40 protein-coding genes and 1 CRISPR repeat array are annotated in these 43,892 nt (G+C 72.4%); of the genes, 22 read left to right on the plus strand and 18 right to left on the minus strand.

All coding sequences use genetic code 11. The features are described from left to right. Positions 1–161: 161 nt before the first annotated feature. Positions 162–712: direct repeats of the CRISPR family, unit length 36 nt; unit sequence GTTCTCCTCGCCCTCCGGGGCGAGCTCCATTGCGGC. A 425-nt stretch (positions 713–1,137) separates the two neighbouring features. Continuing rightward, positions 1,138–1,377 carry a hypothetical protein gene (locus tag WD794_02115; GenBank protein ID MEX2289106.1) on the plus strand — a complete coding sequence of 80 codons (240 nt, stop codon included), beginning with the start codon at positions 1,138–1,140 and terminating at the stop codon, positions 1,375–1,377. Between the two features lie 274 nt (positions 1,378–1,651). Here the strand turns inward: WD794_02115 and WD794_02120 are convergent, their stop codons facing one another. Beyond that, a complete protein-coding gene (locus tag WD794_02120; GenBank protein ID MEX2289107.1) occupies positions 1,652–1,858 on the minus strand; it encodes an RNA-binding S4 domain-containing protein in 207 nt (68 codons plus the stop codon). A gap of 159 nt (positions 1,859–2,017) precedes the next feature. Between WD794_02120 and thiC the strand changes: the two genes are divergently transcribed. Further along, positions 2,018–3,802 (plus strand): phosphomethylpyrimidine synthase ThiC, encoded by a 1,785-nt coding sequence (thiC, locus tag WD794_02125; protein ID MEX2289108.1) that lies wholly within the window; start codon positions 2,018–2,020, stop codon positions 3,800–3,802. Between the two features lie 136 nt (positions 3,803–3,938). After that, positions 3,939–4,691 carry an ATP-binding protein gene (locus WD794_02130; protein ID MEX2289109.1) on the plus strand — a complete coding sequence of 251 codons (753 nt, stop codon included), beginning with the start codon at positions 3,939–3,941 and terminating at the stop codon, positions 4,689–4,691. A 37-nt stretch (positions 4,692–4,728) separates the two neighbouring features. On the opposite strand, the gene WD794_02135 is transcribed toward WD794_02130, so the two are convergent. Further along, complete coding sequence (locus WD794_02135) at positions 4,729–5,811, minus strand: hypothetical protein (GenBank protein ID MEX2289110.1); 1,083 nt, start codon at positions 5,809–5,811, stop codon at positions 4,729–4,731. A 174-nt stretch (positions 5,812–5,985) separates the two neighbouring features. Between WD794_02135 and npdG the strand changes: the two genes are divergently transcribed. From npdG to WD794_02150, 3 genes are read left to right on the plus strand one after another with little or no spacing between them, the layout of a single operon-like run. Next, positions 5,986–6,654: an NADPH-dependent F420 reductase gene (gene npdG, locus WD794_02140; GenBank protein MEX2289111.1), complete on the plus strand. Its 669-nt coding sequence runs from the start codon at positions 5,986–5,988 to the stop codon at positions 6,652–6,654. After that, a complete protein-coding gene (locus WD794_02145; protein MEX2289112.1) occupies positions 6,632–7,390 on the plus strand; it encodes a helical backbone metal receptor in 759 nt (252 codons plus the stop codon). The genes npdG and WD794_02145 overlap by 23 nt, the downstream gene beginning before the upstream one ends. Further along, positions 7,323–7,856 carry a GrpB family protein gene (locus tag WD794_02150; protein MEX2289113.1) on the plus strand — a complete coding sequence of 178 codons (534 nt, stop codon included), beginning with the start codon at positions 7,323–7,325 and terminating at the stop codon, positions 7,854–7,856. The genes WD794_02145 and WD794_02150 overlap by 68 nt, the downstream gene beginning before the upstream one ends. A 591-nt stretch (positions 7,857–8,447) precedes the next feature. Here the strand turns inward: WD794_02150 and panB are convergent. Then, positions 8,448–9,278 (minus strand): 3-methyl-2-oxobutanoate hydroxymethyltransferase, encoded by an 831-nt coding sequence (gene panB, locus WD794_02155; GenBank protein ID MEX2289114.1) that lies wholly within the window; start codon positions 9,276–9,278, stop codon positions 8,448–8,450. Positions 9,279–9,472: 194 nt separating this feature from the next. Here panB and WD794_02160 point away from each other — a divergent pair, with 194 nt between their 5' ends. Genes WD794_02160 through WD794_02170 form a run of 3 tightly spaced genes read left to right on the plus strand, consistent with a single transcriptional unit; the run spans position 9,473 to position 13,274 of the window. Next, positions 9,473–11,032 (plus strand): DHA2 family efflux MFS transporter permease subunit, encoded by a 1,560-nt coding sequence (locus WD794_02160; protein MEX2289115.1) that lies wholly within the window; start codon positions 9,473–9,475, stop codon positions 11,030–11,032. Beyond that, positions 11,029–11,661 (plus strand): TetR/AcrR family transcriptional regulator, encoded by a 633-nt coding sequence (locus WD794_02165; GenBank protein ID MEX2289116.1) that lies wholly within the window; start codon positions 11,029–11,031, stop codon positions 11,659–11,661. The genes WD794_02160 and WD794_02165 overlap by 4 nt, the downstream gene beginning before the upstream one ends. Further along, entirely contained in the window at positions 11,658–13,274 is a 1,617-nt protein-coding gene (locus WD794_02170) for an MDR family MFS transporter (protein ID MEX2289117.1), read from the plus strand. The genes WD794_02165 and WD794_02170 overlap by 4 nt, the downstream gene beginning before the upstream one ends. Before the next feature lie 15 nt (positions 13,275–13,289). Here the strand turns inward: WD794_02170 and WD794_02175 are convergent, their stop codons facing one another. Both WD794_02175 and WD794_02180 read right to left on the minus strand, forming a co-directional pair. Further along, on the minus strand, positions 13,290–15,095 hold the full coding sequence (locus WD794_02175) for an NAD+ synthase (GenBank protein MEX2289118.1): 1,806 nt from the start codon (positions 15,093–15,095) through the stop codon (positions 13,290–13,292). 35 nt (positions 15,096–15,130) lie between these two features. Further along, positions 15,131–15,997 (minus strand): aldo/keto reductase, encoded by an 867-nt coding sequence (locus WD794_02180; GenBank protein ID MEX2289119.1) that lies wholly within the window; start codon positions 15,995–15,997, stop codon positions 15,131–15,133. Positions 15,998–16,128: 131 nt separating this feature from the next. Here WD794_02180 and WD794_02185 point away from each other — a divergent pair, with 131 nt between their 5' ends. From WD794_02185 to WD794_02230, 10 genes are all read left to right on the plus strand, one after another. After that, on the plus strand, positions 16,129–16,293 hold the full coding sequence (locus tag WD794_02185; protein MEX2289120.1) for a hypothetical protein: 165 nt from the start codon (positions 16,129–16,131) through the stop codon (positions 16,291–16,293). Positions 16,294–16,352: 59 nt separating this feature from the next. Next, positions 16,353–17,696, plus strand: coding sequence for a type I glutamate--ammonia ligase (gene glnA, locus WD794_02190; GenBank protein ID MEX2289121.1), 1,344 nt, complete (start codon positions 16,353–16,355; stop codon positions 17,694–17,696). Next, positions 17,693–18,442 (plus strand): type 1 glutamine amidotransferase, encoded by a 750-nt coding sequence (locus tag WD794_02195; protein MEX2289122.1) that lies wholly within the window; start codon positions 17,693–17,695, stop codon positions 18,440–18,442. Before glnA (WD794_02190) ends, WD794_02195 begins: the two co-directional genes overlap by 4 nt. Positions 18,443–18,479: 37 nt before the next feature. Next, on the plus strand, positions 18,480–21,506 hold the full coding sequence (locus WD794_02200; protein ID MEX2289123.1) for a bifunctional [glutamine synthetase] adenylyltransferase/[glutamine synthetase]-adenylyl-L-tyrosine phosphorylase: 3,027 nt from the start codon (positions 18,480–18,482) through the stop codon (positions 21,504–21,506). Next, positions 21,503–22,618 carry an alpha/beta fold hydrolase gene (locus tag WD794_02205; GenBank protein MEX2289124.1) on the plus strand — a complete coding sequence of 372 codons (1,116 nt, stop codon included), beginning with the start codon at positions 21,503–21,505 and terminating at the stop codon, positions 22,616–22,618. The genes WD794_02200 and WD794_02205 overlap by 4 nt, the downstream gene beginning before the upstream one ends. A 442-nt stretch (positions 22,619–23,060) precedes the next feature. Continuing rightward, on the plus strand, positions 23,061–23,402 hold the full coding sequence (locus tag WD794_02210) for a metalloregulator ArsR/SmtB family transcription factor (GenBank protein MEX2289125.1): 342 nt from the start codon (positions 23,061–23,063) through the stop codon (positions 23,400–23,402). Next, positions 23,399–24,094 carry a cation transporter gene (locus WD794_02215; GenBank protein ID MEX2289126.1) on the plus strand — a complete coding sequence of 232 codons (696 nt, stop codon included), beginning with the start codon at positions 23,399–23,401 and terminating at the stop codon, positions 24,092–24,094. The genes WD794_02210 and WD794_02215 overlap by 4 nt, the downstream gene beginning before the upstream one ends. A 75-nt stretch (positions 24,095–24,169) precedes the next feature. Then, positions 24,170–25,270, plus strand: a complete 1,101-nt coding sequence (locus tag WD794_02220) for an exo-alpha-sialidase (protein MEX2289127.1) — start codon at positions 24,170–24,172, stop codon at positions 25,268–25,270. Then, a complete protein-coding gene (locus tag WD794_02225) occupies positions 25,267–25,554 on the plus strand; it encodes a MoaD/ThiS family protein (GenBank protein ID MEX2289128.1) in 288 nt (95 codons plus the stop codon). Before WD794_02220 ends, WD794_02225 begins: the two co-directional genes overlap by 4 nt. 1,090 nt (positions 25,555–26,644) lie before the next feature. Further along, positions 26,645–26,923, plus strand: coding sequence for a hypothetical protein (locus tag WD794_02230; GenBank protein MEX2289129.1), 279 nt, complete (start codon positions 26,645–26,647; stop codon positions 26,921–26,923). 42 nt (positions 26,924–26,965) lie between these two features. Here the strand turns inward: WD794_02230 and glnA (WD794_02235) are convergent, their stop codons facing one another. Next, on the minus strand, positions 26,966–28,390 hold the full coding sequence (gene glnA, locus WD794_02235; GenBank protein MEX2289130.1) for a type I glutamate--ammonia ligase: 1,425 nt from the start codon (positions 28,388–28,390) through the stop codon (positions 26,966–26,968). A 181-nt stretch (positions 28,391–28,571) separates the two neighbouring features. On the opposite strand from glnA (WD794_02235), the gene WD794_02240 reads away from it, so the two are divergent. Next, a complete protein-coding gene (locus WD794_02240) occupies positions 28,572–29,141 on the plus strand; it encodes an RDD family protein (protein ID MEX2289131.1) in 570 nt (189 codons plus the stop codon). Between the two features lie 34 nt (positions 29,142–29,175). Here WD794_02240 and WD794_02245 read toward each other — a convergent pair whose 3' ends face one another. The 9 genes from WD794_02245 to lipB form a co-directional block, all read right to left on the minus strand. Next, positions 29,176–29,940 carry a DUF4191 domain-containing protein gene (locus WD794_02245; GenBank protein ID MEX2289132.1) on the minus strand — a complete coding sequence of 255 codons (765 nt, stop codon included), beginning with the start codon at positions 29,938–29,940 and terminating at the stop codon, positions 29,176–29,178. Between the two features lie 17 nt (positions 29,941–29,957). Continuing rightward, positions 29,958–30,734 carry a lysophospholipid acyltransferase family protein gene (locus WD794_02250; protein MEX2289133.1) on the minus strand — a complete coding sequence of 259 codons (777 nt, stop codon included), beginning with the start codon at positions 30,732–30,734 and terminating at the stop codon, positions 29,958–29,960. Positions 30,735–30,773: 39 nt separating this feature from the next. Continuing rightward, positions 30,774–31,694, minus strand: coding sequence for a lipoyl synthase (gene lipA, locus WD794_02255; protein ID MEX2289134.1), 921 nt, complete (start codon positions 31,692–31,694; stop codon positions 30,774–30,776). 38 nt (positions 31,695–31,732) lie between these two features. Continuing rightward, positions 31,733–32,587, minus strand: a complete 855-nt coding sequence (locus WD794_02260; GenBank protein MEX2289135.1) for an ATP-binding cassette domain-containing protein — start codon at positions 32,585–32,587, stop codon at positions 31,733–31,735. Next, positions 32,584–33,552, minus strand: coding sequence for an ABC transporter ATP-binding protein (locus WD794_02265; GenBank protein ID MEX2289136.1), 969 nt, complete (start codon positions 33,550–33,552; stop codon positions 32,584–32,586). The genes WD794_02260 and WD794_02265 overlap by 4 nt, the downstream gene beginning before the upstream one ends. Beyond that, the gene (locus WD794_02270) at positions 33,549–34,445 is read right to left on the minus strand and encodes an ABC transporter permease (protein MEX2289137.1); all 897 of its coding nucleotides are present in this window, start codon (positions 34,443–34,445) and stop codon (positions 33,549–33,551) included. The genes WD794_02265 and WD794_02270 overlap by 4 nt, the downstream gene beginning before the upstream one ends. Further along, positions 34,442–35,389 (minus strand): ABC transporter permease, encoded by a 948-nt coding sequence (locus tag WD794_02275; GenBank protein MEX2289138.1) that lies wholly within the window; start codon positions 35,387–35,389, stop codon positions 34,442–34,444. The genes WD794_02270 and WD794_02275 overlap by 4 nt, the downstream gene beginning before the upstream one ends. Before the next feature lie 13 nt (positions 35,390–35,402). Beyond that, positions 35,403–36,938 carry an ABC transporter substrate-binding protein gene (locus WD794_02280; GenBank protein MEX2289139.1) on the minus strand — a complete coding sequence of 512 codons (1,536 nt, stop codon included), beginning with the start codon at positions 36,936–36,938 and terminating at the stop codon, positions 35,403–35,405. A gap of 75 nt (positions 36,939–37,013) precedes the next feature. Then, on the minus strand, positions 37,014–37,649 hold the full coding sequence (gene lipB / locus WD794_02285; protein ID MEX2289140.1) for a lipoyl(octanoyl) transferase LipB: 636 nt from the start codon (positions 37,647–37,649) through the stop codon (positions 37,014–37,016). An 82-nt stretch (positions 37,650–37,731) separates the two neighbouring features. Between lipB and WD794_02290 the strand changes: the two genes are divergently transcribed. After that, positions 37,732–39,213: a serine/threonine-protein kinase gene (locus WD794_02290; protein ID MEX2289141.1), complete on the plus strand. Its 1,482-nt coding sequence runs from the start codon at positions 37,732–37,734 to the stop codon at positions 39,211–39,213. On the opposite strand, the gene WD794_02295 is transcribed toward WD794_02290, so the two are convergent. The 3 genes from WD794_02295 to lpdA are packed head-to-tail and all read right to left on the minus strand — an operon-like array spanning position 39,210 to position 43,065. Then, on the minus strand, positions 39,210–40,112 hold the full coding sequence (locus WD794_02295; protein MEX2289142.1) for a TIGR01777 family oxidoreductase: 903 nt from the start codon (positions 40,110–40,112) through the stop codon (positions 39,210–39,212). The two genes, WD794_02290 and WD794_02295, sit on opposite strands and share 4 nt — an antisense overlap. 13 nt (positions 40,113–40,125) lie before the next feature. Next, positions 40,126–41,673, minus strand: coding sequence for a 2-oxoglutarate dehydrogenase, E2 component, dihydrolipoamide succinyltransferase (gene sucB / locus WD794_02300; GenBank protein MEX2289143.1), 1,548 nt, complete (start codon positions 41,671–41,673; stop codon positions 40,126–40,128). A gap of 15 nt (positions 41,674–41,688) precedes the next feature. Then, positions 41,689–43,065: a dihydrolipoyl dehydrogenase gene (gene lpdA / locus WD794_02305; protein ID MEX2289144.1), complete on the minus strand. Its 1,377-nt coding sequence runs from the start codon at positions 43,063–43,065 to the stop codon at positions 41,689–41,691. A 143-nt stretch (positions 43,066–43,208) separates the two neighbouring features. On the opposite strand from lpdA, the gene WD794_02310 reads away from it, so the two are divergent. Further along, on the plus strand, positions 43,209–43,565 hold the full coding sequence (locus WD794_02310) for an oxidoreductase (protein MEX2289145.1): 357 nt from the start codon (positions 43,209–43,211) through the stop codon (positions 43,563–43,565). The last annotated feature ends 327 nt before the right edge of the window (positions 43,566–43,892 follow it).

Here is a 43,892-nt window from a genome sequence, read left to right on the forward strand (position 1 = left end):
CTGAGGTTGATCCTCGCTCACGCTCGAGCCCTCGCGCGCAGGTCAGAGCCCTTTTTCGGGTGTAACTTGTCAACTCCATTAGGGGCCAGAAGACCAGTTTCGATCGAGCGCTCGCAGAAGCTCGCAAAGTTGCTGTTCAGAGGCCGTAGAATCGGCGAGCGGTTCTCCTCGCCCTCCGGGGCGAGCTCCATTGCGGCGCGAAGCACGCCGTCGGCACGAAGCGGCTGGTGACCCGTTCTCCTCGCCCTCCGGGGCGAGCTCCATTGCGGCACGTCCTGGAAGTCGGCATCGCCGACCATGATCCGCACGTTCTCCTCGCCCTCCGGGGCGAGCTCCATTGCGGCGACGCCTCGGCCGAGGAGTATGTCGCCGCTGCATGGTTCTCCTCGCCCTCCGGGGCGAGCTCCATTGCGGCCCTGTCCCTGCCGCGCTGCACGGCGAGCAACTCACCACGTTCTCCTCGCCCTCCGGGGCGAGCTCCATTGCGGCGACAACGACCGCGGCATGCGCGGCCCGAGCTTCCGCAGGTTCTCCTCGCCCTCCGGGGCGAGTTCCATTGCGGCCCGTACAGGGTGGCGCGGCCCTCGGCGACGACCGGCTTGTTCTCCTCGCCCTCCGGGGCGAGCTCCATTGCGGCAGGTGGCGAGCAGCAGCACCAGTCCGGCGAGCAGGACGGGTTCTCCTCGCCCTCCGGGGCGAGCTCCATGGCGGCATGGTCCGCGAGTCGTCCCTGCCGTCCGTAAGAGTTCGCGCAGATAGGCGCTAAAGGATCATGTCTTTTCGATCTTGGTCAGGGCGAGGGCTTCGAGCTCTGCGACGAGTTGCTTGAGCCGGCGGGCGTTGTCCAGCAGTGGGCGTAACGGGTCCGGGTCAGGTAGGGGCCATGTAGCTGAGGCGGGTCGGCGTGGCAGCGGCAGCCGGTGTTGCCGCAGCGGGTTCGTCGTGAGGCCAGGCTGCCCGGTAGCGGCAGTCCGAGTTCGACGATCTCGGCCGCGATCTTGCTGCGCCGTCGTTCCAGGACCGCGGCGGATCTGACACCGCCACCGTCGGCACCCGACATCCCACACCTCCAAGCTTGAAGTAGCTGTTCTTGGAAGTAGTGGTACCTCAGGTTCCGACTACTTCTTGCAGGAGGACGTGTTCGCTGTCGATCCCCGCGTCGTGGAGGCCGTCTGGTCCAGCGTCCAAGCTCATCTACCGCGGCTGGCTGCATGGGTGGTGCTCGTGCTTGGAGCGCTTGTTCTGCTCGCGGCGGTCGTCAGCGTCGCGTTGGACGAGTGGGAGACGTCGTGGGGCAAGGTGTTGATCCTGTTCCTGGTCGCGGTCGGTATGTGGCGCGCCATTGGTCATCTGCGGCGTGCGTCGTCCGCGCGCTAGAGCGCTCCTGGTACTCATCGAGTGGCGCAACCGGCTGTTCATCTTCCGGCTGCTGTTCTTCCGGTTGCTGGCTCGGCAGCGCACGCGCCGGGGTGTCGGATGCGGGTCCGGCGGGCGGTAGATCGGACTGCCCGAGGGGCATCTGCCCAGTGGTTAGTTAGTCGTTCAGGTTCTCCTCGCCCTCCGGGGCGAGCTCCATTGCGGCCTCAACAACCCGACCCCTCGTCGCGCGGCGCATGCAGAGTTCTCCTCGGCGCCGCTTGGAACCGATCATCTAGACCAGCCGGACCTTCTCCTCGCGCACCGCGACGACGTCGCCCTTCCTGAGCTGCCGCCCGCGGCGCTGTTCGAGCCGCCCGCCGACGGTGACGACGCCCTGCTCCAGCAACGGCCGCACGTCCGAGCCCTGGTCGACCAGCCCGGCCAGCTTGAGCAGCTGCCCCAGCCGGATGCCGTCGTCGCGGACCGCCACCTCTCGCACCCCCTCATGGTGCCCCAGATCCGGCGCGGTCCCGTAGTGTCGGGGGCGACCCGCGGGAGCCTCGCGCCGAGGCTGAGAGGGCGGCAGGACCGGCCGTCGACCGTTCGCACCTGATCCGGCCCACCCGAGGTGGAGCACCGGCGTAGGGAGGAACCCCTCATGACCGTTGTCGACAGCCCCGCATCGACCACCACAGCCACCTCCACCGACGGACCGGGCACGCCCTTCCCCGGCTCGCGCAAGACCTACCTGCAGGGCAGCCGGCCGGACCTGCGCATCCCGATGCGCGAAGTGGTGCTCACCACCGGCGACTCGGTCGTCCTCTACGACACCTCCGGCCCGTACACCGACCCCGGGCTGCGTACCGACGTGCGGCTCGGTCTGCCGGCGCTGCGCAGGGACTGGATCACCGAGCGGGGCGATACCGAGGCCTACACCGGTCGCCCGGTGCAGCCGGTCGACAACGGGCTGAAGAGTCACGACCACCGCAACCTGGACAGCGTCTTCGAGCAGGCCGGCCGCACGCCGCGCCGCGCGGTCCAGGGCAGGACCGTGACACAGATGGCGTACGCCCGGCGCGGACAGGTCACGCCCGAGATGGAGTTCGTCGCGCTGCGCGAGGGGCTCGCGCCGGAGTTCGTGCGGGACGAGGTCGCCCGCGGTCGCGCCGTCGTACCGGTCAACGTGAACCACACCGAGGTGGAGCCGATGGCGATCGGCCGCGGCTTCCTCGTCAAGATCAACGCCAACATCGGCAACAGCGCCGTCGCGTCCTCCATCGAGGAGGAGGTCGACAAGATGACGTGGGCGACCCGGTGGGGTGCCGACACCGTCATGGACCTGTCGACCGGCCGCAACATCCACACCACCCGCGAGTGGATCCTGCGCAACAGCGCCGTCCCGATCGGGACGGTGCCGATCTACCAGGCACTGGAGAAGGTCAACGGCAAGTCCGAGGACCTCACCTGGGAGATCTACCGGGACACCCTGATCGAGCAGTTCGAGCAGGGCGTGGACTACATCACCGTGCACGCAGGCGTGCTGCTGCGCTACGTGCCGATGGCCGCCGGGCGCAAGACCGGCATCGTCAGCCGCGGCGGCTCGATCATGGCCGCGTGGTGCCTGGCCCACCACGAGGAGAACTTCCTCTACACGCACTTCCGCGAGATGTGCGAGCTGATGGCGCAGTACGACGTGACGTTCTCGCTCGGCGACGGCCTGCGGCCGGGCTGCATCGCCGACGCCAACGACGAGGCGCAGTTCAGCGAGCTGCGCACCCTCGGCGAGCTGACCAAGATCGCCTGGGAGTACGACGTCCAGGTCATGGTCGAGGGCCCTGGCCACGTCCCCATGAACAAGATCAAGGAGAACATGGACCTCCAGCTGGAGGTCTGCTCCGAGGCGCCGTTCTACACGCTCGGCCCGCTCACGACCGACATCGCGCCGGGCTACGACCACATCACCAGCGCGATCGGCGCGGCGATGATCGGCTGGTACGGCACCGCGATGCTCTGCTACGTCACTCCCAAGGAGCACCTGGGCCTGCCGAACCGCGACGACGTCAAGGACGGCGTGATCACGTACAAGATCGCGGCGCACGCAGCCGATCTCGCGAAGGGCCACCCGGGGGCGCAGGCGTGGGACGACGCGCTGTCCGACGCGCGCTTCGAGTTCCGGTGGGAGGACCAGTTCAACCTCTCCCTGGACCCGACGACCGCCCGTGACTTCCACGACGAGACGCTGCCGGCGGGCGCCGCCAAGACCGCGCACTTCTGCTCGATGTGCGGGCCGCACTTCTGCTCCATGCGGATCAGCCAGGACGTCCGGAAGTACGCGGCTGAGCACGGGGTGGACGAGAAGGCCGCACTGGAGCTCGGGATGAAGGAGAAATCAGCCGAGTTCGCCGAGCAGGGTGCACGCGTGTACCTCCCTGTCGTCGAGTAGTCACGGATCTGGGCTTGCGGGCAGGACAGACCTGCGATACGTCCGTTTTGTCCGCCGCTGTCCGCGGGCAAGGTTGCAGCACCTGCGTCTGCAGGCCCTGACTCCCTGACAGCGACTGCGGCGAGGTGCTGACCACGTGCTCCTGCGACAGGAGGTGACCGATGGCGTCGAGGTGCTCTGTGCCCTCGGTCCGGTGAGCGATCGTGAGGCCGCCCGCCTGCTCAGCGCCGTCGACGCTGCCCTGTCCCTCCACCCGCGCGCGGTCGTCGTCGACCTGGTGCAGGTCGAGCCGCTGACCGACGGGGCCCGCTGGTTGCTGTCCGCGTTGCCACGGCTGCCTGCCGGCTGGCCGTTGCCGTCACTGGTCGTCTGCCCCCCCGCGGAGGCGCCCGACCTGCCGGGCCTGGTGCTCGCCGCCGACCGGGAGGAGGCGCTGGCGCACGTGGACGACCGCCCGCCCCGCGCCCGCGAGCGGATCCCGCTCGAGCCCGGCGGCACGGCGCCGGCGCAGGCGAGGGCGGCTGTGTCACGGTGCCGCGAGCGGCTCGGGCTGGACGAGGTGCATGACGACGTCCTGCTGATCGTCAGCGAGCTGGTCACCAACGCGGTCCGGCACGCGATGCCCCCGGTCTGCCTCGAGATCGAGTCCGGCCCCCGGGACATCATCGTCTCGGTCCGCGACGGCAGCCCGCGCCGGCCGTCGCCACGCACCGCGCAGGACGACGACGAGGGCGGCCGCGGCATGCTGCTGGTCGACCTGGTCGCCGCCGACCACGGCGTACGGGCCCAGCCGCCGGGCAAGGCGGTCTGGGCGCGACTGCGCCGGCGGGAGCCGGGCGCCGAGGCTGCCGGCCGGCCCGTACGCGGCGTCGTCGGCCAGACGCCCTGACTGCCCGGCCCGGCGGCCAGACGCCCCGAACTGCCCGCTAGACGCCCGGAACGCCTTCGGTCAGCGGCTCCTGCGGACTGCTGCTCGGCTGCGGCGACGCCTCGTCGGCCGGTTCCGGTGCGGACGCCGGGGTCGCGGGCGGCGTCGACCTGAACGTCGGGCTGGGCGTGGCACCGGGCTCGGCGCTGCTCCTCGGTCCGGCTGACCTGGAGGGGCGTTCCTTCTCGGGTTGCTCCTGTGCCCGCGGCAGCGCAGGCGTGAAGGGGTGGATGCCTTCGCCCCCGGGACGCTGGTCGGCGGGCAGGGTCCCGCGCAGCCGCTCACGTAGCGCACCGACTTCGGCCCGCACACCGCGTAGCAGGCCGCTGCGGCCTTGTCGGGACAGGACGTCGGAGCTCTGCTGGAGCAGCATCAGCGCCTGCCTGGCGGCAGCCGGGTCGTGGGCGGCTCGAGCGATCAGCGCGGCCAGCTCGTCGTTCAGCTCCTCGGCGGCCTCCCGCAGCTCTTCGTCGGTCGCTCCCAGCTGAGCCAGCCGGTTCAGCTCGTAACCGGCCGTGGCGGCGTTCGTGATGGCTGTGCCGGGTGCGGTCGCACTGCGCGCCGGAGCCACGACGACGAAGCCCACCACCGCCGCGGCGGCAGCCAGGAGCGGCCCGGCAGAGAGCAGCCGGCGGCGCCTGCGCAGCGGAACCGTCGCCGGACACTCCGCCACGTCGGCCTCGGGCGGGGTCGCGGCGTCACCGGCGTCGAGCGCGGTTGCGGCCGCACCGGTCTCGGGCCGGGTCGCGGCCTCACCGGCCTCGAGCCGGGCAAGGTGGCCGGCGGCCCGGGCGGCAAAGCTCCACAGCTCGTTCAGGTCGGCGTCGACGAGCTCGCCGGCCAGCTCGTCGGCCCCGGCCTCGAGTGCGGCCGCAGCGAGGGTGAGGTCGGTCTGCAGCGACAGGCGCAGACTGCCGATCTCGCCGAGCAGTGCGCTCAACTCGCGGATCCGGGGGGAGCCGGCGGCGGCCGGTACCGGGGCGGCGGCGTCCTGGACCGTGGCCGCGGCGGCGGCCGGGCAGCCGAACAGCGGCAGGCCCGTACGTCCAGCTGCTGGCACCTGCCCGCCTGTGCTGTCCACGTCGTCCTCCTGCTGTGCCCCTGGCTGTGTCGGGCCAGTCTTTCGCCACCCCGGGGCCGACTCCTGCTCTATGACGGTGACCGATTCGTGACCTTGGCCGGAGTCTGTCCCGAACCGGCTGGTTCATGTCGCCTCGGCGGCACCTGGTTGTCGGTCGGCTGACATGCTCGCGGGATGACTGCAGCCGGCGCTTCCGATCCGACCCGCCTCGTCGTTGCCGTCCTCGGCGGCACCGGCGAGCAGGGTCGCGGGCTCGCCCGCCGCCTCGCGCTGGCCGGCTGCCGCGTGGTGCTCGGCTCCCGCGACACGGCCCGGGCGCAGGTCTCGGCGCAGACCCTGCCCGGCGACGTGACCGGCACCGACAACGCGGGCGCGGCCCGGGAGGGCGACGTCGTGATCGTGGCCGTGCCCTGGGTCGGCCACAAGGAGCTGCTGACCTCGCTGGTGGACGAGCTGGCCGGCAAGATCGTGGTGGACTGCGTCAACCCACTCGGCTTCGACCAGTACGGCGCCTACGCGCTGACGGTCGAGGAGGGCAGCGCTGCCCAGCAGGCTGCCGCCGTGCTGCCGCACAGTCGGGTGGTCGCGGCCTTCCACCACGTCAGCGCGGTGTTGCTCCTGGACGAGCAGGTCGACCGGGTGGACACCGACGTGTTGGTGCTCGGCGAGGACCGAACAGCCACCGATCTGGTCCAGGCCCTCGCGGCGCTGGTCCCGGGCATGAAGGGCGTCTATGCGGGGCGGCTGCGCAACGCCCACCAGGTGGAGGCGCTGACGGCCAACCTCATCTCGGTGAACCGCCGGTACAAGGTGCACGCGGGTGTCCGCATCACCGACCTCTGACGACACCGGCGCGACCGTCGCGGTGCCGGCGCGGGTCGCCCGCGTCGTCTCCCTCGTCCCCTCGCTCACCGAGGCCGTCGCCGTCACGGCCCCCGGCCTGCTGGTCGGCGCCACCGACTGGTGCTCGCACCCCCCTGATCTCCGCGTCTCCCGCGTCGGCGGTACGAAGAACCCGCGGCCGGCCGACGTCCTGGACCTGCGGCCGGACCTGGTGCTGGCCAATGCGGAGGAGAACCGTGCGATAGACCTCGACGCCCTGCGCGCGGCCGGTGCCGCGGTATGGGTCACCGCACCCGAGACGCTGCCGGCCGCGCTCGGCTCCCTCGGCCGGATGCTTGCCGCCTGCGGGTTGGACGAGCCGCCGTGGCTGGCCGGGGCGCGTACGGCCTGGCGCGAGCCGTGGACGGGCCGGCGCCGGCGGGCGGTCGTCCCGATCTGGCGACGTCCGTGGATGGCGCTCGGTCGCGACACCTTCGCCGGCGACGTGCTGCACCGGCTGGGCGTGGACAACATCCTGGCCGGTGCGGCGGAGCGCTACCCGAAGGTCGCGCCTGCCGACCTGCCGCCGTACGACCTCGTCGTGCTGCCGGACGAGCCGTACTCCTTCACCGCCGAGGACGGACCGGAGGCGTTCCCGGAGGCGCCCGCCGCACTGGTCAGCGGGCGGCATCTCACGTGGTACGGCCCGTCGCTCACCGAGGCGCGGGCGCTGCTGGAGCAGCAGCTGCAGGTCTGACCCCGCTGCGTCCGAACGGGCGTGGGCTGCCGCCGCGGGTCGGTCGGTCGTAGCAGGGGGTGCCATGCAGGTCGAGCACATCGGGTCCACCTCGGTGCCGGAGCTCGCAGCCAAGCCGGTCATCGACGTGCAGCTCGTCGTCCCGGACGTCGAGCGTGAAGCCGATTGGTTGCCGGCGCTGCAAGCCGCGGGCTACGTGCTGCGCGTCCGTGAGCCGGGGCACCGGATGGTGCAGGCGGCCCCGCCGCTGCCGGCCGCCAATGTGCATCTGCACCTCGACGGCGCCCCGGAGTTGGCCGCCCGATTGCGGCTACGCGACCGGTTGAGGGCCGATCCCGCAGCCCGGCAGCGGTACGAGGACGTCAAGCGGTCGCTGACCGGGCGCGAGTGGCCGGACGTGAATCATTACGCGGAGGCCAAAGGGGACGTCATCCGCGAGCTGCTCGCCGAGCCCGACTGCCGCTGAGACCGGTCAGGCACCCGTACCGGCCCCCGTCCATCCCGCCCCGTCCCGCCCGCCCCGCCCCGTTCACATCGCCTCGCCGGTCACGCCAGTCGGGGTGACGTTCTGCTGGCGACGGGGGCCCCCGGCCCGATCCAGCTCACGTCGCCGAGGTGATCAACGCCATGCTTCGTACGCTTTTCTCCCCGCGAATGAGCGGAAGTCCGGCATTGATCATGGGCAGGTGAGGCACGGCACGACCCGCTGGCGAGGTGCCGCAACGTGGCCAGGTGCCGCAACGTCTGCTCGCCAGAACGTGCGCCTGCTCCGTCGGGTGGCGGTCAGTGCGCAGCGGCTCCGGTGGCGCCGGCCCAGGTGGGCGCCGGCCGTACGTCCGAGCAGCTGGACCCGACGGCGGGAAGACGGTGGCGCAGCCCGCAGGCAACGACGGCGGCGCAGCCGCGCACCCGGCGCCGTGTGCACACATCACCGGCCCGGCCGACCACGCCGGACAGTCACCGCGACGCCGGCCCCCAGTGCACCGGCCCCCAGTGCACCGGCCCCACCGAGATCGGCCGGCGAGGGATGCCTGTGCGAGGACCCGCTGGGCCGAACCTAGTCGAAGCTGTGCTCCCGGCTCGGGAACCGGCCCTCGCGCACGTCGTCGGCGTACGCCCGCGTCGCCTCGCCGAGCACCGCGCGCAGGTCGGCGTACCTCTTGACGAAGGTCAGCGGCTTGCCGGCGGTGAGGCCGGCCATGTCGGTCCACACCAGGACCTGCGCGTCGCAGCCGGCGCCCGCCCCGATGCCGATCGTCGGGATCGTCAGCTCCTTGGTGACCCGCTCAGCGAGGGCAGCGGGAACGGCTTCGAGCACCACGGCGAAGGCCCCGGCCTCCTGCAGAGCCAGCGCATCGGCGACGAGTGCCTCGCCGGTGTCGCCGCGGCCCTGCACCTTCAGTCCGGTCACCAGCTCGGACTGCGGCGTGAGGCCGACGTGGCCCATCACCGGCGCGCCGGCGGAGACGAGCAGCTCGACCTGCGGGACGACCCGCCGGCCGCCCTCGAGCTTCACGGCGTGGGCGCCGCCCTCCTTCAGGAACCGGACGGCGGTGTGCAGCGCCTGCTCCGGCGAGCCCTGGTAGGACCCGAACGGCAGGTCCGCCACGACCAGGGGCCGGGTGGTGGAGCGGACGACGGCGCGCACCATCGGCAGGAGCTCGTCGACCGTGACCGGCACCGTGGTCGGATGTCCGAGCACGTTGTTGCCGGCCGAGTCGCCGACGAGCAGCACGGGAATGCCTGCCTGCTCGAAGATCTCGGCGCTGAGCATGTCGTAGGAGGTGAGCATCGCCCAGCGCTCGTCGCGATCCTTGGCGCGTTGCAGGTCGCTGGGGCGGACGCGGCGGTTGGTGACCCCGCCGTACAGGCTCGCTAGCTCGGACATCTCGGACCTCCAGGGGGAGCGACTCGGGGCCGGCCTCCTCGGGTGGCGGCGCTGGTCCCCGGACCCCTCCAGCATCCCATCCCCTGCCCGGCCCGTCGCTGTGGCACGCCTCACGTCCGGCCGGACCGCGAAAGGGATCCGTCCGTCGTACCGTGGATGACTTGCGATACGGCAGCGTCTAGGAAGGTGGTCCGGTGGAACAGCGCACGGTCCACGACCGCCGGTGGTGGATCCTCGGCACGCTGGTTCTCAGCCTGCTCGTCGTCGTGCTGGACAACACGATCCTCAACGTCGCGCTGAAGACGATCCAGCAGGACCTGGGGGCGAGCCAGAGCGAGCTGGCCTGGTCGGTCAACGCCTACACGCTGGTCTTCGCCGGGCTGCTGTTCACCTACGGCGTGCTCGGTGACCGCTACGGCCGGCGCCGGGCGCTGGTCATCGGTCTGGTCCTGTTCGGCATCGCCTCGGCCCTGTCGGCGTTCTCGTCCACCCCGCAGGAGCTGATCGCGAGCCGGGCGCTGATGGGCGTCGGCGGCGCGGCTGTCCTGCCGTCGACGCTGAGCATCATCAGCAACGTCTTCGACCCGACCGAGCGCGGCAGGGCGATCGGGATCTGGGCCGGCTTCGTCGGCGTGGCGGTGGCCATCGGGCCGATCACCGGTGGGCTGCTGCTCGAGCACTTCTGGTGGGGCTCGGTCTTCCTGGTCAACGTGCCGGTCGTCCTGCTCGCCCTCGCCGCGATCCTGTGGATCGTCCCGGAGTCCAAGGACCCCGATCCCCAGGGGCTTGACCCGGCCGGCGTCGTGCTGTCGATCCTCGGCCTCGTCCTGCTCGTCTACGGGATCATCAAGGGCGGCGAGACGACCGCGTGGGGGAGCGTCGAGGTGCTCGGCCCGCTGCTCGGGGGGCTGGCCGTGCTCGCGCTGTTCCTCTGGCTGCAGCGGCGTTCGGCCGCGCCGATGCTCGACGTCACGCTCTTCCGCAATCCGGCCTTCTCCGCCGCCTGCGGCGCGGTGACGCTGGTGATGTTCGCGCTGTTCGGGGCCGTCTTCTTCCTCAGCTTCTACCTGCAGTACGCGCGGGAGTACACGCCGCTGGAGGCGGGCGTGCGGCTGCTGCCCGTGGCGGCGGCGTTGGCCTTCTTCGCCCCGCGCAGCGCCGGGCTGGTCCGCCGTCTCGGTGCCAAGGCGGTGTGCGCCGGCGGGATGCTGACCATGACGGTCGCGTTCGGCGGCTACCGGCTGATCGACGCGCAGACCGACATCTGGTGGGTCCTGCTGCTGCTCTTCCTGCAGGGCACGGGGATGGCGCACGTCATCGCGCCGGCCACCGAGTCCATCATGTCGACGCTGCCGCGGGAGCGGGCCGGAGCCGGATCGGCCGTGAACACCACACTGCGCCAGGTGGGCGGTGCGTTGGGCGTCGCCGTGCTCGGCTCGATCCTGTCCGCCAGCTACCGCAGCGGCATCACGCCCTCCCTGCAGGCCCTGCCCGCGGACGTGCGGGAGCTGGCCGGCGAGTCGATCGGCAGCACTCAGCTGCTGGCGGCCGCTCTACCGCCGGCCGCTCGCGAGCAGCTCGATGCCAGCGCCGTCGAGGCGTTCGTGGGCGCGATGCATGCCGCCGCCACGGGCTCGGCGCTGGTGGCCCTGCTCGGTGCGGCGGTCGTGCTGCGCTGGCTGCCCGGACGCCCGCCGTCGCCGGCGCCAGGCCAGCCTGCGGAGCTGCGGGAGCCGGCCGTGGTGCAGCCGTGACGGCTCCGGGTCCAGCCGTGACGGCCGGCGGGTGCGACGCGCCGCGGGCCAGCGGCCGGCCGCGCAACCCCAAGCTGGACGAGGCGATCGTCCGGGCGACCCTGCAGCTGCTGGCCGACGGCGGCTACGACTCGCTCACCATCGAGGCCGTCGCCGCGTCCGCGGGGGTGGGCAAGGCCAGCGTCTACCGCCGCTTCGCCGGCAAGGAGCAGCTGGTCATCGAGGCCGTCGCGTCCCTCACCGAGCCGCCCGAACGGGTGGCGGGCGCCGGGGTGCGCGACGAGCTGGTCGGGCTGCTCGAGGCCTTCCGGCGCAGGTCCGACTCCTCGCTGGCCGGGCAGATCTTTCCGCGGCTGATCGGTGCCGGCGTGCAGCACCCGGAGCTGATGCGCCGCTACCGCGAGCAGGTGCTCGACCCCCGTCGCCGCCGCTTCCTCGATGTCCTGCAGCGCGGCGTCGACGAGGGGCTGGTCCGCGCCGACGCCGACCTGCAGTACGCGGCCGACCTCATCGTCGGCCCGATGGTCTACCGCAACCTCATCCGCAACGACCCGCCACCGGGACCGGACCTCGCCGTCCGCATCGTCGACGATGTCCTGCTCGCCCTCGCCCCCCAGGAGCGCACGTGACCACCCCCGCCCCGGTGCAGCTCACGCACCGGCAGATCCTGCTGGTCCTGTCCGGGCTGCTGCTCGGCATGTTCCTCGCCGCACTGGACCAGACGATCGTGTCCACCGCGATGCGCACCATCGCCGACCAGCTCGAGGGGCAGACGGCGCAGGCCTGGGTGATCACCGCGTACCTGATCGCGTCGACGATCACGACGCCGCTGTACGGGAAGCTGTCGGACCAGTACGGCCGTAAGCCGTTCTACCTGTTCGCCATCGCCGCCTTCGTGCTCGGCTCGATCCTCTGCGGGACGGCCCAGAGCATCTACGAGCTCGCGGCCTACCGCGCCGTCCAGGGCGTCGGTGCCGGTGGCCTCATGTCGCTGGCCTTCGCGATCGTCGGCGACCTCGTGCCGCCCCGGGAGCGCGGGCGCTACCAGGGCTGGTTCATGGCCGTCTTCGGTGTCTCCAGCGTGCTCGGGCCGGTCGTCGGCGGGGCGTTCGCCGGGCAGGCCACGCTGCTCGGGATCGACGGCTGGCGCTGGATCTTCTACCTCAACGTGCCCATCGGGCTGCTCGCCATGACCGTCGTGCTCAGGACGCTGCACCTGCCCCGGCGTACCAGCGAGCACCGCATCGACTATCTCGGCGCCGCGCTGCTGACCTCCGCTGTCGTCCCGCTGCTGCTGGTCGCCGAGAAGGGCCGCGACTGGGGCTGGAGCTCCGCGCTGAGCGTCGGCCTGCTGGCGCTGTCGATCGGATCGATCGGCTCCTTCGTCGGCTGGGAGCGGCGGATGGGGGACGAGGCGATCCTGCCGCCGCGGGTCTTCTCCAGCAGCGTCTTCAGCCTCACCAGCGTGACGTCGCTGCTCGTGGGCGCAGGCATGTTCGGCGGGCTGGTGGTGCTGCCGCTCTACCTGCAGATCGTGCGCGGCGCGTCGCCGACCGCCGCCGGTCTGCAGCTCATCCCGCTGATGGTCGGCATCATCATCACCTCCGGCATCGCGGGGAGGGTGATGAGCCGCACCGGCCGCTACAAGCTGTTGCCGGTGGTGGGCATCGGGCTGATGTTTCTCGCGCTGATGTCCATGTCGACGCTCGCAGTGGACACCCCGCTGTGGAAGGCGATGGCCTACATGACCCTCATGGGCATGGGTCTGGGGCTGTCGATGCAGACGCTGGTCATCAGCGTTCAGAACGCCCTGCCCCCGAGCGACATGGGTGTGGCGACCAGTTCGGTCACCTTCTTCCGCTCGATGGGCGGGACGTTCGGCGCCGCCGTGTCGCTGGCCGTGCTGTTCGGTTCGCTGGTCGGCAACATCCAGGACCGGGCGCGCCAGGCCGGCCTCCCGCCGGAGGTCGTCGCCCGCTTCGACTCGGCCTCGTCGTTCGACGACACCTCTGTCATCGCGACGCTGCCCGAGGCCGTGCGCCGGGCGGTCCTCGAGGGCTTCGCCGACTCGATGTCGACGGTGTTCGTCGTGATCGCCCTGCTGTTGCTGCCCGCCTTCGTCCTCACCCTGCTGGTCAAGGAGATCCCGCTGCGGGCGCAGGGCGGCCTGGCCGCGGCGCACGCCGACGCCGACGAGGCCGCGCGCGCGGAGGCAGCCAAGAGCGAGACGGCGGTCCTCTAGTCCGGCGTCGGCGGCTCAGCCTGGTTCCGGCCGGACCTGCTCCGGTTCGGCCGACGTGGGTGCGGCGACCTCGCGCCATCGCGACGTGATCGGCAGCCTGCGGTCCCGCCCGAACGCCCGGCCGGTGATCTTCGGTCCGGGTGGCGACTGCCGCCGCTTGTACTCCGCCGCGTCCACCAGCTGAACGACCCGGTCGACGGTGGCCTCCTCGAAGCCCGCCGCGAGCAGCTCGGCCCGCCCCTGGTCCCGCTCCACGTACGCGTCCAGCAGCGGGTCGAGCACGTCGTACGCCGGCAGCCGGTCGCTGTCGAGCTGGCCCGGTGCGAGCTCGGCGCTCGGCGGCTTGCTGATCGTGTTCTCCGGGATCGGCGGCACCTCTCCGCGCTCGGCCGCGACCCGGTTGCGCCAGCGGGCCAGCTCGAAGACCAGCAGCTTCGGCACGTCCTTGATGGGCGCGAAACCGCCGGCGCTGTCGCCGTAGAGCGTGGAGAAGCCGGTCGCGGCCTCGCTCTTGTTGCCGGTCGTCAGCACCAGGTGGCCGTGCTCGTTCGACAGCGCCATCAGCGTCGTGCCGCGCACCCGCGCCTGCAGGTTCTCCACCGACAGCCCGGTCAGCGGTACGGCCGCCAGCCACGCGTCGACCATCGGCGCGATCGCGACGACCGACCAGTGCAGACCCTGCCGGCGGGCCAGCTCCTCAGCGTCGCCGACCGAGTGGTCCGACGACCACTGGCTCGGCATCCCGACCACGTGCACCCGGTCCGGGCCGAGGGCGTCGCGCGCGATCGTCGCCACCAGCGCCGAGTCGATGCCGCCGGACAGGCCGAGGACCACCGAGCGGAAGCGGTTCTTCCCGACGTAGTCCCGGGTGGCGGTGACCAGCGCCTCCCAGACCTCCGCGCAGTCGTCCAGCGGGTCCGCGACCTGCGGCACCCCTGGCTCGTACGCGGGGAGCGGCTCCTCCGACAGGGTCACCCGCTCGATGGCCATCGTGGTGCCGTCGCCCGCGTCGACCGGTCCGGTGCCGTCGGAGGAGGCGGCCCTCACCTCCAGGTCCACGACCATCAGGCCCTCCTCCCAGAGCGGCGCGCGGGCGACGACGCGGCCGGCGGCGTCCACGACGAAGGAGTCGCCGTCGAAGACCAGCTCGTCCTGACCACCGACGCAGTTGACGTAGACGACGGGCGCCCCGGCCTCGGCGGCGCGCCGCGCGGCGAGCGGCGCCCGCAGGTCGTCCTTGCCCCGCTCGTAGGGAGATCCGTTGATGCACACGACGAGACCGGCCTGCGCCGAGCAGGCGACCTTCAGCGGGCCGCCCTCCTGCCACAGGTCCTCGCAGACCACGGTCGCGACGTCCACGCCGTGCAGCCGCACGACGGGCAGCCGGTCCCCGCGCACGAAGTAGCGGAACTCGTCGAAGACGCCGTAGTTCGGCAGGTGGTGCTTGGCGTAGCGGGACACCACCCGGCCGCCGTACAGCACCGCCGCGCTGTTCTGCGGCTCGCCCGCGGGGCGGCCGAGAGCGGGGGAGGGCGTCTCGCTGCGACCGCAGTAGCCGACGACGACCGCCACGTCGCCGGCGCCGTCCTCGGCCAGTCCCGCCGCGAGCGCCTCCAGCGCGTCCAGGCTGGCCTGCACGAAGGAGTGCCGCAGCACGAGGTCCTCGGCCGGATAGCCGGTCAGCACCATCTCGGGGAACGCGACCAGGTGACAGCCCTGCTCGACCGCGTGCCGGGTCCAGCGGCGGACCAGCGCCGCATTGCCGGGCAGGTCGCCCACCGTCGGGTCCACCTGGGCCAGTCCGATCCTCAGCTGCGCCATGCCGGCGAGGCTACGGATGCCGGCGGCCGCCGCTGCTACTGCCCGGCCCTGGTGAGCGCGGCGTACTCCTCGTCGGTGAGCCGGACGCCCGCGGCGGCGCAGTTCTCCTCGAGGTGGACCACCGAGCTGGTGCCCGGGATCGGCAGCATCACCGGCGAGCGGCGCAGCAGCCAGGCGAGCGCGAGCTGCGCATGCGTCGCGTCGTGCGCGGCGGCGAGCTCGTCGAGCAGGCCCCCAGGCCTGGCCAGGTCACCGGCGGCCACCGGGTACCACGGGATGAAGGCGATGCCCTCCCGCTCGCAGTACTCCAGGACCTCCTCCGACTGGCGGTTGCCGAGGTTGTAGAGGTTCTGCACCGACACCACCTCGACGACCTTGCGGGCCTGCTCGATCTCGGCGACCGTCACCTCCGACAGGCCCAGGTGCCGGATCTTGCCGGCCTGCTGCAGCTCCTTGACCGCACCGAGCGAGTCCTCCAGCGCGACCAGCTTGTCGATCCGGTGCAGCTGCCACAGGTCGATCCGCTCGACGCCGAGGCGGCGCAGGCTCATCTCGACGCACTGCCGCAGGTACTCCGGCCGGGCCACCTGCTCCCAGACCCCGGGGCCGCTGCGCGTCAGACCGCCCTTGGTGGCGACGACCACGCCGTCGTAGGGGTGCAGCGCCTCACGGATGAGGTCCTCCGAAACGTACGGGCCGTAGCTGTCGGCGGTGTCGAGGAAGTCGACGCCGAGCTCGACCGCGCGGCGCAGCACGCGCAGCGCCTCCCCCGGGTCCTTCGGCGGGCCCCAGATGCCGTCGCCGGTGATGCGCATCGCGCCGTAGCCGAGCCGGTGGACGGGCAGGTCCCCGCCGAGCGCGAAGGTGCCGCTGGCGGTGACGGGCTGGTCGAACGTGGTCATGGGTCTCCTCGACGTGCGGGATCAGGGCTGGTGTGCGGTGCAACCGGAGCGGCACCGACGTGTTCCCGGAGCACTACCCACTCCGGCGCACCGGTCTTCCGGGGGACCGCCGGGACTGGTAGCAAAGGTGGATGGACATCCGCTTCGAGGACACCCCGGCCGGCTCGCAGATCGCCATCGCGCTGACCGCGGAGGAGCTCGACGCGCTGCGCAAGGGGACGATCACCGTCTCGCTGCCGGCGGGCACGGAGGGCACGTCCGGCGTGGCGCAGCTGGTGCTGTCCGGCCCCGCGTAACACCTCCGAAACAGCCTCCCGCCACACTGCAGGACCGGCCCCAGCAGAGAGCGAGCGTCGTGGACAAGCAGCAGGAGTTCGTGCTCCGCACCCTCGAGGAGCGGGACATCCGCTTCGTGCGCCTGTGGTTCACCGACGTGCTGGGCACCCTGAAGTCGGTGGCCATCGCGCCGGCCGAGCTCGAGGGCGCGTTCGCCGAGGGCATCGGCTTCGACGGCTCGGCGATCGAGGGCTTCACCCGGGTGCAAGAGAGCGACATGCTCGCCAAGCCCGACCCGGCCACCTTCCAGGTGCTGCCGTGGCGCGAGGACGGCGACGGCCCGGGGACCGCCCGGATGTTCTGCGACATCACGGCGCCTGACGGCAGCCCGTCCTGGGCCGACCCGCGGCACGTGCTGCGCCGCGCTCTCGGCAAGGCCGCCGACGCCGGCTTCACCTTCTACACCCACCCCGAGATCGAGTTCTTCCTGCTCAGGAACCAGCCGCTGCCGGGGGAGCAGCCCGTGCCGGTGGACCGGGCCGGCTACTTCGACCTGACCCCGCACGGCGTGAGTCAGGACTTCCGCCGGGAGGCGATCACCATGCTCGAGCGGATGGGCATCTCGGTGGAGTTCAGCCACCACGAGGTGGCGCCCGGGCAGCAGGAGATCGACCTGCGCTACGCCGATGCGCTCTCGACCGCCGACAACATCCTCACGACACGGCACGTCATCAAGGAGGTGGCGCTCTCCCAGGGCGTCTACGCAACCTTCATGCCCAAGCCGTTCAGCGAGCAGCCGGGCAGCGGCATGCACACCCACCTGTCCCTTTTCGAGGGCGACCAGAACGCCTTCTACGACGGCTCGGACCCGCTGCACCTGTCCAGGGTCGCCAAGCACTTCATCGCCGGGCTGCTCAGGCATGCCGCCGAGATCACGGCGGTGACCAACCAGTGGGTCAACTCCTACAAGCGGCTGGTCTTCGGCGGCGAGGCGCCCCCGTACATCTGCTGGGGGTCCAACAACCGCAGCGCCATGGTGCGGGTGCCGATGTACAAGCCGAAGAAGAGCGGTTCGACCCGCATCGAGGTGCGCAGCCCGGACAGCGCGACCAACCCCTACCTCTGCTTCGCCGTCCTGCTCGCCGCCGGGCTCAAGGGCGTGGAGGAGGGGTACGAGCTGCCGCCCGGCGCTGAGGACGACGTCTGGGCGCTCAGCGACGGGGAGCTCCGCGCACTCGGGATCGCCCCGCTGCCGGGCAGTCTCGCAGAAGCCATCTCGGTGATGGAGAGCAGCGAGCTGGTCGCCCAGACGCTCGGGGAGCACGTCTTCGACTTCTTCCTGCGCAACAAGCGGGCCGAGTGGGACGCCTACCGCGCGGAGGTCACGCCGTTCGAGCTCGGTCGCTACCTGCCGGTCCTGTGACGGTGCGCGCGCTGGTCGTCACCCACTCCCCGACGGAGGGGGTCGGCAACGTCGGCAGGTGGCTCGAGGACAGCGGTGTGCAGCTCGACGTGGCCGAGCCCTGGCAGGGCGACACGCTGCCCGAGGACCCGACGCGGTACGCCGCCCTCGTCGTCATGGGCGGGCCGCAGCAGGCCTACGACGACGGCTCCGCGCCATGGCTGCGGGCGACCAAGGACCTGCTCCGCGCGGCCGTACGGGAGGGTGTGCCCACCCTCGGGATCTGCCTCGGCGGCCAGTTACTGGCCGAGGCCACCGGCGGACGGGTCGCGAAGGGCGCCGAAGGGGTCGAGGCGGGCGCCCGGCTGGTCGCCAAGCGCGACGCCGCCTGGGACGACGAGTTGTTCGCCGACGTGCCGTTCACCCCGACCGTCGTGCAGTGGCACGAGGACGCGATCGTGGACCTGCCGCCGGGAGCGGTCCACCTGGCCAGCAGCCCGCGCTACGCGCACCAGGCCTTCCGGATCGGCGCGCGCGCCTGGGGCCTGCAGTTCCACATCGAGACCCCGCCCGAGATGATCCGGCACTGGGCTGTGGAGTACGACCGCGGCGTGCGGGAGCTCGGGCTCGACCCGGTCGCGCTGGCCGAGCGCGTCGTCGAGGAGCTGCCCGAGGTCGAGGCGTGCTGGCGACCGGTGGTCGAGCGCTTCGCCGCGCTCGCCGCGGGACGGGGCCGGGTGACGCTGCCGCTCGTCGACGCCGAGTGAGCGCCGGGGGCGTCAGAAGCTGCCGGGGTGCGCCGCCGTGAGCGTCCTGGAGGAGCGCGGGAGCGGGGCCGGCCTGCTCGTCCGGCTCGGCTTCTCCGACATCGCCGCGACCGGTCAGGCGCTGGTCGAGCTCGGCCTGTGGCGCGACGAGCGGCCGGTCGACGACTCCGCCGCGGAGCTGGTCACCGCCGCCGCCGAGGCCGCAGACCCCGACCTGGCGGTGGCCGCGCTGGCCCGGCTGCTGACCACGGTGGACGACGCGGACGAGCTGCGCAGCGCCGTCTGCGGGCGGCCGGGACTGCGCAGCCGGCTGCTCGGGGTGCTCGGCACCAGCGTCGCCCTCGGCGAGCATCTTCTCGCGTATCCGCGCGACTGGCACGCGCTCGCCGACGACGATCTGGTGCAACTGCGGCCCAGCCGGCTCGGTCTGCAGTCCGCACTGCTGGCGGCGGTGGGCGTGCCGGACGGCGAGGAGCTGCCGTGGGAAACCGCAGGCGCCCGCGCCACCGTCACCGGCAGCGACGCCGTCGAGCGGCTGCGGGCGGCCTACCGCCGCTGTCTGCTGAGCCTCGCGGCCCGCGACGTCGTGGGCGCGGTGAGCGTCGACGACGTGGGCGGTGAGCTCGCGGACCTGGCGGCGGCGACGTTGTCGGCCGGGCTCGCCGTCGCGCTGACGACGCTGCCGGCGGACGCGGCGCCGTGCCGGCTCGCCGTCGTCGGCCTCGGGAAGGCCGGCGGGCGGGAGCTCAACTACGTCAGCGACGTGGACGTGGTGTTCGTGGCCGAGCCGGTCGAGGACGGCGGCGACGACGAGCCGGCCCTGCGTACGGCCACCCGGCTCGCGGCCGAGATGATGCGCGTCTGCGGCCTGGTCGCCTGGCCGGTCGACGCGGGGCTGCGGCCGGAGGGCGGCGCGGGCCCGTTGGTCCGCACGCTGGCCAGCCACACCGCCTACTACCGCCGGTGGGCGCAGACGTGGGAGTTCCAGGCGCTGCTGAAGGCCCGCCCGATGGCAGGGGACCTCGCGCTCGGCGAGTCCTACACCGCGGGAACGGCTCCGATGGTGTGGAGCGTCGGCGAGCGGCCGGGCTTCGTCGAGGACGTGCAGGCGATGCGACGCAGGGTCGAGTCGTCGGTGAAGGCCGACCGCGCCGAGCGGGAGGTCAAGCTCGGCCGCGGTGGGCTGCGCGACGTGGAGTTCGCCGTGCAGCTGCTGCAGCTGGTGCACGGGCGCACCGACGAGAGCGTGCGCAGCGGGACGACGCTCAGGGCACTGGAGCAGTTGGCCGCCGGTGGGTACGTCGGCCGCGAGGACGCCCGGCACCTGGCCGAGGCCTACCGCTGGCTGCGTACGGTCGAGCACCGGCTGCAGCTGCACCGGCTGCGCCGTACCCACCTGCTCCCGGCGGCGGACGACGAGGTGGGGCTGCGCCGGGTGGCCCGTGCCGCCGGCTATCGCAAGGACGCGGTCGCCACCTTCGTCCGCGAGCGCGCCGGCTACGCCCGCGAGGTGCGGCGGCTGCACGAGAAGCTCTTCTACCGGCCGCTGCTGTCGGCCGTCGCACGGCTGCCGGCGGACCAGGCCGCGCTGACGCCGGCGGCGGCCAAGATCCGGCTCGAGGCGCTGGGTTTCGCCCAGCCCGCGATCGCGCTGAACCACCTGTCCGCCCTGACAGAGGGTGTCTCGCGCCGTGCGGCAATCCAGCAGACGCTGCTGCCGGCCATGCTCGGCTGGTTCGCCGACGCGGCCGATCCGGACGCCGGGTTGCTGGCCTTCCGGAAGGTGTCCGATGCGCTCGGCTCGACGCCCTGGTACCTGCGGCTGCTGCGCGACGAGGGCAGCGCCGCCGAGCGGCTGGCGCACCTGCTGGCGTCCTCACGGCTGGTCGCCGACCTGCTCGCCCGGGCCCCGGAGGCGGTCCGGCTGCTCGCCGACGACGCGGAGCTGCAGCCGCGACCACGGGCCACGCTGGAGAGCGCCTTCGTGGCTGCCGTGCGCCGGCGGGACGACTGGGAGGGCGCGGTGGCCGCGGCCCGTGGCCTGCGCCGTGAGGAGCTGCTCCGCGTCGCCTGCGCCGACCTGCTCGGCCTGGTCGACCAGGAGCAGGTCGGGCGGGCGCTGTCCGACGTGGCCGCCGCGGTGCTCGCCGCGGCCCTCACCGGTGCCGTCCGCAAGGCCGAGTCCGAGCGCGGCGGGCCGCTGCCGCTGCGTTTCGCGGTGCTGGCCATGGGTCGCCTCGGCGGGGGTGAGCAGGGCTACGGTAGCGACGCGGACGTGCTGTTCGTGCACGACCCGCACCCCGGTACGCCGGACGGGGAGGCGGCGGCGCTGGCACACGACCTCGCGCACGAGATGCGCCGACTGCTCGCGCTACCCGCTCCGGACCCGCCGCTGACGATCGACGCGGACCTGCGGCCGGAGGGCCGGCAGGGGCCGCTCAGCCGCAGCCTGGCGTCGTACGCCGCCTATTACGCGCGCTGGGCGGATGTCTGGGAGAGCCAGGCGCTGCTCCGGGCGGCTCCCGTCGCCGGCGACGCGGACCTGGCCGGGCAGTTCCTCGCGTCGGTCGCTCCGCTGCGCTGGCCGCAGGGCGGCCTCAGTCCCGAGCAGGTGCGCGAGATCCGGCGCCTCAAGGCGCGGATGGAGTCCGAGCGGCTGCCCCGTGGCGTCGACCCCAAGCTGGCGCTGAAGATGGGGCCCGGCGGGCTGGCCGATGTCGAGTGGGTGGTGCAGCTGCTGCAGCTGCAGCACGCCTTCGAGGTCCCGGAGCTGCGCACCGGCTCCACCCTGCCGGCGCTGCGGGCGGCCGTGGCCGCGGGCCTGCTGGACGACGCCGACGGTGCGGTCCTGGAGGCCTCCTGGTCGCTGGTCAGCCACGTCCGCAACGCCCTCGTGCTGGTCCGCGGCCGCGGGGCCGAGGGTCTGCCCTCCAGCGGCCGGGACCTGGCGGGCGTCGCCCGGGTGCTCGGTTATCCTGCGGGCACGCAGGGGGACTTCCTGGACGACTACCGGCGAGCCACCCGCCGTGCCAGAGCCGTCGTCGAGAGGGTGTTCTACGCGTGAAGCCGCAGGTCCGCACCGTTTCGGCCGGCAGGACGAGCTTCCTGCTGCGTGAGCAGGTCTCCGACGGGGCCGGCACGCCCGTGCTGCTGCTGCACGGCGTGCCCGAGACTGCCAGCTGCTGGGGGGACCTCGCGCCACGGCTGGCCACCGGCCGCCGCGTCCTGGCCCCTGATCTGCCCGGCCTCGGCGGGTCCACCTATTCCGGGCCGTACGACGTCGCGTCGCTGGTGGCCCAGCTCGCCGGGCTGATCGAGACCGAGGTGCCGGGCGGGCGGGTGGACGTCGTCGGCCACGACTGGGGGGGCGTGCTGGCCCTCGGCCTGGTGGGAGCACGGCCCGACCTGGTGCGCCGCCTGGTGGTCGCGAACGCGCCGTACCGCGAGCTGCCGCTCCGGGCGCTGCACATCCCGTTCCTCGCGCTGCCCGTCGTGCCCGAGCTGCTGTTCCGCTTCGGGGGCCGACAGGTCGTCGACGCCGTGTTCTCGCTCGCCTGGCGCGCCGCGACGCCGCCCGACCCGGACCGCCTCGCGGAGTACCGCGCCGCGTACACCAGGCCGTCGGTGGTCGAGGCGATGCTCGGCTACTACCGCGCCGTGGCGCGGCCGCGGCTTGCCGCGCTGGTGCGGCCCGGCGCAGCGCCGGTGCCGGTCCCGCGGGTCCGGGTCGAGAAGGCGCTGGTCCTGTGGGGCGCGCTCGATCCCGTCATGCCGGTCTCGAGCGGTGAGTCCGTCGTCCGCGACCTCGGTGCCGACTGCGTGATGGTGACCGTGCCCGGCGCCGGCCACTTCGTCGTCGAGGAGGCGCCCGACGTCGTCGCCCAGGTGCTGCTGGACTTCCTGGCCGACGAGCAGACGCCGCCGCCGCCGGTTCCCGCTGCGCCGCCGGAGAAGGAGCACGGACCGGTCGAGCCACCACCGGGTGTGCTGACCGACCCCGCCCCGGACGTGCCGGTCAAGAAGGCACCGGCCAAGAAGACGCCGGCCAAGAAGACGCCGGCCAAGAAGACGCCGGCCAAGCCGGCGCCGGCCAAGAAGACGCCGGCCAAGCCGGTGCCGGCCGACGTCGTCCCGGCTCCGGACGACGAGCGCCCGCCGCCTACTGGAGCGGGCTGACTGCGGGCTGCAGGTGCTCGTGCGGCTGCTTGACGATCCCGCCGGCGTGCAGTCGTGCGTGCCGCGCGTGCGCGCTGTCGCCGACGGTGCCGAAGGCCGGAACCCCGTGCAAGCGGCGCAGGTGGGCGCGGTACGCCGCGTCGGAACAGTCGCGCAGATCGGGTTGGACGGGCACACGTGCGGGGACAGCAGCACGGCTTTCATCCGGGCGACGCTGCGGCGGGATGGTCACAGGTACTCCAGGTCAGGGTGTCCCGCTGCGGCGACGCGAGGCATGAGCAGAGCTGGGGCCGCGATGATCGTCAGCACCCTCTCATGATCTTCAGGAGGGTCGTCGAGCGGCCGGCCGAACAGGTGCAGGCATGTCGCGGCGGGGCAGACCTGCGGCGTGTTCGACGACGACCGCTTGCTGCCGGAGCCGCCCGGTGGTTAGCATCGTCCTATGACGATGACAGCGGCGAAGGCAGATCTTGATGTGGCAGCCTGCCTGTTCCGCGGCCTGGCCGACCCGGCCCGGCTGTCGATCGTGCGCCATCTGGCTCTGGGCGAGCACCGCGTGGTCGACCTGACCGCCCACCTGGGCCTGGCCCAGTCGACCGTGTCGGGGCACCTGTCCTGCCTGCGGGACTGCGGTCTGGTGACCGCTCGCGCCGAGGGCCGGGCGTCCCTCTACAGCTTGGCGCATCCCGAGCTGCTGGATCTGCTGGCGGCCGCGGAGCGGCTGCTCGACCGCACCGGCGAGGGAGTCGCGCTGTGCCCGACGTACGGCCAGGCGGCGTCATGACCACCGTGCACGGTCACGCGGCCGCAGGCGCGGCGCTCAGTGCCGCCGAGCGGGACCGGCTCGGGCGTCGGGCGCGGCTGCTGGCCCGCCTGAGCGTCGCCTACAACAGCGTGGAGGCCGGCGTCGCCCTCACCGCCGGCACGATCGCCGGCTCCGCGGCCCTCGTCGGGTTCGGGCTCGACTCGATCATCGAGGTGTCCTCCGGGCTGGTCATCCTGTGGCAGTTCCGGCACCGGCTGCCGCAGAGCCGCGAACAGCAGGCGCTGCGGCTGATCGCGCTGTCCTTCCTGGCCCTCGCCGCGTACGTCGCGCAGGACTCCGTGCGCGCCCTGCTGTCCGGCGCGGACCCCGACCCGTCGCCGGTGGGCATCGCGCTCGCCTGCGTGAGCCTGGTGCTGATGCCGTTCCTGTCGTGGGCGCAGCGGCGTACCGGTCGGGCCCTGCACTCCAGCGCCGTCGTCGCCGACGGCACCCAGACGCTGCTGTGCACCTACCTGTCCGCGGTCCTGCTCGGCGGGCTCGTCCTCAACGCCACGCTCGGCTGGGGCTGGGCGGATCCGGTGGCCGGGCTCGTCATCGCTGCCATCGCCTTCAAGGAAGGGCGGGACGCCTGGCGGGGTAAGGGTTGCTGCGGCCCGGCCGTGGCGATCGCCGGGGCGGACGACTGCGGTGACGCGGACGGCTGCTGCTGAGCGCCGACAGCTCGCGCGCGCGAGGGCCGACCGTCGTACGGTGCAGTCCGGGGGTGCCGCATGGCGGGTGTACGCGTGCTGGTCGGAACGCGCAAGGGGGCCTTCGTGCTCATGAGCGACGAGGGCAGACGCGACTGGACGGTGGAGGGGCCGCACTTCGGCGGCTGGGAGGTCTACCACCTGAAGGGGTCGCCGCTGGATCCCGACCGCCTCTGGGCAGCGCCCTCCGGGGGCTGGTTCGGGCAGCTGATCCAGCGCTCGCAGGACGGTGGCCGCACCTGGGACACCGTCGGGAACGAGTTCGCCTACGACGGCGTGCCGGGGACACACCAGTGGTACGACGGGACGCCCCACCCGTGGGAGTTCGCGCGGGTCTGGCACCTCGAGCCATCGCTGTTCGACGGTGACACCGTCTACGCGGGAGTCGAGGACGCGGCACTGTTCAGGACCACCGACGGCGGCGCGACCTGGTCCGAGCTGAGCGGGCTCCGCGGGCACGGCACCGGGTCGTCCTGGCAGCCGGGCGCAGGCGGGCTCTGCCTGCACACGATCCTGCAGCACCCCACCGATCCGCGACGACTGTTCACGGCCATCAGCGCGGCCGGAGCCTTCCGCACCGACGACGGCGGCGTGTCCTGGCTGCCGATCAACAAGGGGCTGCGCTCCGGGGAGATCGCGGAGCAGGACGCCGAGGTCGGGCACTGCGTGCACCGGATGGCCATGCACCCGTCGCGGCCGGACACGCTGTTCATGCAGAAGCACTGGGACGTGCTGCGCAGCGACGACGCCGGGGACTCCTGGCACGAGGTGAGCGGCGACCTGCCCAGCGACTTCGGCTTCCCGATCGAGGTGCACGCGCACGAGCCGGAGACCGTCTATGTCGTGCCGATCCTGAGCGACAGCGAGCACTATCCGCCCGACGGCCGGCTACGGGTCTACCGCAGTCGTACCGGCGGCGGCGAGTGGGAGCCGCTGACGACGGGGCTGCCGCAGGAGAACTGCTACGTCAACGTGCTGCGTGACGCGATGGCGGTCGACCGGCTCGACCTGTGCGGCGTGTACGTCGGGACCACCGGCGGTCAGGTCTACTGCTCGCCCGACAGCGGCGACACCTGGACGGCGATCGTCCACGACCTGCCTGCCGTGCTCTCCGTCGAGGTCCAGACGCTGCCGTGACACGCGTCGTGCTGCCCTACCACCTGCGCAACCTGGCAAAGGTCGAGGGCGAGCTGACGGTCGAGGCGTCGACCACGCGTGAGCTGCTCGATGCGCTGGAGGCCGCGCACCCAGCGCTGCGCGGCACCCTGCGCGACGCCACCTCGGGGCGGCGCCGGCCGTTCGTGCGCTTCTTCGCCTGCCAGCAGGACCTGTCCCACCAGCACGAGGACGAGCCGCTGCCGGAGGCGGTCCTGCGGGGCGACGAGCCGTTTCTGGTGGTCGGCGCGATGGCCGGCGGATGAGCCTCCCGGGTGTGCAGACGAGAACTGCAGGTGCCGGGCGCCTCGATGCCGTGGTGGAGCTGCCACACTCCGCTGACCTGCGGTTCTACCGCTGATTGCGGGACCAACGCCATGTCCGTCTTGCGGCGCACGCCGGTGCCGGCCGAAGGTCGGGGACAGAGCAGCGCCTACGCTCCGTCATGAGCAAGGAACACGGTCTCGCCGTTGCTGTCGGTGGACCACTCGACGGTCACGTGCTCGTCCTGCAGGGGTCGACCACTTCGACGTCACGATGACGGACGGCACGCGGCACCGCTATCAACAGACGGACAAGGCAGATGCGCACGCCTCACGGGTCGACTACGACTACTGCGGCCGGTCTCGCGCGTAACGGCTGTTGCTCGGTCCCTCTTGGCACTCCTGCGTTCCGGCCACGCCGGTTCTCGGTGCCGGCACCGCCCGCCTGCGCGGGCCACTGGCACCGAGATCAGCTCGCCCCGGCCCCGGCCCCGGCCCCGGCCCCCGGCCCCCGGCCCCGGCCCCCGGCCCCCGGCGCTCGGTGTTCTCGGTGCCGGCCGCGACTGCTCAGCGCACAGGCGCGGCACCGAGATGGTTCGAGCAGCCCGTCGGCAGCCCGTCGACCAGACGTCGAGCAGCCCCGCGACTGGGCCGGAACGGCCGCACCGAACGGCCGCACCGAACGGCCGCTGATGCCGGCTCTCGGACATGGCAGCACGTCGGGCGACCGGGCAGCCGCTACCGGCGCGCGTTTGCACAGGGTGCCGCGCCACAGACAGACACGAGACCAAGATCTTCGGAATATCCACAGGACCGGGGTCCTGTGGATGTTCCGAAGATCTTGATACAGGGACGCGACCCGGCACCCAGCTTCCGGCGAGAGGGACGGCCGCCTGTTGACGGCCGCAGAACGGCGCCTAGTCGAGTTGCAGAGTCCCGTACGGTTCGGCCAAGCTCGCGATCTGCCCGGCTGCGCGCCTGTCCGCGTAAAGCTGAGGCTGTAGCCCTTCGCCAGCACCGTTCTGGTCTGTCTGCTGATGCGGAACCGCAGGCCCCGGCACCGCGTCCCACAACCGTGCGCCGAGGGACGTGGTTGATCATCGCCGTCTTCTGCGGGGCGCTGCTGGGGCTCGGGCTCGTCCTGCTCCCGGGGGGCGCGGGACAGGGGGTGTCGCAGTGCGTCGACGGCACCGACGGCGGCTACTGCCGCGACTACCTCGACAGGTCGTGGCCGGACCCTGCCTCACTGACGATCGCAGCCGTGGTGGGCGCCGGCGCGGGGGCGGCACTCGCGTGGCCCCTCCTGTCCAAGCGCCGCGAAGACGAGGCGAGCGGCCGTGAGCCGTTCCGGACGGGCGGCAACCACCGGTAGTGCCGGCCTACCTGCGGATGCTCTCGTCGAGCGGCGCCCCGATCAGATGTCGTAGTAGAGCGAGAACTCATACGGGTGCGGGCGCAGCCGGATCGCGTCGATCTCGATCTCGCGCTTGTAGGCGATCCACGTCGAGATGAGGTCCTCGGTGAAGACCCCGCCCTCGAGCAGGTAGTCGTGGTCGGCCTCGAGCGCGTCGAGCACCGCGTCGAGTGAGGCGGGCACCTGCGCGACGTCGGCCAGCTCGTCCGGCGGCAGTTCGTAGAGGTCCTTGTCGATCGGCATCGGCGGTTCGATCTTGTTCTTGATGCCGTCCAGACCGGCCATGAGCATCGCCGAGAACGCCAGGTACGGGTTGGACGACGGGTCCGGGCAGCGGAACTCCAGGCGCTTGGCCTTGGGGTTGCTGCCGGTGATCGGGATGCGGATGCAGGCCGAGCGGTTGCGCTGGCTGTAGACCAGGTTGACCGGAGCCTCGAAGCCCGGCACGAGGCGGTGGTAGCTGTTGATCGTCGGGTTGGTGAAGGCGAGCAACGAGGCGGCGTGGTGCAGCAGTCCGCCGATGTAGTAGCGCGCCATGTCCGACAGCCCGGCGTAGCCGACCTCGTCGTAGAACAGCGGATCGCCGTCCTTCCACAGCGACTGGTGGCAGTGCATGCCCGAGCCGTTGTCGCCGATGATCGGCTTCGGCATGAAAGTGGCCGACTTGCCGTACTCGTTCGCGGTGTTCTTGACGATGTACTTGAACAGCATCATGTCGTCGGCGCCCTGCAGGAGCGTGTTGAAGCGGTAGTTGATCTCCTGCTGCCCGGCCGAGCCGACCTCGTGGTGGCCACGCTCCACCGTCATGCCGGCGTCCTCGAGCCGGACCGCGATCTCGTCGCGCAGGTCCGCGTAGTGGTCGGTCGGTGAGACGGGGAAGTAGCCGCCCTTGGTGCGCGGCTTGTAGCCCAGGTTGCCGCCCATCTCCTCGCGGCCGGTGTTCCAGTTGGCCGACTCGGCGTCGATCTTGTAGAAGCTGCCCTGTGGCTGGGAGTCGTACTGGATCGAGTCGAACAGGTGGAACTCCGCCTCCGCGCCGAAGAAGGCGGTGTCGGCGATGCCGGAGCCCTTGAGGTAGGCCTCCGCCTTCTTCGCGACGTTGCGCGGGTCACGGGAGTACGCCTCGCCGGTCAGCGGGTCGTGGATGAAGAAGTTGAGGATCAGCGTCTTGCGGGTGCGGAAGGGATCCAGCTGCGCAGTGGTCGGATCCGGCAGCAGCAGCATGTCGGACTCGTGGATCTCCTGGAAGCCGCGGATCGACGAGCCGTCGAAGCCGAGCCCGTCGTCGAAGACGTCCCGCGTGAAGGAGCCGACCGGCACCGTGAAGTGCTGCATCACTCCCGGCAGGTCACAGAAGCGGACGTCGACCATCTCGACGCCCTCCTTCTCGATGTACGTCAGGACCTCGTCGGCACTGGTGAACAAGGACGTCCTCCGGGAGTCGGGGGCACGGCGGCGGCGGCCGTGCCGGTTGGCGCTGCAGACGAGAGTAGCCAGGTGCCGTGACCCGGCCGTGTCCCGTGTGTTTCGTCGCGGTTACGCGGCGTACCCTGCGGGCGCATCCCGTACGTCCTGCCGCACCGATCCGGAGGCTAGCCTCGAGGTCATGGCGAGGTGGACCGGTACCTGGATGTCGGGACCGGCCGCCGCCGGCGCAGAGCGTCGCCCGGAGGGCGTCTGGCCCGGTCGGCGCTACGGCTTCCCGCAGGACGGGTCGGGTGCGGTCGCGACGACCGGCGCGAAGCTCGCGGCGCTGCTCGTCGACATCGCGGTCGGCGCCCTCATCGGGGGGCTGCTGAACGCCTACCTCGGCGACCCGACGTCGCTGCAGCGCACGCTGGCCACGAACGGGTCGTTCGCCCTGCAGGTGATCCTGCTGCAGTCGCTGACCGGGCAGTCGATGGGCATGCGCCTGCTCGGCATCCGGGTCGCCAGGCTGGCCGATCCGGCCGGGATCCCCGGCTTCCTGCCAGCGGCGGTGCGCACCGCGCTGCTGTTCCTGGTGCTGCCGGCCGTGATCCTCGACCGCGACGGCCGCGGGCTGCACGACAAGGCCGCCGGCACCGTGGTCCTGCGGGTCCGGCCATCGAGGAGCGCCGTCGACGAGCGGCGCGGCGGGGGCGTGACGGACGAGCGGCGCGGCGGGGGCGTGACGGACGAGCGGCCCGGCAGGTGACCCGGACCAGCGGCGCGGCACCCCGCGTCCCGGATCAGCGGCGCGGTACCCGCGTCGGCATCGGGCCCTTCGGGACGGGCAGCGTCGCGCCGCCCATCGCCTTGAACTTGCGGTCCAGCTCGTTGACCACCTTGGGCTTGATGTTGCGCGGCAGCTTGAGGAAGTGCTTCTCGAGCTGACGCAGCCCCACCTGACCCTCGCCGTCGCCGACGACGAGGTCGTAGACGGGGGTGTCGCCGACGATCCGGGACACCTTCTTCTTCTCGGCGGCAAGCAGCGAACGCGCGCGGTGGTGCGCGCCCTCGGCGACCAGGACCACGCCGGGCCGGCCGATCACGCGGTGCACCAGGTCCTGCTCGCGGGTGAAGCCGACAGCAGGGGTCACGCGCCAGTCGCCGCGCATGTTGGTCAGCACCGCCGCGGCGGCACCGGCCTGACCCTCGACCTGAGAGAAGGCGGTCGCCTGGACACGCCGGCCGAACACGAACGCGGCCACCACGAGGCCGAGCATCACGCCGAGGAAGCTGAGGTACACCACCCCGCCGAAGATCAGGCCGATCGTGACCAGGAGCAGCACCGGGCCGAAGAAGGCCGCCAGCAACAGCGGCAGCACCTTCGGGTCCTGCGCACGGGTGGCGGTGAAGGCCATCCGGATCTGCTTGAGCTTCGCCCCCCGGGGTGGCTTGACCTTCGCGGGCTTGCCGCCCCCCTTACCGGCGCCCTTGCCGCTTCCCTTGCCAGCCCCCTTGCCGGCCCCCTTGCCGGTGGCAGGAGCGGACGATCGCTTGAACAGGCCCATGCCGACAAGGATAGGTCTCAGGCCCGGGGTTCCTCGGCAGCGCGTCGTGCGGCACGGGCGCGCTCGGCGTCGCGGGCCAACTGCGCGGCCTGCTCGGGTGTCGGCGCCGTCCCGCCGAGGCTGGCCGGGATCCACCACGTGTCGTCCGCGGACCGCGGGCCGCCCGGGTAGCTGGCCCGGGCCTCGTCGAGCAGCACCCGCATCCGCGCCTTCAGATCGGCGGTCGCGGCCACCGCATCCCCGGACGGGTCGGGGGAGAAGGGCTCACCGACGACGATCCGGATCGGCGTGCCGCGGGTGAGGTCCCTGGGCCGGCCCTTGGTGAGCACCCGCTGGCTGCCCCACACGACGCAGGGCAGCAGCGGGACGCCCGCCTCCATCGCCATCCGGGCCGCGCCGGTCTTGAACTCCTTGAGGTCGAACGACTGCGAGATGGTGGCCTCCGGGAAGACCCCGACGATCTCGCCGCTCTGCAGCGCCTTGACCGCCAGCTGGTAGCTGTCGTTCGCCGCGCCCTTGCGGTCGACCGGGATGTGCTTCATCCCACGCATCAGGGGCCCGGCGATCCGGTGGTCGAAGACCTCCTTCTTGGCCATGAACCGGACCAGCCGGCCGGCCGGGCGCGCGGCGAGCCCGGCGAAGGTGAAGTCGAGATAGCCGACGTGGTTGATCGCCATGACCGCCCCGCCCGTGCGCGGGACGTGCTCCTGGCCGCTGACCGTGAACGTCAGGCCCAGGCCGCGGAAGGCCAGCCGGGCCAGGGCGATCACGGACGTGTACGTCGGCTCGGCCATGCGCGGAACCTACCCCGCAGGCCGCCGGCTACAGGGTGGCTACGACCCGGCGCGCTGGCGGGCGTCCACGCGTCGCGCCCTGGCCTGGTCGTACAGCCGGCCGGCGCGGTAGGACGACCGCACCAGCGGCCCGCTCAGCACGCCGGCGAAGCCGATCTCCTCGGCCTCCTGCTCCAGCTCGACGAACTCCTCCGGCCTGACCCACCGCGCGACCGGGTGGTGCCGCGGCGACGGCCGGAGGTACTGCGTGATGGTGATCAGCTCGCAGCCGGCGTCGTACAAATCCTGCAGCGCCTCCGAGATCTCCTCGCGCTGCTCGCCCATGCCGAGGATGAGATTGCTCTTGGTGACCAGACCGGCTGCTCGGGCGGCGGTGAGGACGCCGAGCGAGCGGTCGTAACGGAAGCCGGGGCGGATGCTCCGGAAGATGCGCGGCACCGTCTCGACGTTGTGCGCCAACACCTCCGGACGGGAGGCGAACACCTCCTCCAGCAGCGAGGGTGTGCCGTTGAAGTCGGGGATCAGCAGCTCGACGCCGACGCCCGGCAGCGCGGCGTGGATCTGCCGGACGGTCTCGGCGTAGAGCCAGGCGCCGCCATCGGGCTGGTCGTCGCGGGCAACGCCGGTGACGGTGGCGTACTTCAGGCCCATCTGCGCGACCGACTCGGCCACCCGGCGGGGTTCGTCGGTGTCATAGGCGGCGGGTCTGCCCGTGTCGATGTTGCAGAAGTCACAGCGTCGGGTGCACTGGTCGCCGCCGATGAGGAAGGTCGCCTCCCGGTCCTCCCAGCACTCGTAGATGTTGGGACAGCCGGCCTCCTCACAGACGGTCGACAGACCTTGCGTCTTCACCAGCTTCTTCAGCGCGGTGTACTCGGGCCCCATGACCGCCCGGGTCTTGATCCACGAAGGCTTCTTCTCGATCGGCGTCTGGCTGTTGCGCACCTCGAGGCGCAGCATCTTGCGCCCGTCGGGCCCCACTGTGCTCACGTAGCAGGCTAACCCGGCAGGGTCACCTGGCCTTCCCCGACGCCACCCGGACCGGCCGCGCGGCGTCCGGCCCGGCGGGTCCGCTCGGCCGCCGGGTCGGGCCGGGGCACCGCCGCCAGCAGCGCCTGTGTGTACTCGTGCTGCGGCGCGGCGTACACCTGCTGGGCGTCGCCCTGCTCGACGATCCGGCCGAGCCGCATCACCGCGACGGTGTCGCTGACGTGCGCCACCGCGGCCAGGTCGTGCGCGATGAACAGGTAGGTGAGCGACAGCTCCCGCTGCAGCCGGACGAGCAGGTTCAGCACCTGCGCCTGGACGGAGACGTCGAGCGAGGCGATCGGCTCGTCGAGCACCAGCAGGTCCGGCTCGACCGCGAGCGCACGGGCGATCCCCACCCGCTGGCGCTGCCCACCCGACAGCTCGTGCGGGTGCCGCTCCACGAGTTCGGCAGAGAGCCCGACGAGGTCGAACAGCTCCCGGACGCGGCCCCGGCGGTCCTGCTTGTGCAGGCCGTGCACCTCGAGCGGCTCGGACACGCTGTCACCGACGGTGCGCCGCGGGTTCAGCGAGGCATACGGGTCCTGGAAGACCATCGCCATCCGCCGCCGGAGACCGCGCAGCTGACGCCGGCCGAGCCCGCGCACGTCGGTCCCGTCGAGCTCCACGCGTCCGCCGGTCGGCTCGACCAGGCGCAGCAGCGCCAGCCCTGTCGTGGACTTGCCGGAGCCGGACTCACCCACCAGGCCGAGCGTCTGACCACGGCGTACGCCGAAGCTGACGCCGTCGACCGCCTTGACCCGCCCGGCGCCGCGCCGGCCGGCGAAGTGCACCTGGAGGTCCTCGACCACCAGCAGGTCGTTCACGGGCCCACCTCACAGCGGGTACGGGCCAGGTGGCCCGGCCCCACCTCGCACAGCGGCGGGTGCTCGCGCACGCACGCCGGCTCCTGGACCGGGCAGCGCGGCGCGAACCAGCAGCCCTCCGGTCGGTGCAGCGGGTCGGGTGGCAGCCCGCCGATCGTGGCCAGCTCGCTGCGTTGCGCCCCGAGAACCGGTAGCGCGCCGAGCAGCCCGCGGGTGTAGGGGTGGCGCGGCGTGGCGTAGAGCGCATCGACCGGGGCCTGCTCGACGACCTCGCCGGAGTACATGACCATGACCCGGTCGGCGATCCCGGCCACCACCCCGAGGTCGTGGCTCACCCAGACGACGGCGGTCCCGAGACGTTCCTGGAGGTCCTGCACGAGGTCGAGGATCTGGGCCTGGGTCGTCACGTCGAGCGCGGTCGTCGGCTCGTCGGCAATGAGCACCGCAGGGTCCAGCGAGAGGCCGATCGCGATCATCACGCGCTGCCGCATCCCGCCGGAGAACTGGTGCGGGTAGTCCTCCAGCCGCGCCTCGGGCTCCCGGATCCCGACCAGCGAGAGCAGCTCGGCCGCCCGCTTCCGCGCGTCGCGGCGGCTCAGGTCGAGCCGCTCCTCCAGTCCCTCGGTGAGCTGCCGACCGATGCTGAGCACCGGGTTCAGCGAGGTCATCGGGTCCTGGAAGACCATGCCGATCTCGCGGCCGCGCAGCTCGCGCAGTCGCTCCGGCCCGGCGTCCAGGACCTCCTCGCCGTGCATCCGGACGCTGCCGGTGATGCAGGCGGAGGCCGGCAGCAGCCCCAGCACGGCCAGCATGGACACGCTCTTGCCGCTTCCGGACTCGCCCACGATCGCCAGCGTCTCGCCCGCGGACACGTCCAGGTCGAGCCCGGCGACGACGGGTGCCCGGCCGCGGCGGCTGCCGAAGCTCACCTGCAGGTCACGCACGGACAGCACCGGGTCACTCATGCGGCCGCCCCGCGGGACTCGATGGCCGAACGCTGACGGGGGTCGAGCGCGTCGCGCAGCGCGTCGCCGACGACGTTGAAGGACAGCACCGTCAGGAAGATGGCGACGCCCGGGAACACGCCCATCCACCACGCCTGCTCGACGAAGCCCCTGCCCTCGAAGAGCATCCGGCCCCAGGACGGGTCCGGTGGCTGCACACCGAGCCCGAGGAAGGACAGCGCCGCCTCGGACAGGATCGCGAACGCCAGGCTCAGCGAGGTCTGCACGATGATCGGCGCGAGCACGTTCGGCAGGACGTGCAGGCGCAGCAGCCGCAGGTCGCCGACCCCGAGCGACCGGGCCGCCCGCACGTACACCTCCTCGCGCACGGACAGCACGCTCGCGCGGGTGATGCGGGCGAAGATCGGCGTGTAGACGACGCCGATCGCGATCATCACGTTGGTCGAGCCCGGCCCGAGGACCGCGAGGATCGCGATGGCCAGCAGGATCGCCGGGAAGGCGAACAGCACGTCCATCGCCCGCATGACCAGGTCGTCGACCCAGCGGCCGTAGAAGCCGGCGACCAGGCCCAGCACGACACCGGCCGTGAGCGAGATCCCGACGCTCACCAGACCGACGAGCAGGGACACCCGCGAGGCGACCAGCACCCGGCTGAGGACGTCGCGCCCCAGCTCGTCGGTGCCGAACGGATGCGCCCATGACGGCCCCTGCAGGCGCCCAAGCACGTCGACCGCGTTCTCCTCGTACGGCGCGAGGACGCTTCCGAGGACAGCGGTCACGAGCAGCAGCGCCAACACGACCAGGCCGAAGACGGCCAGCTTGTGGGTGAGCAGCGCACGCAGCACCGCGCGGCTGGTGGATTGTGCGACGGGCGGCGGCTCGGGCGCTGTCACGTGCTGTACCGGATGCGCGGGTCGACGGCGGCGTACAGCAGATCGACGAGCAGGTTCACGAGCAGGAAGAGCGCGGCGATGAGCAGCACCGTGCCCTGCACGACCGGGTAGTCGCGCGCGTTCACCGCGTCGAGCGTCAGCCGGCCGATGCCCGGCCAGGCGAAGATGACCTCCACGACGATGACGCCGCCCAGCAGCGTTGCCAGCTGGACACCGGTGACCGTGATGATCGGGATGAGGGCGTTGCGCAGGACGTGTCGGCGCAGCACCAGCCGCTCCCGCAGCCCCTTCGACCGGGCCGTGCGCACATGGTCCGCACCGAGCGACTCGAGCACGGCCGCGCGGATGAAGCGGGTGAGGATCGCCCCGGAGACGACGCCGATGGTGACCGCCGGCATCACCATGTGCGACGCCCACGCGACCGGGTCCTCCGACAGCGGGACGTAGCCGGACGGCGGCAGCAGGCCGAAGGTGCCGGACAGCAGCAGGATCAGCAGGATCGCCATCCAGAAGTCCGGGATGCTGACGCCGATCTGGCTGACCACGGTCGCCACGTGGTCAGCCCACGACCCGGAGCGCATCGCGCTGATGACGCCGAGCGGGACGGCGATGCAGAGCGCGACCAGCAGGCCGCACAGGGCCAGCGACAGGGTCGCCGGCAGCCGGGCCATCAGCGATTCGGTGACCGGCTGCCCGGTCCGGAAGCTGACCCCGAGGTCGCCGGTGAGTGCTCCACCGACGTAGGACAGGTACTGCACCGGCAGTGGTTTGTCGAAGCCCGCCCGCTCCCGCAGGGCGGCGTAGGTCTCGGGGTCGAAGCGGGTGCCCAGCGACAGCCGGATCGGGTCTCCGGGCACCAGTTGCACGAGCCCGAAGACGATGAGGCTGACGCCGAACAGGACCACGACCGACTGGGCGACCCGGCGGAGGATGAAGCGGCGCACGGCCCGGCCCGGGTCAGCTCGCCAGGGACACGTCGCGGAAACGGATGGCCCGGTCGGCGCGGACCTGGTAGCCCCGCACGTCCGGCGACCACGCCTGCACGACCTGCGGGTTGTAGAGGTAGACGTAGCTGGCGTCATCCACGATCTGCTTGACCGCGTCCTCGTACAACTGCTTGCGCGCGTCCTCGTCGGTCTCGGCCCGTGCCGCGTCGAGCGCCTTGTCCACGTCAGGGTTGGAGTACTTCTGGAAGTTGAAGTTGGCGCCGCTCCGGTGCTGGGCGTAGTAGAAGTCGTCCGGATCGATGTTGCCGAGCCAGCCGAGCAGAAAGACGTCGAAGTTCCCCTTGCCCTGCTGGTCGAGCCAGCTGGCGAAGTCGAGGGTCCGGATCTTCACCTCGATGCCGACCTCCTCGAGTTGGCTCTGGATCACCTGCGCCGCGGTGACCGTCTCCGGGTACTCGTTGGTGACCATCAGGTCCATCGCGAGCGGGGCCGTGACGCCTGCGTCCGCGAGCAGGGACTTGGCCTTGTCGACGTCGCGCTCGTACGGCGCGTAGTCATCGTGGAAGGCGCTGCCCTCGGGGATGGCCGTCTGGTTGACGGTTGCGAGGCCGAAGGTCGCGGCTTCGGTGATCTGCTCCCGGTCGATGCCGTACGCCAGCGCCTGGCGCACGCGCGGGTCGTCGAAGGGCTTGCGGGCCTGGTTGGCGGCGAAGTACCAGTAGTCGTTACTGGCCACCGCCTCGACCTCGAGGTCGTCGCTGCCCGTGAGCGACTCCACCTGCTGGGGCGGCAGGTTGTCGGTCCACTGGACCTGTCCGCCCTGCAGGTTCGTCAGGGCGACGGTCGGCTCGGAGACGAAGGAGAACGTGACGCCGTCGAGCATCACCTCCTCACCCCAGTAGTCGTCGTTGCGCACGATCTGCAGCCGGTCCCCGGGGGCGTAGCTGTCGAACCTGAAGGCCCCGGTGCCGACGGGCTCGCGGGTGATGCTGCCGTCCTCGACGTTCTCCTTCGCGACGATGGCCGTGCCCTTGAAGGCGCCAAGATTCGCGAGCAGGTTCGGCGTCGGCCGCTCCACCGTGATGACCACCGTCGAGTCGTCCGGAGCGGTCACGTCCTGCACCGAGCTGAACCGGTAGGAGTTGGCGAGCTCCTCGTCGATGATGCGCTTGTAGGAGTAGACGACGTCGTCGGCGACAAACTCCCGGCCGTTGTGCCACTGCACGCCCTCGCGCAGCGTGAACGTCCACGTCAGGCCGTCCTCGCTGGTCTCCCACGACTCGGCCAGCGCCGGCTGGAACTGCAGCTCCTCGTCCGGCTCGACGAGGGTGTCGAAGACGTTCTCGAGCACCTGGAAGCTTGCGTACGCCGAGGTCTTGTGCGGATCCAGCTGGTCGGGCTCACCGCTGATCGCCGCGACGAGGGTGCCGCCCCTGGTGCCGGCACCGTCGCCGCCCGGCACGTCCACCGCACCGCCTCCGCCTCCGCCTCCGCAGGCGACCAGCACAAAGGCGAGCAGGGTCAGGCCGAGCACGCGCAGCTTCATGAGTACTCCTCAGATGCGGGTGCGGGCGGCCCTTCCCCGCAGTTCAGCCGGTATGCGGCTGTCGTGCCTTCGAGATCACGTCGAGACGTGCAGCCCGGAGCGGCGGCCGGCCGCCGACAACGTCGGTAGGCGCCGCTCCAGCAGCGGCAGTACCTGCCCCACGGGGACGTCGCGGCCGAGCTCGCGCGACAGCGAGGTGACGGTCGCATCGGCGATCCCACACGGCACGATCCGGTCGTAGGCCGTCAGGTCCGGGTCGCAGTTGAGCGCGAAGCCGTGCATCGTCACGCCGCGCGAGACGCGGATCCCGATGGCGGCGACCTTGCGCGCGCCGTCCTGCGTCCAGACGCCGCTGCGCCCCTCGACCCGGCCCGTCCCGAGACCGAGCTCGGCGCAGGTCTCGAGGAGCAACTGCTCGACGTCGCGCACGTACGCCACGACGTCGACCGGGTCGGCCAGCCGGACGATCGGGTAGCCGGTGATCTGCCCGGGGCCGTGCCAGGTGATCTTCCCGCCACGGTCGACGTCGATGACCGGCGTGCCGTCGGCCGGCCGCTCCCACGGCTCGGTGCGCTTGCCGGCGGTGTAGACCGGCGGGTGTTCCAGCAGCAGTGTGACGTCCTCGGCGCCCTCGGCGACCTCTGCGTGCAGCGCCTGCTGCAGCCGCCACGCCTCGTCGTACGGCACCTGCCCCAGACGCCGGATCTGCACGACCTCAGCGTACGGCGGTGTGGCTCGACAACCGCGGTGTGGAGAACCGCTGCGAGCGGGTCGTTTCTGGGAGGCTGCCGCGGTGAGCGAGGTCTGGTCACTGCCCGGCTACCACGTGCAGACGCTGCTGGGCTCCGGTGTGGCGGGTGAGGTGTGGCTCGCCCGGGAGCTGGCCGGCGGAGAAACCGTCGCGCTGAAGCGGCTCCGGGTGGGCGCCGATCCGGCCGCGGTCGAGGCGCTGCGCCGCGAGGCCCCGCTGCTGCATGGCCTCGACACGCCGTACGTCGTGCGGCTCCGGGCCGTGATCGACGCCGGGGCGGAGGCGGTGCTGGTGCTGGACCACGCCGCCGGCGGGTCGCTGGCGACGCTGCTGGCCCGCCGTGGCGCGCTGGACCCGGGCGAGGTGGTGACGGTGGCCGCGCCGCTGGCGCAGGCACTCGCGGTCGCGCACGCGCGCGGGCTGGTGCACGGTGACGTGACACCCGCGAGCGTGCTCTTCACCGCCGCCGGGATGCCGCTGCTGTCCGGCCTGGGACTGGCGCGGCTGGCGGGGGAGCGGCTGGACCCTGTCGACGACCCGGCAGGCTACGTCGACCCGGCGGTCGCCGCCGGCGGGCAGCCGGACGCCGCAGCCGACGTGTGGAGCCTGGCCGCCGTCTGCCACCACATGCTCACCGGCACACCACCGCACCACGGGGAGCCGGTCGCGGAGGTCCTGGTGGCCGCCGCCGGCTGCCGGCCGCCGGTCGGTCGGCTCGCACCGGGCGCGCCGCGGGCACTGGTGCAGGCCGTGGAGGCCGTCCTGCTGTCCGGACCGGCGGACCGGCCGGACGCCACCGCCTTCGCCTGGCTGCTGCGCCGGGCGCACGCCCCGGCGCCGGTCCGGCTGACCGGAGGACCGCCCGCCGGCGGGCCCGGGGCGGGGCGTCGGCCGAGCCGCGCCGTCCACGCAGCCGGCCGGCAGACCGGCGCCGCAACGGGGCCGCGGGTGCCCCAGCGGGCGCTCGTGTCCCTCGCGCTGGGGGTGGTCGTGCTGCTGGGCGCCGCCGCCGGCTGGCTGTCCGGGCGGGGCAGTGAGGCGGCGGCGCCGGTCCCTGTGGCGGTCCCTGTGGCGCCGGTCCAGGCGGCCGCTGCCCCGGAGGTCGAGGCGCTCCCCGAGGCGGCGCCGGACTGGGCGGCCCTGCTGGACGGCCTGAACGCTCGGCGCGCGCAGGCCTTCGCGACCGGCCGGCTGGCCACGCTCGCCGAGGTCTACGCCGGCGGCTCGCCTGGGCTGGCCTCCGACACGGCGCTGCTCCAGGGACTGGTGGACCGCGACCAGACCGCCCATGGACTGCGGCACACGGTGCGTTCGGTCGAGGTGCTGGAGGCGTCTGCGTCCGCGGCCCGGCTGCGCGTCGTCGATGTGCTCGCGGCGCATGAGGTGCACGGTCGCGGTGGCGCCGTCGTCCACCGGGCCGCCGGCCGCGGCGCGCAGGCCTTCGCCGTCTCGCTGACCCGCACCGCCTCCGGCTGGCGGCTGGTCGAGGTCCGACCGGAGGAGGAGGGCCGCCCGGAGGGTTAGGTCCGCCCGGAGGAGGAGAGCGCGGAGCGCAGCGCCGCCTGCAGGTCGGGATCGGCGAAGGTGAAGTCGGTGCGCTGCAGCACGCCCGGGCTCAGCCGCTGCCCGGCGAGGACCTCCCCGGCGAATTTTCCGAGCATGGCCTCGAGCACGAAGCCTGGTACCGGCACGGGGATCGTCGGCCGCGAGAGTGCGCGCCCGAGCGCCCGGGTGAAGTCCTTGTTCGTCACGGGTGCCGGTCCGACCAGGTTGACCGGCCCGGACACCTCGGCCGTCAGGCAGTGCCGGATGGCCGCGACCTCGTCACGGATGGAGATCCAGCTGACCCACTGCCGGCCGGTGCCGAGCGGCGCTCCGAGGCCGAGCTTGAACACCTTGACCTGCGGAGCGAGTGCGCCGCCACGACCGGACAGGACAATGCCGGTCCGCAGGTGGGCGACGCGCACCCCCGCTGCCTCCGCGGGCGCCGTCGCCGCCTCCCACTGCCGCACGACGTCGGCGAGGAAACCCTCCCCGGCTGGGCCGCTCTCGTCAGTCAGCCGATCGCCGGTGTCGCCGTAGTAGCCGATCGCGCTCCCCGACAGGAGCACCCCCGGACCGCCGGCCGCAGCCATCGCCTCGGCGACCGCCGTCGTCCCGTCGACGCGACTGGCGAGCACCGCCTGCTTCCAGCTGTCGCTCCACCGGTGGTCGGCCACGCCCGCTCCGGCCAGGTGCACGACGGCGTCGAGGTCAGCGAGGTGAGCCGGGTCGAGGTGCCGCGCAGCCGGGTCCCAGGGCCGCTCGCCCGGACCGCCGGCTGCGCCGCGTACGAACCGCACGACGTCGTGCCCACCGTCGTGCAGGGCGGTCAGCAGCGCGCTGCCGATCAGCCCCGATCCGCCGGTGATCCCGACCTTCACGCGCAGCCTGTGTTCAGAGGCCGAGCTCCGCCGAGAAGTCGCCCTCCTCCAGGCGCTCCTTCACGGTGACGAGGAACCGGGCGGCGTCCGCACCGTCGACGATCCGGTGGTCGTAGGTGAGCGCGAGGTAGACCATGGAGCGGACGGCCACGACCTCGCCGAGCTCGGGGTCGTTGACCACGACCGGGCGCTTGACGACGGCACCGGTGCCGAGGATGCCGACCTGCGGCTGGTTGATGATCGGCGTGTCGAACAGGGCGCCGCGCGACCCGGTGTTGGTCAGCGTGAAGGTGCCGCCGCCGAGTTCGTCGGGAGTGACCCGGTTCGTGCGGGTGCGCTCGGCCAGGTCGGCGATCGTGCGGGCCATGCCGGCCAGGTTGAGGTCGCCGGCGCGCTGGATGACCGGCACCAGCAGCCCCCGGTCGGTGTCCACGGCGATGCCCAGGTGTTCTGCCTCGTGGAAGGTGATCGTCCCGGCGTCCTCGTCGATGCTGCAGTTGACGACCGGGTGTGCCTTCAGCGCCTCGACCGTGGCCAGCGCGAAGAACGGCAGGAACGACAGCTTCGTACCCTCGCGCGCCTCGAAACCGGTCTTGGCTGCGGTCCGCAGCCGGGCGATCCGCGTGACGTCGGCCTCGACGACCGTCGTGAGCTGGGCGCTGGTCTGCAGCGACTCGGTCATCCGCTGGGCGATCACCTTGCGCAGCCGGCTCATCGGCTCGGTACGCCCGCGGACGTGCGTGTCGGGCGCGGCCTTGACCGGCTGGTCCGCGAAGGCGGGGGCCGGTGCGGACGTCTCTCGGGCGGGCTGTGGGAGCTGGGGGCGGGGAGCGAGCGCGGTGTCGGCCAGCGCCGGGGTCGCCTGCGCCGCCGGCTGCGCGGGGGATCCGCCGCCGGAGCCCTGCGCCGCGGCGTCGAGCACGTCCTGCTTGCGGATCCGCCCACCCACACCGGTGCCCTGCAGCGAGGACAGCTGGACACCGTGCTCGGTGGCCAGCTTGCGGACCAGTGGAGTGACGTACGCGCCCTCGGCGCCGGACGGCCTGCTCTGCTGCGGGGCGGCCTGCTGCGGGGCGGGCTGTTCCGGTGCGGGCGGCTGCGGGACGGCCTGCTGCGGGGCGGCCTGGGTGGCGGGTGGCGCGGCGGTTGGCTCCGGTGCGGGCGCCTCGGCCGCGGGTGCCGCCTCGGCCGCGGGTGCCGACTCGGCCGCCGGCTCCGGTGCGGGCGCCTCGGCCGCGGGTGCCGCCTCGGCCGCGGGTGCCGACTCGGCCGCCGGCTCCGGTGCGGGCGCCTCGGCCGCGGGTGCCGCAGCACCACCGCCGGAGCCGTCCCCGATGACCGCCAGCTCGACACCGACGTCGACGGTCTCGTCCTCCTGGACCTTGATCGACTCGAGGACGCCGGACGCGGGCGAGGGGATCTCGGTGTCGACCTTGTCGGTGGAGACCTCGAGCAGTGGCTCGTCGGCCTCGACGCGCTCACCCTCCTTCTTCAACCAACGGGTAACGGTGCCCTCGGAGACGCTCTCCCCGAGGCGGGGCATGGTGACGGAGACGGCCATGGGATGCGGGTGCTCCTAGGAGTGGCTGTGAAGGGGCTTGCCGGCGAGCGCGAGGTGGGCCTCGCCGACGGCTTCGGACATCGTCGGGTGGGGGTGGATGAGCTGCGCGACCTCACCGGGCAGCGCCTCCCAGTTCGTGATCAGCTGCGCCTCGGCGATCAGCTCACCGACCCGCTCGCCCACCATGTGGACGCCGAGCACGGGACCGTCCTTGGCCGCGAGAACCGTTACGGCACCAGCGGTTCCGAGGATGCGGGCCTTGCCGTTGCCGGCCAGGTCGTACGTCGCCTCGACCACGTCGTAGCCGCGCGACTGAGCGACGGCCCGCGTGATGCCGACCGAGGCGACCTCGGGGGAGGAGTAGGTGACGCGGGGGACGCCGTCGTAGTCGATCGGCGTCACCGCCAGGCCGGCCAGCCGCTCGGCGACGAGGATGCCCTCGGCGAAGCCGACGTGGGCGAGCTGCAGGGTCGGGATGAGGTCACCGACGGCACTGATCGTGGGGACGCTGGTCTGGCAGTAGGCATCGACCTTGACGAAGCCGCGCTCCATCTCCACGCCGGCCTGCTCGTACCCCAGGTCCTTGGAGACGGGGCCGCGGCCGACGGCAACGAGGAAGACCTCGGCCTCCAGGGTCTTGCCGCCCTCGAGGTGCACGCGCACTCCTGCGTCGGTGGCCTCCACCTTCTCGAACCGCGCGCCCAGCTCCTGCTTGATCCCGCGCTTGCGGAAGGCACGCTCGAGCAACTTCGAGGACGACTCCTCCTCGAGCGGGACGAGGTGGGGGAGGGCCTCGACGACCGTCACCTCGGCACCGAATGCCCGCCATACGGAGGCGAACTCGCAGCCGATCGCGCCGGCGCCCAGGATGATCGCTGAGGCGGGAACGGTGTCCAGCTTCAGCGCGTCGTCGCTGCTGATGACCCGCGAGCCGTCGAGCTCGAGGCCCGGCAGCGACCGCGGGACCGAGCCGGTGGCCAGCAGGACGTGCCGAGCCTCGATGGTGCGTCCGTCCACCTCGACGGCGGTCGGCGACACGAGCCTGCCGGTGCCCTGGACCGTCTCGATCTTGCGGCTCTTGACCAGACCGGTGAGGCCCTTGTAGAGCCCCTCGACGACCTTGTCCTTGTAGGCGTTGACCTTGGGCATGTCGACCGACTCGAACGTGCCGTGCACGCCGAACTGTGCCGCTTCCTTGATGACGTCGACCGTCTCGGCGGAGTGCAGCAGCGCCTTGGTCGGGATGCAGCCGCGGTGCAGGCAGGTACCGCCGACCTTGTCCTTCTCGACCATCACGACGGTCATGCCGAGCTCGGCCGCGCGCAGCGCGGCTGCGTAGCCGCCGCTGCCACCTCCGAGCACGACCAGGTCGACGGTCTGGTTCTCACTCACGGTGCGGTCTCCTTGGACGTGCGGTCGGTCGGTGGGGCTGGTGTGCGCGGCAGACGTGCTTCAGGCATTCTTTCATCCGAGGGATACAGGTGCGCACGGGCCCCGGGGCATTCCCGGGCAGCGTGCCGAGGAGAGGAGAAGGCGTGGGACTGGGCGACCGGCTGCGTGGACGCAGGCAGCGGCCGGGCACGGCCCGTGGCGCCGGGTCGGCCGACCTCGACCACCTGGCGGACTGGGCCGGCAGCCGCCGCGGCGTCGAGGGCTTCGTCGAGCCGGAGACCTCCACGACCGCCACCACGCTGGTCCTGGTCGCGGGGGACGGCGAGTGGACCCGCCGTCGCGTGGTCAGTCCGAAAGCGGCGTTCACCTTCGGCTCGAGGGCCGGGATCCCGGTGTACGACGTGGCCGCCGTCGGCTATCCCAACCGGATGCGGGAGTGGACGGCCAGGCGCAAGGCCGCGGGGGAGACCGGCGTTCCCGGCACCCGACCGCCCAGCTGAACACACCCCCCGGGCACGGTCCGCCCTGGGCACCGCCCGGCCGGCGCAGCCCGCCCTGGGCACCGTGCCCCATCTTGATCAACGCCGGTCTCACGCATAATTCGCGCGCCTGAAAAAGGTGGAAAGCCGGCGTTGATCAATGGTCGCCCGGCACCGACCCGGCCGCGACCGGCCGCGACCGGGTCGCTGACAGCACGGAGCCCGGCCGCGACAGCTGCCGCGCCCCGGCTCCGGGGCGTTCAGGGTGGTACGCCGGGTCAGCCCCAGCCGCCGCCCATGCCCTCCGGCTTGCCCATGCCCTCCGGCTTGCCCTTGCCCTCCGGCTTG

It is taken from the genome of Mycobacteriales bacterium, from assembly GCA_040902655.1.
Classification (GTDB): Bacteria; Actinomycetota; Actinomycetes; order Mycobacteriales; family SCTD01; genus SCTD01.

What these genes read in the sequence shown, in the direction of transcription:
- thiC (MEX2289108.1), top strand. Translation starts at nt 2,018, where the DNA reads ATGACCGTTGTCGACAGCCCCGCATCGACCACCACAGCCACCTCCACC.
- npdG (MEX2289111.1), top strand. Translation starts at nt 5,986, where the DNA reads ATGACTGCAGCCGGCGCTTCCGATCCGACCCGCCTCGTCGTTGCCGTC.
- panB (MEX2289114.1), bottom strand. Translation starts at nt 9,278, where the DNA reads ATGTCCGAGCTAGCGAGCCTGTACGGCGGGGTCACCAACCGCCGCGTC.
- WD794_02175 (MEX2289118.1), bottom strand. Translation starts at nt 15,095, where the DNA reads ATGGCGCAGCTGAGGATCGGACTGGCCCAGGTGGACCCGACGGTGGGC.
- WD794_02180 (MEX2289119.1), bottom strand. Translation starts at nt 15,997, where the DNA reads ATGACCACGTTCGACCAGCCCGTCACCGCCAGCGGCACCTTCGCGCTC.
- WD794_02185 (MEX2289120.1), top strand. Translation starts at nt 16,129, where the DNA reads ATGGACATCCGCTTCGAGGACACCCCGGCCGGCTCGCAGATCGCCATC.
- WD794_02210 (MEX2289125.1), top strand. Translation starts at nt 23,061, where the DNA reads ATGACGATGACAGCGGCGAAGGCAGATCTTGATGTGGCAGCCTGCCTG.
- WD794_02215 (MEX2289126.1), top strand. Translation starts at nt 23,399, where the DNA reads ATGACCACCGTGCACGGTCACGCGGCCGCAGGCGCGGCGCTCAGTGCC.
- WD794_02240 (MEX2289131.1), top strand. Translation starts at nt 28,572, where the DNA reads ATGGCGAGGTGGACCGGTACCTGGATGTCGGGACCGGCCGCCGCCGGC.
- WD794_02245 (MEX2289132.1), bottom strand. Translation starts at nt 29,940, where the DNA reads ATGGGCCTGTTCAAGCGATCGTCCGCTCCTGCCACCGGCAAGGGGGCC.
- WD794_02250 (MEX2289133.1), bottom strand. Translation starts at nt 30,734, where the DNA reads ATGGCCGAGCCGACGTACACGTCCGTGATCGCCCTGGCCCGGCTGGCC.
- lipA (MEX2289134.1), bottom strand. Translation starts at nt 31,694, where the DNA reads ATGCTGCGCCTCGAGGTGCGCAACAGCCAGACGCCGATCGAGAAGAAG.
- WD794_02265 (MEX2289136.1), bottom strand. Translation starts at nt 33,552, where the DNA reads ATGAGTGACCCGGTGCTGTCCGTGCGTGACCTGCAGGTGAGCTTCGGC.
- WD794_02280 (MEX2289139.1), bottom strand. Translation starts at nt 36,938, where the DNA reads ATGAAGCTGCGCGTGCTCGGCCTGACCCTGCTCGCCTTTGTGCTGGTC.
- sucB (MEX2289143.1), bottom strand. Translation starts at nt 41,673, where the DNA reads ATGGCCGTCTCCGTCACCATGCCCCGCCTCGGGGAGAGCGTCTCCGAG.